This is a genomic window from uncultured Serinicoccus sp. (assembly GCF_947487915.1).
GTDB lineage: Bacteria > Actinomycetota > Actinomycetes > Actinomycetales > Dermatophilaceae > Ornithinicoccus.
The window spans coordinates 1-54942 of the sequence record NZ_CANKYH010000003.1 but is presented as its reverse complement, the minus strand read 5'-3'; the positions used below and the strand labels follow the sequence as shown (position 1 = coordinate 54942).

Annotated in this window: 53 protein-coding genes, 6 tRNA genes and 1 pseudogene (1 of these 60 only partly in view); 32 read left to right on the top strand and 28 right to left on the bottom strand. The window is 72.9% G+C overall.

The genetic code is table 11. The features are described from left to right. A protein-coding gene (locus Q0795_RS03965; RefSeq protein ID WP_298886774.1) for a dihydrolipoamide acetyltransferase family protein crosses the window boundary here: on the top strand, positions 1 to 610 show its final stretch. 896 nt of this gene lie to the left of the window's left edge; 610 of the gene's 1506 nt are visible here — the last part of the coding sequence; its start codon lies off the left edge, out of view; its stop codon occupies positions 608 to 610. A gap of 68 nt (positions 611 to 678) precedes the next feature. Here Q0795_RS03965 and Q0795_RS03960 read toward each other — a convergent pair whose 3' ends face one another. Continuing rightward, the gene (locus Q0795_RS03960) at positions 679 to 1698 is read right to left on the bottom strand and encodes a DUF368 domain-containing protein (protein WP_298886772.1); all 1020 of its coding nucleotides are present in this window, start codon (positions 1696 to 1698) and stop codon (positions 679 to 681) included. A gap of 97 nt (positions 1699 to 1795) precedes the next feature. Here Q0795_RS03960 and Q0795_RS03955 point away from each other — a divergent pair, with 97 nt between their 5' ends. Continuing rightward, positions 1796 to 2197, top strand: a complete 402-nt coding sequence (locus tag Q0795_RS03955) for a hypothetical protein (protein ID WP_298886770.1) — start codon at positions 1796 to 1798, stop codon at positions 2195 to 2197. A 12-nt stretch (positions 2198 to 2209) separates the two neighbouring features. Here Q0795_RS03955 and Q0795_RS03950 read toward each other — a convergent pair whose 3' ends face one another. Next, entirely contained in the window at positions 2210 to 3103 is an 894-nt protein-coding gene (locus tag Q0795_RS03950) for a maleylpyruvate isomerase family mycothiol-dependent enzyme (RefSeq protein WP_298886768.1), read from the bottom strand. Positions 3104 to 3169: 66 nt separating this feature from the next. Here Q0795_RS03950 and Q0795_RS03945 point away from each other — a divergent pair, with 66 nt between their 5' ends. The 4 genes from Q0795_RS03945 to Q0795_RS03930 are packed head-to-tail and all read left to right on the top strand — an operon-like array spanning position 3170 to position 6744. Next, positions 3170 to 5182, top strand: a complete 2013-nt coding sequence (locus Q0795_RS03945) for a cytochrome c oxidase assembly protein (protein ID WP_298886763.1) — start codon at positions 3170 to 3172, stop codon at positions 5180 to 5182. Continuing rightward, entirely contained in the window at positions 5179 to 6009 is an 831-nt protein-coding gene (locus tag Q0795_RS03940) for a carbon-nitrogen family hydrolase (protein ID WP_298886760.1), read from the top strand. Before Q0795_RS03945 ends, Q0795_RS03940 begins: the two co-directional genes overlap by 4 nt. Before the next feature lie 46 nt (positions 6010 to 6055). Continuing rightward, the gene (locus Q0795_RS03935; RefSeq protein WP_298886757.1) at positions 6056 to 6289 is read left to right on the top strand and encodes a DUF6458 family protein; all 234 of its coding nucleotides are present in this window, start codon (positions 6056 to 6058) and stop codon (positions 6287 to 6289) included. A 35-nt stretch (positions 6290 to 6324) separates the two neighbouring features. Further along, on the top strand, positions 6325 to 6744 hold the full coding sequence (locus Q0795_RS03930; protein ID WP_298886755.1) for a GtrA family protein: 420 nt from the start codon (positions 6325 to 6327) through the stop codon (positions 6742 to 6744). A gap of 53 nt (positions 6745 to 6797) precedes the next feature. Here Q0795_RS03930 and Q0795_RS03925 read toward each other — a convergent pair whose 3' ends face one another. The 3 genes from Q0795_RS03925 to Q0795_RS03915 all read right to left on the bottom strand — a co-directional run bounded on the left by Q0795_RS03925 (position 6798) and on the right by Q0795_RS03915 (position 10478). Continuing rightward, complete coding sequence (locus Q0795_RS03925; protein WP_298886753.1) at positions 6798 to 7370, bottom strand: GNAT family N-acetyltransferase; 573 nt, start codon at positions 7368 to 7370, stop codon at positions 6798 to 6800. A gap of 55 nt (positions 7371 to 7425) precedes the next feature. Beyond that, a complete protein-coding gene (locus Q0795_RS03920) occupies positions 7426 to 9327 on the bottom strand; it encodes an acyl-CoA dehydrogenase (RefSeq protein ID WP_298886750.1) in 1902 nt (633 codons plus the stop codon). 104 nt (positions 9328 to 9431) lie between these two features. Continuing rightward, positions 9432 to 10478, bottom strand: coding sequence for a glycerate kinase (locus tag Q0795_RS03915; protein ID WP_298886747.1), 1047 nt, complete (start codon positions 10476 to 10478; stop codon positions 9432 to 9434). Positions 10479 to 10539: 61 nt separating this feature from the next. Here Q0795_RS03915 and Q0795_RS03910 point away from each other — a divergent pair, with 61 nt between their 5' ends. From Q0795_RS03910 to purU, 9 genes are all read left to right on the top strand, one after another. Continuing rightward, positions 10540 to 12138, top strand: coding sequence for an ABC transporter substrate-binding protein (locus tag Q0795_RS03910; RefSeq protein ID WP_298886744.1), 1599 nt, complete (start codon positions 10540 to 10542; stop codon positions 12136 to 12138). Between the two features lie 145 nt (positions 12139 to 12283). Continuing rightward, complete coding sequence (locus tag Q0795_RS03905) at positions 12284 to 13234, top strand: ABC transporter permease (RefSeq protein ID WP_298886741.1); 951 nt, start codon at positions 12284 to 12286, stop codon at positions 13232 to 13234. Beyond that, positions 13231 to 14118 carry an ABC transporter permease gene (locus Q0795_RS03900; RefSeq protein ID WP_298886738.1) on the top strand — a complete coding sequence of 296 codons (888 nt, stop codon included), beginning with the start codon at positions 13231 to 13233 and terminating at the stop codon, positions 14116 to 14118. The genes Q0795_RS03905 and Q0795_RS03900 overlap by 4 nt, the downstream gene beginning before the upstream one ends. Beyond that, entirely contained in the window at positions 14115 to 15158 is a 1044-nt protein-coding gene (locus Q0795_RS03895) for an ABC transporter ATP-binding protein (protein WP_298886735.1), read from the top strand. Before Q0795_RS03900 ends, Q0795_RS03895 begins: the two co-directional genes overlap by 4 nt. Positions 15159 to 15354: 196 nt before the next feature. After that, positions 15355 to 16200 (top strand): ATP-binding cassette domain-containing protein, encoded by an 846-nt coding sequence (locus Q0795_RS03890; protein ID WP_298886729.1) that lies wholly within the window; start codon positions 15355 to 15357, stop codon positions 16198 to 16200. A 184-nt stretch (positions 16201 to 16384) separates the two neighbouring features. After that, positions 16385 to 17932: a Re/Si-specific NAD(P)(+) transhydrogenase subunit alpha gene (locus tag Q0795_RS03885; RefSeq protein ID WP_298886726.1), complete on the top strand. Its 1548-nt coding sequence runs from the start codon at positions 16385 to 16387 to the stop codon at positions 17930 to 17932. Further along, on the top strand, positions 17929 to 19332 hold the full coding sequence (pntB, locus tag Q0795_RS03880; RefSeq protein ID WP_298886725.1) for a Re/Si-specific NAD(P)(+) transhydrogenase subunit beta: 1404 nt from the start codon (positions 17929 to 17931) through the stop codon (positions 19330 to 19332). The genes Q0795_RS03885 and pntB overlap by 4 nt, the downstream gene beginning before the upstream one ends. Positions 19333 to 19344: 12 nt before the next feature. Beyond that, positions 19345 to 20451, top strand: coding sequence for a P1 family peptidase (locus tag Q0795_RS03875; protein ID WP_298886723.1), 1107 nt, complete (start codon positions 19345 to 19347; stop codon positions 20449 to 20451). Between the two features lie 43 nt (positions 20452 to 20494). After that, on the top strand, positions 20495 to 21379 hold the full coding sequence (gene purU / locus Q0795_RS03870; protein ID WP_298886721.1) for a formyltetrahydrofolate deformylase: 885 nt from the start codon (positions 20495 to 20497) through the stop codon (positions 21377 to 21379). A 49-nt stretch (positions 21380 to 21428) separates the two neighbouring features. Here the strand turns inward: purU and Q0795_RS03865 are convergent, their stop codons facing one another. Further along, a complete protein-coding gene (locus Q0795_RS03865) occupies positions 21429 to 22199 on the bottom strand; it encodes an SDR family NAD(P)-dependent oxidoreductase (RefSeq protein WP_298886719.1) in 771 nt (256 codons plus the stop codon). Between the two features lie 97 nt (positions 22200 to 22296). Next, complete coding sequence (locus Q0795_RS03860; RefSeq protein ID WP_298886716.1) at positions 22297 to 23928, bottom strand: AMP-binding protein; 1632 nt, start codon at positions 23926 to 23928, stop codon at positions 22297 to 22299. A 63-nt stretch (positions 23929 to 23991) separates the two neighbouring features. Here Q0795_RS03860 and Q0795_RS03855 point away from each other — a divergent pair, with 63 nt between their 5' ends. Further along, complete coding sequence (locus Q0795_RS03855) at positions 23992 to 25314, top strand: aminotransferase class III-fold pyridoxal phosphate-dependent enzyme (RefSeq protein WP_298886714.1); 1323 nt, start codon at positions 23992 to 23994, stop codon at positions 25312 to 25314. Between the two features lie 24 nt (positions 25315 to 25338). Next, entirely contained in the window at positions 25339 to 25701 is a 363-nt protein-coding gene (gene cutA / locus Q0795_RS03850; protein WP_298886712.1) for a divalent-cation tolerance protein CutA, read from the top strand. A gap of 10 nt (positions 25702 to 25711) precedes the next feature. On the opposite strand, the gene Q0795_RS03845 is transcribed toward cutA, so the two are convergent. Continuing rightward, positions 25712 to 25785 (bottom strand) — tRNA-Gly (locus Q0795_RS03845). A gap of 81 nt (positions 25786 to 25866) precedes the next feature. Between Q0795_RS03845 and dcd the strand changes: the two genes are divergently transcribed. Then, positions 25867 to 26448 (top strand): dCTP deaminase, encoded by a 582-nt coding sequence (gene dcd / locus Q0795_RS03840; RefSeq protein ID WP_298886709.1) that lies wholly within the window; start codon positions 25867 to 25869, stop codon positions 26446 to 26448. 81 nt (positions 26449 to 26529) lie between these two features. On the opposite strand, the gene Q0795_RS03835 is transcribed toward dcd, so the two are convergent. Beyond that, positions 26530 to 28860: a (Fe-S)-binding protein gene (locus tag Q0795_RS03835; protein WP_298886706.1), complete on the bottom strand. Its 2331-nt coding sequence runs from the start codon at positions 28858 to 28860 to the stop codon at positions 26530 to 26532. Between the two features lie 145 nt (positions 28861 to 29005). Between Q0795_RS03835 and cysK the strand changes: the two genes are divergently transcribed. Together cysK and epsC are read left to right on the top strand one after the other, a co-directional pair. Further along, on the top strand, positions 29006 to 29941 hold the full coding sequence (gene cysK, locus Q0795_RS03830) for a cysteine synthase A (protein WP_298886704.1): 936 nt from the start codon (positions 29006 to 29008) through the stop codon (positions 29939 to 29941). Positions 29942 to 29958: 17 nt separating this feature from the next. Continuing rightward, a complete protein-coding gene (gene epsC, locus Q0795_RS03825; RefSeq protein ID WP_298886701.1) occupies positions 29959 to 30567 on the top strand; it encodes a serine O-acetyltransferase EpsC in 609 nt (202 codons plus the stop codon). Between the two features lie 102 nt (positions 30568 to 30669). On the opposite strand, the gene Q0795_RS03820 is transcribed toward epsC, so the two are convergent. Together Q0795_RS03820 and Q0795_RS03815 are read right to left on the bottom strand one after the other, a co-directional pair. Then, entirely contained in the window at positions 30670 to 31017 is a 348-nt protein-coding gene (locus tag Q0795_RS03820; protein WP_298886698.1) for a YtxH domain-containing protein, read from the bottom strand. Between the two features lie 95 nt (positions 31018 to 31112). Continuing rightward, positions 31113 to 31195: transfer RNA gene (locus tag Q0795_RS03815), tRNA-Ser, on the bottom strand. Between the two features lie 211 nt (positions 31196 to 31406). Between Q0795_RS03815 and Q0795_RS03810 the strand changes: the two genes are divergently transcribed. Next, entirely contained in the window at positions 31407 to 31610 is a 204-nt protein-coding gene (locus Q0795_RS03810; protein WP_022926015.1) for a cold-shock protein, read from the top strand. A gap of 80 nt (positions 31611 to 31690) precedes the next feature. Here the strand turns inward: Q0795_RS03810 and Q0795_RS03805 are convergent, their stop codons facing one another. Then, positions 31691 to 33286: an LCP family protein gene (locus tag Q0795_RS03805; protein ID WP_298886696.1), complete on the bottom strand. Its 1596-nt coding sequence runs from the start codon at positions 33284 to 33286 to the stop codon at positions 31691 to 31693. Between the two features lie 117 nt (positions 33287 to 33403). Here Q0795_RS03805 and Q0795_RS03800 point away from each other — a divergent pair. After that, positions 33404 to 33495: transfer RNA gene (locus tag Q0795_RS03800), tRNA-Ser, on the top strand. Positions 33496 to 33567: 72 nt separating this feature from the next. Here the strand turns inward: Q0795_RS03800 and Q0795_RS03795 are convergent. Together Q0795_RS03795 and Q0795_RS03790 are read right to left on the bottom strand one after the other, a co-directional pair. Beyond that, positions 33568 to 33852, bottom strand: a complete 285-nt coding sequence (locus Q0795_RS03795) for a hypothetical protein (RefSeq protein ID WP_298886693.1) — start codon at positions 33850 to 33852, stop codon at positions 33568 to 33570. Further along, complete coding sequence (locus tag Q0795_RS03790; RefSeq protein ID WP_298886691.1) at positions 33849 to 35678, bottom strand: phosphoenolpyruvate carboxykinase (GTP); 1830 nt, start codon at positions 35676 to 35678, stop codon at positions 33849 to 33851. The genes Q0795_RS03795 and Q0795_RS03790 overlap by 4 nt, the downstream gene beginning before the upstream one ends. Positions 35679 to 35855: 177 nt before the next feature. On the opposite strand from Q0795_RS03790, the gene Q0795_RS03785 reads away from it, so the two are divergent. After that, entirely contained in the window at positions 35856 to 36608 is a 753-nt protein-coding gene (locus tag Q0795_RS03785) for a sulfite exporter TauE/SafE family protein (RefSeq protein ID WP_298886688.1), read from the top strand. A gap of 103 nt (positions 36609 to 36711) precedes the next feature. Then, positions 36712 to 36784, top strand: a tRNA-Arg gene (locus Q0795_RS03780). A 79-nt stretch (positions 36785 to 36863) separates the two neighbouring features. On the opposite strand, the gene Q0795_RS03775 is transcribed toward Q0795_RS03780, so the two are convergent. The 3 genes from Q0795_RS03775 to Q0795_RS03765 form a co-directional block, all read right to left on the bottom strand. Continuing rightward, the gene (locus tag Q0795_RS03775; protein ID WP_298886685.1) at positions 36864 to 37538 is read right to left on the bottom strand and encodes an AIM24 family protein; all 675 of its coding nucleotides are present in this window, start codon (positions 37536 to 37538) and stop codon (positions 36864 to 36866) included. Between the two features lie 62 nt (positions 37539 to 37600). Then, a complete protein-coding gene (locus tag Q0795_RS03770; RefSeq protein WP_298886682.1) occupies positions 37601 to 38563 on the bottom strand; it encodes a D-glycerate dehydrogenase in 963 nt (320 codons plus the stop codon). Beyond that, the gene (locus Q0795_RS03765) at positions 38560 to 39759 is read right to left on the bottom strand and encodes an aminotransferase class I/II-fold pyridoxal phosphate-dependent enzyme (RefSeq protein ID WP_298886680.1); all 1200 of its coding nucleotides are present in this window, start codon (positions 39757 to 39759) and stop codon (positions 38560 to 38562) included. The genes Q0795_RS03770 and Q0795_RS03765 overlap by 4 nt, the downstream gene beginning before the upstream one ends. Before the next feature lie 131 nt (positions 39760 to 39890). Between Q0795_RS03765 and Q0795_RS03760 the strand changes: the two genes are divergently transcribed. Next, on the top strand, positions 39891 to 41297 hold the full coding sequence (locus Q0795_RS03760) for a sugar porter family MFS transporter (protein WP_298886677.1): 1407 nt from the start codon (positions 39891 to 39893) through the stop codon (positions 41295 to 41297). A gap of 207 nt (positions 41298 to 41504) precedes the next feature. Next, positions 41505 to 42533, top strand: coding sequence for a type IV toxin-antitoxin system AbiEi family antitoxin domain-containing protein (locus tag Q0795_RS03755; RefSeq protein ID WP_298886674.1), 1029 nt, complete (start codon positions 41505 to 41507; stop codon positions 42531 to 42533). A gap of 63 nt (positions 42534 to 42596) precedes the next feature. Here the strand turns inward: Q0795_RS03755 and Q0795_RS03750 are convergent, their stop codons facing one another. Beyond that, positions 42597 to 43613, bottom strand: a complete 1017-nt coding sequence (locus Q0795_RS03750; RefSeq protein ID WP_298886671.1) for an alpha/beta hydrolase — start codon at positions 43611 to 43613, stop codon at positions 42597 to 42599. A gap of 11 nt (positions 43614 to 43624) precedes the next feature. Next, positions 43625 to 44194: a peptide deformylase gene (def, locus tag Q0795_RS03745; protein WP_298886668.1), complete on the bottom strand. Its 570-nt coding sequence runs from the start codon at positions 44192 to 44194 to the stop codon at positions 43625 to 43627. Between the two features lie 44 nt (positions 44195 to 44238). On the opposite strand from def, the pseudogene Q0795_RS03740 reads away from it, so the two are divergent. Next, positions 44239 to 44865, top strand: a pseudogene (locus tag Q0795_RS03740) (YgjV family protein); the annotation flags it as partial. A 55-nt stretch (positions 44866 to 44920) separates the two neighbouring features. Here the strand turns inward: Q0795_RS03740 and Q0795_RS03735 are convergent. The 4 genes from Q0795_RS03735 to upp form a co-directional block, all read right to left on the bottom strand. Further along, entirely contained in the window at positions 44921 to 45715 is a 795-nt protein-coding gene (locus Q0795_RS03735) for a PH domain-containing protein (protein WP_298886665.1), read from the bottom strand. 14 nt (positions 45716 to 45729) lie between these two features. Further along, entirely contained in the window at positions 45730 to 45900 is a 171-nt protein-coding gene (locus tag Q0795_RS03730; protein ID WP_165368457.1) for a hypothetical protein, read from the bottom strand. A gap of 141 nt (positions 45901 to 46041) precedes the next feature. Further along, complete coding sequence (locus tag Q0795_RS03725) at positions 46042 to 47247, bottom strand: aminotransferase class I/II-fold pyridoxal phosphate-dependent enzyme (RefSeq protein WP_298886662.1); 1206 nt, start codon at positions 47245 to 47247, stop codon at positions 46042 to 46044. A gap of 8 nt (positions 47248 to 47255) precedes the next feature. Continuing rightward, complete coding sequence (upp, locus tag Q0795_RS03720; protein WP_298886659.1) at positions 47256 to 47894, bottom strand: uracil phosphoribosyltransferase; 639 nt, start codon at positions 47892 to 47894, stop codon at positions 47256 to 47258. 50 nt (positions 47895 to 47944) lie between these two features. On the opposite strand from upp, the gene Q0795_RS03715 reads away from it, so the two are divergent. Further along, entirely contained in the window at positions 47945 to 48418 is a 474-nt protein-coding gene (locus Q0795_RS03715) for a nucleoside deaminase (RefSeq protein ID WP_298887518.1), read from the top strand. A 49-nt stretch (positions 48419 to 48467) separates the two neighbouring features. After that, a tRNA-Ser gene (locus Q0795_RS03710) sits at positions 48468 to 48554 on the top strand. A 74-nt stretch (positions 48555 to 48628) separates the two neighbouring features. Here Q0795_RS03710 and Q0795_RS03705 read toward each other — a convergent pair. Continuing rightward, entirely contained in the window at positions 48629 to 49021 is a 393-nt protein-coding gene (locus tag Q0795_RS03705; protein ID WP_298886656.1) for a hypothetical protein, read from the bottom strand. A gap of 216 nt (positions 49022 to 49237) precedes the next feature. On the opposite strand from Q0795_RS03705, the gene Q0795_RS03700 reads away from it, so the two are divergent. Then, positions 49238 to 51202, top strand: a complete 1965-nt coding sequence (locus Q0795_RS03700) for a cell wall-binding repeat-containing protein (protein WP_298886653.1) — start codon at positions 49238 to 49240, stop codon at positions 51200 to 51202. Between the two features lie 13 nt (positions 51203 to 51215). Here Q0795_RS03700 and Q0795_RS03695 read toward each other — a convergent pair whose 3' ends face one another. From Q0795_RS03695 to Q0795_RS03680, 4 genes are read right to left on the bottom strand one after another with little or no spacing between them, the layout of a single operon-like run. After that, entirely contained in the window at positions 51216 to 51632 is a 417-nt protein-coding gene (locus Q0795_RS03695; protein ID WP_298886649.1) for a hypothetical protein, read from the bottom strand. Between the two features lie 55 nt (positions 51633 to 51687). Continuing rightward, positions 51688 to 52167: an SRPBCC family protein gene (locus tag Q0795_RS03690; protein ID WP_298886646.1), complete on the bottom strand. Its 480-nt coding sequence runs from the start codon at positions 52165 to 52167 to the stop codon at positions 51688 to 51690. Further along, positions 52164 to 52682 (bottom strand): LytR C-terminal domain-containing protein, encoded by a 519-nt coding sequence (locus Q0795_RS03685; RefSeq protein ID WP_298886643.1) that lies wholly within the window; start codon positions 52680 to 52682, stop codon positions 52164 to 52166. Before Q0795_RS03685 ends, Q0795_RS03690 begins: the two co-directional genes overlap by 4 nt. A 28-nt stretch (positions 52683 to 52710) precedes the next feature. Beyond that, positions 52711 to 53022 (bottom strand): type II toxin-antitoxin system VapB family antitoxin, encoded by a 312-nt coding sequence (locus Q0795_RS03680; protein ID WP_139722429.1) that lies wholly within the window; start codon positions 53020 to 53022, stop codon positions 52711 to 52713. 24 nt (positions 53023 to 53046) lie between these two features. Between Q0795_RS03680 and Q0795_RS03675 the strand changes: the two genes are divergently transcribed. Together Q0795_RS03675 and Q0795_RS03670 are read left to right on the top strand one after the other, a co-directional pair. After that, positions 53047 to 54657, top strand: a complete 1611-nt coding sequence (locus Q0795_RS03675) for a helicase HerA-like domain-containing protein (protein WP_298886641.1) — start codon at positions 53047 to 53049, stop codon at positions 54655 to 54657. A gap of 67 nt (positions 54658 to 54724) precedes the next feature. Next, positions 54725 to 54812, top strand: a tRNA-Ser gene (locus tag Q0795_RS03670). Positions 54813 to 54942 lie beyond the last annotated feature (130 nt).

The window sequence follows — 54942 nt, the reverse complement described above, 5'->3', positions numbered from 1 at the left end:
CGTCGACGTCACCCGCACCATGGAGCTCATCGACCGACTCAAGGCCGACCGGTCCTTCCGGGACCTGCGGATCAACCCGCTGCTCGTGCTCGCCAAGGCGATGACCGTCGCGGTCCGCCGCAACCCGGGGATGAACGCCGTCTGGGACGAGGACGCGCAGCAGATCGTGCAGCGCAACTACGTCAACCTCGGCATCGCCGCAGCGACGCCCCGCGGTCTCGTCGTGCCCAACATCAAGGACGCCGACCTCATGGACCTGCGGCAGCTGGCCGAGGCCATGACCGACCTGGTGGCGACCGCCAAGGCGGGGCGCACGCAGCCGGCCGACATGTCCGGCGGCACCATCACCATCACCAACGTCGGCGTCTTCGGCATCGACACCGGCACGCCGATCATCAACCCGGGGGAGTCGGCGATCGTCTGCTTCGGCGCCGTGCGGCGGATGCCGTGGGTGGTCGGCGAGGGCGAGCAGGAGCGGATCGAGCCGCGCTGGGTCACCCAGCTCGCGGTGAGCTTCGACCACCGCCTCATCGACGGCGAGCTGGGCTCGATGTTCCTCGCCGACCTGGCCGCGCTGCTCGAGGACCCGGCCCGGGCGCTCGCCTGGTGACCTTCTGGACCGAGGTTTCTGGGCGACGGGTCCCAGAAACCTCTGTCCAGATCGGTATGCCGCGGGGCTCAGGCGCCGGTGTCTGTCGCCCGGCCTCCCGCCGCGGCCCCGGCGCCGGCGTCGTCTCCGTCGTCGTCACCGCTGCTGCGGGCCTCGATGACGACGAGCACGGCGACCACCGCGGCGCCGAGCAGCGCGAGGAGGACGGGGCCGAGCACGGGGGCGTACGGCGCGACGAGCGCGCCGGGCCCGTGGTCCTCACCGCCGGCCGACTCCTGCCACGGCCACAGGGCGCGCAGCGAGCCGACCATGAGGCCGGCCATGATGATGAGCGTCGAGCGGCGGTGGTGGGCCAGCAGCCAGCTGAGCAGCTGCACGAAGGACGCCAGGCCGGTGGCCGCACCGAGCGCGAAGACGCCGATGTAGAGCAGGTCGCGGGAGTCCACCGCGTCGAGGGTCGTGGTGTAGAGGCCGACGGCCAACAGGAAGAAGGACCCGGACACCCCGGGGACCACCAGCGCGCAGATGGCCACCGCCGCGGCGCCGAAGACGAGGATCAGCGGGGGGTCGGCGACCGCCTGGCCGCCGGCGAAGCCGATGAGAGTCCAGGCCAGCACGGCCGCACCGACGGCCAGCACGACCTCCAGCCAGACCGGCCGGCGGCGCTCGGTCAGCATCCGCAGCGGCACCACCACGCTGGTCGCGACCATCCCGAGGAAGAGCCCGCGGGCGTGCTCGGGGGCCTCGGTGACGAAGCGGCTCATCACCCCGGCCATCGTCAGGACGGCCAGCCCCATGCCCACGACCACCGGGACGAGCAGCCACCAGTTGGTGCGGCGCAGCTCGCTGAGCGCCCCCTGGACCCGACCGCGCTCGTCCCCGACGACGAGGGCCTTGGCCGCGGACACGACGTGCGAGGCGCTGCCGATGAGCTGCTCGTAGAGCCCGGTGACCAGGGCGACGGTGCCGCCGGAGACCCCGGGGATGAGCTCGGCCATGCCGATGAGGAAGCCGCGCAGGAGGTCCAGCGGGAGCAGCTTCCGGCTGCGGGCGGCGTGCTGCGACGGGGCGCGGGAGGTGTCGGTCACAGTCGTCCAGCGTACGGGAGCGGTGGGGGCGCCGGACCGGGTCCGGGCGGGCGCGGCGCGCGCGAGGGGGTGGTGAGGCACGGCATACCATCGGCCCATGCCCCGGCCCCGCCTCAAGGACCGCATCTTCACCGCGCTGACCACCCTCGCCGCGGTGGTGGTGCTCATCGTCGGGCTGTCCCGCGGCAACACCCGGGTGGCGGTCCTCGGGGCTGGCTTCTTCCTCGGGTATGCCGTGCTCCAGTCGGTCAGCCGGCGCCTGGAGCCGGCCGCCCGGCTGATGACCGGGAGCGAGGCCGACCGCAGCGAGGCGCTGGCGCAGTTCCGGGCCACTCGGCTCGCGGCGCAGGGCGGGCTGGGCATCGCGCTCGTCGCGGCGGTCCTCGACGTCACCCTCGGGTGGACGCCCGGGCTGTGGGTGGCGGGGACGGTGCTGGCGGTCCTCGCGCTCTTCGTCGGTGGCCTGTGGTGGTTCAGCCGCGGGGCGCGTCGGCGCTGAGCCGCGGGGCGCTCAGCGCGTCAGCGTCAGGGCGTCGAGCACGGCCCGGGCGAGCTCCTCGTCGCCCTGCACGTGGTAGGCCGTGTCCTCGGTGCTCGCGCGCCCGGCGGTGCGGCGGGCGAGGGCGTGGGTGGACAGGGAGATCGTGGTCACCGTCTCCTCACCGCTGTCCGTGACCGGCACGTCGTCGCCCTCCTCGGCGGAGTGGCCGGTGAACAGCTCGTGGGCGACCGGTTCGCCGTCCTCGTCGACGTCGATCCGGACCCCGGCGCGCCCGGTCGCCGGGCCGGTGCTCTCGAGGATGACGACGGTGCCCGGCTCCGGGTGCACCTGGTGGAGGACGACCTGGGGGAGCGCCTCGAGGACCGTGGCGGTCCAGGTCGCCGCGCCGTCGCCGTCTAGCGACCCGGGCCGGCCGACCGCCTCCCGGATGTCCTGCTCGTGGGTCCAGACGTCGCACAGGCGCAGCCGGACGAGCCGCTCGAAGCTCGTCTCCTTGTCGCGGATGGAGCGGACCGTCGAGTCCAGGGCGAGGTCGTGGGCATACAGGTCGGCGCTGCGGATCTCGACCAGGCCGCGCAGCTCGGCCAGCAGCTGGTCGGGGGTGAGGGCTGCCCGCGAGCGGACCCCCTGCTCCATCCAGACGCCCCCCTCGTTGCGCACGTGCTCGGGAGAGCCGACCTCGATCCTCTCCTCGACCACGGGGTGCTCGGAGCCTGAGAGGTAGTCCTCGAGGTGCACGGTGTGGGCCACGTGGTCGCGGACCCTCCAACCGGGACAGTCGGTCGGCAGGTCCCACTCCGCCTCGCGCAGCCCGTCGCAGGTGTTGACCATCGAGAGCAGCACCTGGCGGTAGGCCTCGACGTAGCCGGGCACGTCGGCGGGCGGGGAGGGATGAACGACCATGCCCGCCACCCTAACGACCACCGGTGCGCGGTGCCGGGTGTCGGTGGGGCTCCGTAGCATGGGGGTATGTCGCTGCGCACCCCCTCACCTCCGGTCGCCCCGGAGGTGGACGGCGCGCCCACGGCCCCGGCCCTGCGCTGGGCCGTGCCGGTGACGACCCTGCTGACCGCGCTCGTGGTGGCGGTCCCGGCGGCCGCGCTGAGCGGCGCCGTGGCCCCGCTGCTGCTGGGCGACGCCGGCCCGGTCGTGCGCTGGGGCATGGTCCTGCTCAAGGTCGTCCACCACCTGGCGGCCGCCCTGACCATCGGGCTCCTCGTCGCCGCGGCGTTCCTGGTCCGCGAGGCCCGAGGGACCGACCGGCGCGGCGCGGCCGCGCGGGTTGCCGCCCTGTCCGCGCTGGTGTGGGCGGTCGCGTCGGCGGCGATCCTCGTCGTCGGGTTCGGCGACCTGGCCGGCCTGCCGCTGGGAGCACCCGGCTACCTGTCCGACCTGCTGGCCAACCTCTGGGGGCTGGAGGTCATGCGCCTGCGCCTCATCGAGACCGTGCTGGTCGCCCTGCTCGTGCCGCTCGCGGCCTCGGCGCGGACGCGCGGCGCCCTGGCCTGGGCCTCGGCGCTCGCGCTCGTGGCGCTGCTGCCGCTGGCCTACGGCGGCCACGCCAGCGGCACCGACGGTCACGAGACGGCCGTCACCGCCCTCGCGCTGCACCTCGTCGGGATGTGCGTCTGGGTGGGCGGCCTCATGGCGCTGGGGCTGCTGCTGCCCCTGCTCGGCCCGGCGCTGCCCGACACCCTGCGCCGCTACTCGCTGCTCGCGACCTGGTGCTACGCCGCCATCGCGCTCTCCGGCCTGCTCTTCGCCCTGCTCACCGCCGACGACCTCGCGGACCTGACCAGCGCCTACTGGGTGCTCATCTGGGCCAAGGTGCTGCTGCTCGGGGTGCTCGGCGTCTTCGGTGCGGTGCAGCGCCGGGCCATCATCGCCCGCGGGGCCGACCGGCCGTGGCTGTTCGGTGCGCTCGCCGCCGGTGAGCTGGCCCTCATGGGGGCCGCGGTGGCGCTCGGGTCGGTGCTCTCGCGCACGCCGCCGCCGCTCGTGGAGTCCTCCGCCGACCTCGACACGGCGGTCTTCGCGCTCACCGGCTACCCCATGCCGCCGCCCTACAGCCCGGCGCGGCTGCTCGACGTGTGGGAGGTCAACTGGCTGTTCCTGCTCGTGGCGCTGGTGGCGGTCGGGCTCTACGCCGCCGGCTGCGTGAAGCTCTGGCGGCGCGGCGACCGCTGGCCGTGGTGGCGGCTGCTGGTCTGGGTGCTCGGCTGGGCGCTGTTCGTCTACGTCACCAGCGGGGCGCCGGCGGTCTACGGCCGGGTGATGTTCTCGCAGCACATGATGATGCACATGGCGCTCATGATGGGGGTGCCCCTCCTGCTCGTGCCGGCGCAGGCGATCACCCTCGCCTACCGCACGCTGCCCGCGCGCCGGGACAAGACGCTGGGCCCGCGCGAGGTCCTGCTGGCCGTCGTCCACTCGAGGTGGGCCCGGATCGCGGCGAACCCGCTGGTCGCCGGGGTGGTCTTCTTCGGCAGCCTCATCGCCTTCTACTGGACCGGGCTGCTGGAGTTCGCCATGACCACCCACGTGGGGCACGTGCTCATGGTCGCCCACTTCTCGCTGTCCGGCTTCGCCTTCGTGTGGTCGCTCGTCGGCCAGGACCCGGGGCCGGAGAAGTGGCCGGCGCCGCTGCGCATCCTCGTGCTGCTCGGCACGCTGGCGGCGCACGCGTTCTTCGGGCTCGCGCTCATGCAGGGCACCTGGCTGCTCGCGCCGGCCTTCTACAAGGCCATCGAGGTGCCGTGGGTCCCCGACCTGCTCGCCGACCAGCAGGTGGGCGGGGCCATCGCCTGGGGGGTCGGCGAGCTCCCCACGGTGGTGCTCGTGCTCATGGTCATGGTGGACTGGATGCGCCGCGACGAGCGGGAGAGCGTGCGCGCGGACCGCCGGGCCGAGCGCGACGACGACGCCGAGCTCGCCGCCTACAACGCCCACCTGCAGAGCCTGGCGCAGAGGAGCAGACGATGAAGGTCGCGATCATCCAGCTGGCGTATGCCGACGGCAGCGAGGAGGGCGTCGAGGCGCGCGCGCAGCGGGTGGCCGCGCTGGTGCGTCAGGCCGGGGCCGGCCACGACCTGGTGCTGCTGCCCGAGCTGTGGAGCGCCGGAGGCTTCGCGTCCACGGAGTGGGAGGAGCGCAGCCAGGACCTCTCCGGGCTGGCGGACGGCGACCTGCCCCCCGCGCTCGTGCCCGTCGCGGAGGCGACGAAGGAGATCGGGGCGGTGGTGCATACCGGCTCCCACGTGGAGCGGACCGCCGAGCCGGGGGAGGAGGGCCGGAACCTGTGGAACACCTCCGTCGTGCTCGACCCGCGGGGCTCGGTGTGCGCGACCTACCGCAAGATCCACCGGTTCGGCTTCGGCGGCGGCGAGCCGAAGCTCATGGAGGCCGGCACCGAGCTCGTCGTGACCGAGCTCCCGGCGCCGGCGGACGGGGCGCGGGTCGCCCTGTCCACCTGCTACGACCTGCGCTTCCCCGAGCTCTACCGGCTGCAGCTGGACCAGGGCGCCGAGCTCTTCCTCATCCCCTCGGCCTGGCCCATGGCCCGCGTCGAGCACTGGCGGCTGCTGCTGCGAGCGCGGGCGGTCGAGAACCAGTGCTTCGTCCTGGCCAGCAACACCGCGGGCACCCACGCCGGGGTCGAGATGGGCGGCCGCAGCGCCGTCGTCGACCCGTCGGGGGCGGTGCTGGCCGAGGCGGGGACGGGTGAGGAGACGCTGTCGGTCGAGCTGGACCTGGACGAGGTGGCGCGGGTGCGCCAAGGGTTCCCGGTCCTGTCGGACCGGCGGCTGTGAGGGCCTGCGGCTAGGCTGGCACCCAGCCGAATCGAAAGGATCTCTCATGGGCATCGGCCTCGGAATCTTCCTGCTCGTCGTGGGCGCCGTCCTCACCTTCGCCATCCAGACCGCGGTCGAGGGGGTCAACCTGGTCATGATCGGCTACATCCTCATGGCGGCCGGGGTGCTCTCGCTGCTGCTCGGTCTGGTGATGAACACCCAGCGCACCAACACCACGCACCGTGAGGTCGTCGACCGCCGGACCGACGCCGACGTGCGTCACCGCGACCAGCACTGAACGCCGCCGACGCCTTCGCCCGGGCCCGCGCCCGGGTGCACTCCGGACTCCCCGCGCCCGTCGCGAGGGTCGTCCCGGAGACCGCGATCGGCTTCGCGGCCATCAGCGGCACGACCTACGCGATCGACCTGACCCTCCTCGCCGTCCTCTTCGACGTCCTCCACTGGCCGTACCCGCTGGCCGTGACGACGGGCTACGTCGTCGCCTTCGGTCTGGCGTTCCTCCTCAACCGCTGGCTGAACTTCCAGAGCCACGGACCGCTCGGCCGCCAGACCGGGCGCTACGTCGTCACGGTGCTCGCCAACTACGTACTCTTCATCCTGGCCCTGTCGACCACGCTGGAGTGGCTCGGCGTCCAGTACCTCGCGGCCCGCCTCGTCGCGGGCGCCTGCGAGGCGGTCTTCATGTACGTCATGATGCGCAGCTTCGTCTTCCGCCTCAAGCGCTACCCCTGACCTGCACCGGACGCGTGGTGTGGCCGCACGGGACGCGTGGTGCACGCACGCGGCTACAGGTCTCGTCGCATCACCAGCCGCGGGAGCCGGCTCGCGGTCGCCTCCGTCCGGCCGATCACCGCGAAGCCGACCTTCTCGAACATCGCCCGGGTCCCGACGAACGCCATGGTCGTGTCCATCCGCCCCGACGGGTCGACCGGGTATGCCTCTACGGCCGGGGCGCCGTGAGCTGCGGCATACCCGACAGCACCCTCGAGCAGCCGGGACGTGTGACCTCGCTTGCGATGCCCACCGCGCACGACGACGCAGACGATGCTCCACACGGGGACGTCGTCGACCGGGCGCAGCTTGCGGGAGTGCACGAGGGCCGGGATGTCGGCACGCGGGCCGAGGTTGCACCACGCGACGGGCGTGCCGTCGGCGTAGGCCACCACCCCTGGCGGCAGGTCACGCTCGCACAGCGCGCGCATCGCCTGCTTGCGGTCACCACCGCCGAGCTCGCGGACGTCCGCCGAGCGGAGCCGGTGCGGGACGCACCAGCAGTGCGTCGCGCGCCGGTTCGGGTTGACGACGTCGGCGAAGTCCTCGAACCGGTCCGGGGTCACGGGGTGCACCTCGAACGTCATCCGGCCAGTCTGGCACCGGCGGCGGACGGATACCGTCCGCGTGGCACCCATAGGGTCAGAAGGCGGCGTCGGGCAGGTCCATGACCGCGGCGACGTGGTCGGCGTCGGCGGAGGTGACGGTGCGGCGGTCGGCGCCCAGCCGCGGGAGCACCTCGGTCGCGAAGAACCGCGCGGCGACGACCTTGCCCTGCAGGTAGGCCCGCGCGTCCTCGTCGGCGGCCCGCAGCCCGCTCACGCCGGTCGCGCCCGAGTCCAGCAGCCGCTGGGCGACCTCGGCCTGGCGCAGCAGCAGCCAGCCGATGAGCAGGTCACCGGCCGCCAGGAGCAGCCGGGTGGTCCCCAGGCCGACGGCATAGACCGCGCTGGGCCGCTCCTGCGACTCGGCGGCCCGCGCCGTCATGAACTGCACCATCGCGTCGACCTCGCCGAGCGCCCGCAGCACCGCGCCGCGCACCTCGCCGAGCCCGTCGTCCGCCTGCGTCTCGGCGGTCTCCCGGACCTGGGCCGCGACATACCCCAGCGCCTGCCCGCGGTCGCGGAGGATCTTGCGGAAGAAGAAGTCCATGCCCTGGATCGCCGTGGTGCCCTCGTAGAGGCTGTCGATCTTGCTGTCGCGCAGGTACTGCTCGATCGGGTAGTCCTGCAGGAAGCCGGACCCGCCGAGGGTCTGCAGCGACTCCGTGCCGAGCAGGGTGAACGCGCGCTCGGAGCCGCAGCCCTTGACCAGGGGCAGCAGCAGGTCGTTGACCCGGGCGGCCATCGCGACCTCCTCGGCACCCTCCAGCGCGTCGTCGCCGGCGAGGTCCTGCCGGGCGTGCACCTGGTCCTGGAAGGTCGCCGTCCACAGCATGAGCGCGCGCAGCCCCTCGGCGTAGGACTTCTGCAGCAGCAGCGAGCGCCGCACGTCCGGGTGCGCGGTGATCGGCACCCGCGGAGCGGTCTTGTCGGCCATCTGGGTGAGGTCGGCGCCCTGCACCCGCTCGCGGGCATACCCCAGCGCCGCCTGGTAGCCGGCCGACAGCGTGGCGATCGCCTTGGTCCCGACGAGCATCCGGGCGTACTCGATGACGCGGAACATCTGGGCGATCCCGTCGTGCACCTCGCCGAGGAGCCAGCCGACGGCCGGGCGCGCCTCGTCCTCGCCCAGCGCCACCTCGCAGGTCGTCGACACCTTGAGGCCCATCTTGTGCTCGATCGCGGTGACCTGGACGCCGTTGCGCTCGCCGAGCTCGCCGGTCTCGAGGTCGGTGATGTGCCGGTCGGGCACGACGAAGAGCGACAGGCCCTTGGTGCCGGGGCCGGCGCCCTCGGGGCGGGCGAGCACGAAGTGGAGGACGTTGTCGTAGAACGGCGCGATCCCGCTGGTGATGAAGCGCTTGGTGCCGGTGAGGTGCCAGGTGCCGTCACCCGCCTTGACCGCCTTCGTCCGCCCGGCGCCGACGTCCGAGCCGGCCTCCGGCTCGGTGAGCATCATCGTGGCGCCCCACGCGTGGTCGACCATGAGCTGGGCGAGCTGCTGCTGCTCCGGGGTGCCCAGGCGGTGGAGGACGTTGGCGAAGGTGTAGCCGGCCGCGAACATCTTCACCGCCGGGTTGGCGCCGAGGACCAGCTCGGACAGCGCCCAGGTGAGGCTCGGGGGGGCGGGGGTGCCGCCGAGGCCCTCCTCGATCTCCAGCCGCCACCACTCGTTCTCCACCCAGGTCCGGTATGACGCCACGAAGCTCTCCGGCATGCTCACCTCCCCGGTGGCCGGGTCGAGGACCGGCGGGGTGCGGTCGGACTCGGTGAAGGAGGCGGCCAGGGGACCCTCGGCGAGGTCGGCGACCGCGCGCAGCGCCTCGCGGGCCACCTCGACGTCGACCTCGGCGTAGGGCTCCCGTCCCAGCACCTCCTGGCGGCCCAGCACGTCGAGCAGCATGAACTCGATGTCGCGGATGTTGCTGCGGTAGTGGCCCACGGTGGCCTCCTGAAGTATGCGGTACCGGCGGTACTTGGATCTTGGGTCCAGTGTATACCGGCGGGTAACCCGCGGCCCCTCCCCGACGGGACCAGCCGGCTCGGTCAGCGCAGCGCGCGCAGCTGCTCGGCGACGGCGCGTGCGACGCAGGCGGCCGTGTCGTTCCAGGAGGCGGCGGCGCCGTAGGTCGCGGACAGGTCGACGACCCGCAGCCCGGACAGCCGGGTGGCCGGGGCGTCCTCGCGCACGACGCCGGCGACCACGACGACCGGGATGCCGTAGGGCTCGGCCGCGTCGACGACCCCGCCGACGACCTTGCCGTTGAACGACTCGGCGTCCAGCGCCCCCTCGCCGGTGACGATCGCGTCGGCGCGGCCCACGGCCTCCTCCAGGCCCACCTGGTCGGCCACCAGCCGCAGCCCCGGCACGAGCGCGCCGCCGAGGACGAGCACCCCGCCACCCAGCCCACCGGCGGCCCCCGCCCCGGCGGTCTGCGACACGTCGACGCCGAAGCGCTCGACGTAGTCCCCCTGCTGGGCGAAGAGCCGACCGGTGAGCTCGACGACCTGCCCGGCGTCCGCACCCTTCTGCGGGCCGAAGACCTGCGCGGCGTCGACGAAGGGCGTCTGCACGTCGCACGCCGCGAGCAGCTCCACGCCCCGGTCGGCCGGGCGGTCGCCGTCCAGCGCGGCGAGGACCGCCTCGACGGCCCCGCGACCGCCGTCGCTCATGGCCGAGCCGCCCAGCCCCACGACGACCCGCCGGGCTCCGGCGAGCACGGCCTGCGCGATGAGCTCCCCGGTGCCGGCGCTGGTGGCGCCCATCGGGTCGTTGCCCTCCTTGCCCCCCGCGAGGACCAGCCCGCTCGCCGCCGCCGACTCGATGAGCGCGAGGCCGTCGTCGCCGAGCCGCCAGCGCGCCTCGACCGGGGCGCCGAGCGGACCGGTGACGGTGGAGGTGCGGTTGGCGCCGCCGAAGGCGTCGAGCATGCCCTCGCCGCCGTCGGCCATCGGCATCCCGATGACGTCCCACCCCGCCTCCCGCGCCCCGGCCCGGGCGGCCTGCACGACCTCCGGCGCGGACAGCGACCCCCGGAACTTGTCCGGTGCGACGAGGGCGACCGGGCGGGCGGGGCTGGCGTCGTTGCTCACGGCACGAGACTAGACGAGCCGCGGTGGCGCGTCCGCGCACGCATACCCGATGATGGGGCGCATGAGGACGTCGACGACAACCCGCTCCCTGGTCGCCGCCGTGGCCGCGACCGCCCTGCTGGCCGGCTGCAACGCCGGGGCGGGCACCAGCGGCTCCCCGGACGGCGGGTCCGAGGACGGCTCCGGGAGCGCGGACGAGGGTGGCGACGGCGACGCGGGGCAGACCGGTGGCACCGCCTCCGGCGGCTCCGACGAGACCGTGCGGGTGGGGCTGGTCGCCGAGCCCGCGAGCCTGGACTTCACCACGACCGACGGCGCCGCGATCCCGCAGCTGCTGCTGGACAACGTCTACGAGACGCTGGTCACCGTCGACGTCGAGACCGGCGAGATCGTGCCCGCGCTGGCGACCGACTGGGAGGTCAGCGAGGACCGGCTGACCTACACCTTCACCCTGGAGGAGGGGGTCACCTTCTCCGACGGCAGCGAGTTCACCGCCGAGGACGCTGCCTTCTCCCTCGAGCGGGTCTCCTCCGACGCCTGGACGATCAGCCTCAAGTCCCAGCTGGACGTGGTGGAGTCGGCCGAGGCGGTGGACGACACCACGCTCGAGGTCACCCTGTCGCGGCCGTCCAACTCCTTCCTCTACGCGCTCACCACCCGGGTGGGCGCGATGTTCGACACCGAGGGCGTCGACAACCTCGCCGAGGAGGCGGTCGGCACCGGCCCCTACACCTTCGGCACCTGGGACCGCGGCTCGCAGATCACCCTGGAGCGCAACCCGGACTACCACGGCGAGGCGCCCTACTTCGCGACCGTCGAGATGCGCTACTTCCAGGACGCCAACGCGCTCAACAACGCCATGCTCACCGACGCCATCGACGTCGTCTCGACCGTGCAGGCGCCGGAGTCGCTGGCCGAGTTCGAGGGCGGAGACTTCCAGATCGTCGAGGGCACCACCAACGGCGAGGTCGTCCTGTCGATGAACCAGCAGGAGGGCAACCCGCTCGCCGACCCGGCGCTGCGTGAGGCGGTCCGGCACGCCATCGACCACCAGGCGCTCCTGGACACCTGCTGGGCCGGCCGCGGCGAGCTCATCGGCTCGATGGTCCCGCCGACCGACCCGTGGTACGAGGACCGCACCGGCGACTTCCCCTTCGACGCCGCGCGCGCCGAGGAGCTCATCGCCGAGGCCGGCGCGGAGGGCACCGAGCTGCGTCTGCGCATACCCACGCTGCCGTATGCCGTGTCCTGCGGCACCGTCGTGGAGTCCATGCTCGAGGACGTCGGGCTGGAGGTGACCATCGACGAGCTGGAGTTCCCCGCGGCCTGGCTGGAGACGGTCTTCACCACCAAGGACTTCGACATGTCGATCGTGGCGCACGTCGAGCCGCGCGACATGGCCAACGTCTTCGGCAGCCCGGACTACTACACGACCTACGGCACCGAGCAGGTCCAGACGCTCTTCGAGGAGGCGGACACCGGGACCGAGGAGGAGCAGGTCACGAAGCTCCAGGAGGCGGCCGCGCTCATCAGCGAGGACGCCGCCGCGGACTTCCTCTTCCTGCTGCCCAACCTCATGGTCGCCGACCCGGACATCACCGGACTGCCGACCAACGCCATCAAGGAGTCCTTCGACCTGGGCGACCTCGCCCGGGAGTGACTCCCAGCCGGTTCGTCAACCGACAGCCGGTTCGTCAACCGACAGCCGGTTCGAGGGAGCTGTCAGATGACGAGAGGGCTGTCAGATGACGAGCCGGACGACGGATGAGCGCTCGGTCGCGGCTGGGGCGACCTAGAGTGCTCGCATGGTCCTGCGACTGCTGCACCGCGCGATGGTCTTCGTGCTCAGCGTGCTCGCGGCCTCGGTGCTGGTCTTCGCCTTCATGCGGGTCCTACCGGGCGACCCGGCCCGGGTGGCGCTGGGCATCAACGCCTCGGACGCCTCGGTGGCGGCGCTGCGCGAGCAGTTCGGGCTGGACCGGCCGGTGGTGGTGCAGTACCTCGACTGGATGCGCGGCATGCTCACCCTCGACCCGGGCATCGAGTTCATCTCCAAGGCGGCCATCGGCCCCCAGATCGCCGACCGGCTGCAGGTCACGCTCATCCTCGTGACCACGTCGATGATCCTCGCGGTGCTCGTCGCGGTCCCCGTCGGCATCTGGATGGCCGTGCGGCACCGGCACGTCGACGGCGTCGTGATGTCGGCGGCCTCGCAGGTCGGCGTCGCGATCCCGGCCTTCCTCGCGGGCATCGTCCTCATCTCGGTCTTCGCGGTGCGGCTGCGCTGGGTGCCCAGCGGGGGCTGGGCGGTGCCGGCGCAGGACCCGGTCGGCTTCCTGCAGCGGCTCGTGCTGCCCTCGATCGCGCTCGCCGGGGTGCAGGCCGCGGTGCTCGCGAGGTATGTCCGTTCGGCCGTCCTCGACGTGCTCCGCGAGGACTACCTGCGCACGGCCCGCGCCAAGGGGCTGCGCCCCGTGCAGGCGCTGTGGCGGCACGGGCTGCGCAACGCGGCCGTGCCGGTCGTCACGGTCCTCGGGCTGCAGCTCGCGACCCTGCTCGTCGGTGCCGTGGTGATCGAGCGGGTGTTCGTCATCCCCGGCCTGGGGTCGTTGCTGCTCGACTCGGTCGCCCAGCGCGAGATCCTCACGGTGCAGACGGTGGTCATGGTGCTCGTCGTCGCGACGCTGCTCATCACCTTCCTCGTCGACGCGCTCTACCTCCTCATCGACCCGCGGCTGCGGACGGGGTCACGGTGAGCGAGGTCCAGGGGGCGGCGGCGGACGCGGTGACGGACTCGGGACAGGTGCCGGCGGGCGGCTCCCGCGGGCGCCACCTCAACCCCTCGCTGGTCGTCGGCGGCGCGATCGTCGCCGTCGTGGTCGGGCTCGCGCTCCTGTCCTACGTCTGGACGCCCTACCAGCCCATGCGGGTCCTGCCGGTCGAGCCCTACCAGACGCCGAACGCCGAGCACTGGCTCGGGACCGACCGGCTGCGGCGCGACGTCCTCACCCAGATCCTCGTCGGCGCGCGCACGACCCTCTTCGTCGGTGTCGTCGCCGTCGGTGTCGCGGCGCTGGTCGGCGTGCCGCTGGGGATCCTCGCGGCGATGTCGCCGGGCTGGCCGGGGCAGCTGGTCATGCGCGCCAACGACGTGCTGCTGGCCTTCCCGGCGCTGCTGCTCGCGATCATGTTCGCCGCGCTCTACGGCGGCTCGACGCGGGTCGCGATGATCGCCATCGGCATCGCCACCATCCCGGCGTTCGCGCGGATCACCCGCTCGGGGGCGCTCGGGGTGATGCGGACGGAGTATGTCGTGGCCGCCCGGTCCGCGGGCCGCTCGCCGCTGGGGATCGCGGTGCGCCACGTCGTGCCCAACGTCGCGGGGCTGGTCATCGTGCAGGCGTCGGTGTCCTTCGCCATCGCGATCCTCGCCGAGGCGGCGCTCGCCTACCTGGGGCTGGGGACGCCCACCGGGCAGGCCAGCTGGGGCCGCATGCTCTACGAGGCGCAGACCACCCTGCGCTCCGCGCCCCACCTGGCCCTCATCCCCGGGGCCGCCATCGCGCTGTCGGTGCTCGGCTTCAACCTCTTCGGCGACGGGCTGCGCGACTGGCTGGACCCCAGGCTGGAGGACCGGTGAGCGGGGCCGGCGACCGCACCGTGCTGGCGGTGGAGGGCCTCGACGTGGGGACGGGGCATACCCCGCTGCTGCGCGACGTGACGTTCTCGATCGCCCGCGGCGAGCGCGTCGGGCTCATCGGGGAGTCCGGGTCGGGCAAGTCCCTGACCGCGCTGGCGGTCATGGGGCTGCTGGGCGAGGGGCTGCACGCGCGCGGCGACGTCCGGCTCTCCGGGCGGACCCCGGCGACCCGCAACCTGCTCGAGGTGGGCGAGCGGGAGATGGCGCGGCTGCGCGGCGACGCGGTGACCATGGTCTTCCAGGAGCCGATGACGGCGCTCAACCCGACCATGCGGGTGGGCGCGCAGGTCACCGAGGTCATGCGGATCCACGGCACCCGCGACACGGCCGGGGCGCGGGCGCGGGCGGTCGAGCTCCTCGACCAGGTCGGGCTGCCGGACCCGGCCCACCTGGCCCGGTCCTACCCGCACGAGCTCTCCGGCGGGCAGCGGCAACGCGTGGTGCTCGCGATCGCGCTGGCCAACGACCCGGCGCTGCTCATCTGCGACGAGCCCACGACCGCCCTCGACGTCACCGTGCAGGCGACCGTGCTCGACCTCGTGGTGCGCGGCGTGCAGGAGCGCGACGCGGCGATGCTCTTCATCACCCACGACCTGGCCGTCGTCGCGACCGTCTGCGAGCGGGTGCTGGTGATGTACGGCGGGCGCATCGTCGAGGCCGGGCCGGTCGGCGAGGTCTTCGCCGACCCGCGCCACCGGTATACCCAGGGCCTCATCGGCGCCTCCGACCTCGCCGGGGAGCGGGGCCGCCGGCAGCGGGCGGCGCTGCCGACCATCCAGGGCACCGTGCCGCCGGCCGGCCGCTTCCCGGACGGCTGCGTCTTCCGGAGCCGGTGCGCGCACGCCACGGACGAGTGCGCGACGCTCCCGGGGTGGACGCCGCGGCGCGAGGGGGACGGGCCGGGGCAGGGGTCTGCGCCGGGTGAGGTCGGGCGTGCTGCCGGGTACGCCTGCTTCCACCCCGCGGGGGGTGCCGCATGACCGGGCCGACCCCCCGGCACCGCCCCCCGCACCGCCCTCCCACCGGGCGTCGCACATGGTTGCCTCCCTCCCCACCGGGCGTCGCACATGGTTGCCTCCCTCCGCACCGGGCGTCGCACATGGTTGCCTCCCACCCCACCGGGCGTCGCACATGGTTGCCTCCCACCCCACCGAGCCTCGCGAGGGGTGAGTTGTCGTGACTGAGACTCCAGCCATCGAGCTGCGGGAGGTATGCCGTGACTTCCGGCGCCCCCGCACGTCCCTGCGGGAGGCGCCGCCAGTGGTGCGGGCCGTGCGGGACGTGTCGCTGTCGGTCGGGCGGGGCGAGCGCTTCGGGGTCGTCGGGGAGTCCGGGTCGGGGAAGTCGACGCTCCTCCGGCTCATCTGCGGGCTGGACCGACCCACCTCGGGCGAGGTGCTCGTGGAGGGTCGCTCGATCGGCGACCAGCCGGCCCGGCGCCTGGTCTGGCTGCGCCAGAGGCTGCAGCTGGTCTTCCAGGACCCGATGAGCAGCCTGGACCCCCGCATGCGGGTGCACGACATCATCGCCGAGCCGCTGGTCTCCCAGGGCATCGGCGGCGACCACGCGGCCCGGGTCGGCGAGCTGCTGGGACGGGTCGGGCTGGACCCGGAGGCGGCCCGGCGCTACCCGCACCAGTTCTCCGGGGGGCAGCGGCAGCGGATCTCGGTCGCCCGGGCGCTGGCACCCGACCCGGACATCCTCGTCATGGACGAGCCGGTCTCCGCGCTGGACGTGTCGGTGCGGGCGCAGGTCCTCAACCTCGTCGACGAGATCGTCGACGGGCTCGACCTCACGCTGGTCTTCGTCAGCCACGACCTGTCCGTGGTGCGGCACGTCTGCGACCGGGTCGCAGTCATGAGCAGCGGGGAGGTCGTCGAGACCGGGGAGACCGAGCGGCTCTTCGCCGAGCCGGGGCACGACTACACCCGCTCGCTCGTCGCGGCCATCCCCGACCTGCGCGCCGCGCTCGCCGGCCGCAGCGCCGAGGACCTCGCGCGCGGGGTGGGCCCGGCCTCCTGAGGGGTCGGAGGCCCGACCGCGGTCGGCTGCCTGCACCCTCCATCGGCCGGTAGGGCAAGGACGGACGCCCCGTGCCGACCGCACCCCCGGGTGGGCCCGTCCGGCGGGTCCGTGCCCCTCTGTCGGACGCCCCGGCTAGTGTCAGCAGCGCTGGACCACACTCGACGCAGAGAGGGGGAGCGGCGTGCTGATCGGCATACCACGCGAGCCCCGGGAGGCTCAGGCGATCGTCGCCGCCACGCCCGCCACGGTGACGGCGCTGCGCAAGCGCGGTCACGAGGTGCTCGTCGAGCGCGGCGCGGGGGAGCGGGCGAGCTGCCCCGACGTGGCCTACGCCGAGGCCGGGGCCGGGCCCGCCGACCGCGCGGAGGTGCTCGCGGCCGACCTCGTCCTGCAGGTGGACGCCCCCACGACCGAGCAGCTGGACGCGATGCGCCCCGGTGGCGCCGTCGCCTCGCTCATGGCCCCGGCCCGCGCGCCGGAGCTGCTCGAGGCGCTGGCCGCCCACGGGGTCACCGGGCTCGCGATGGACGCCGTGCCCCGGATCTCCCGAGCGCAGAGCCTCGACGTCCTGAGCTCCATGGCCAACCTCGCGGGCTACCGCGCGGTCATCGAGGCCGCGCACGACTACGGCGGGATGCTCGCCGGTCAGGTCACCGCCGCCGGCACCACGCCGCCGGCGACGGTCTTCGTCGTCGGGGCCGGGGTCGCCGGGTTGGCAGCGATCGGCGCCGCGCAGTCGCTCGGCGCGCTGGTGCGCGCCTTCGACGTGCGCCCCGAGGTCGCCGAGCAGGTCGAGTCGATGGGCGCCACCTTCGTCAGCCTCGAGGTCGAGGTGGGCGGGGGGCGCTCCGACGGGTATGCCGGTGAGCTCACCGAGGACGCCGAGCGGGCCACCCAGGAGCTCTACGCCCAGGAGGCGATGACGGCCGACATCGTCATCACGACGGCGCTCATCCCCGGCCGGCCGGCCCCGCGGCTCATCGACGCCGGTACGGTCGCGGCCATGCGGCCCGGCTCGGTCGTCGTCGACCTGGCCGCCGCCAACGGCGGCAACGTCGAGGGCACGGTCGCCGACGAGCGGGTCGTCACCGACGGGGGCGTGACGCTCCTCGGCTGGACCGACCTGGCCGGACGGATGCCCGCGCAGGCGAGCCAGCTCTACGGCACCAACATGGTCAACCTCGTGACGCTGCTGGACGACGAGGGCCACCTCGGGCTCGACCTCGACGACCAGGTGGTCCGGGCCGTCACCGTCGCCCACGCGGGAGAGGTGCTCTGGCCACCACCGCCGATCGCGGTGAGCGCCGCCCCGACCCCAGACCGGGGCGAGGCAGCCGCAGCGCCGGCCGCGCGGCATACCGCGGACGACCTCGTGCGGGACCCGCGGCGTCGGCGGGCGGTCGTGCTCACCCTGGCGGTGCTCGCGGCGGTGGGTGCCGCCTTCGCGCCCGACGAGCTGCGGATGCACCTCACCGTGTTCGCGCTCGCCGTCATCGCGGGCTACTACGTCATCTCGCACGTCACGCATGCCCTGCACACCCCGCTCATGTCCGTGACCAACGCCATCAGCGGCATCATCTGCGTCGGGGCGATCCTGCAGGTCGGCAGCAGCAACACCTGGGTCACCGCCCTCGCGCTGGTCGGCATCACCGTCGCCTCGATCAACATCTTCGGCGGCTTCACGGTGACCCACCGCATGCTCGGGATGTTCCGGAGGGCGGAGTCGTGACGCTGACCTCGGCGGTCGACGCCGCCTACCTCGTCGCCGCGCTGCTCTTCCTCGGAGCGCTCGCCGGGCTGTCGCGGCACGAGTCCGCCCGCCGGGGCAACCTGCTCGGTATCACCGGGATGGCCCTCGCGCTGGTCGCGACCGTCGTCCTGGCGGTCAGCACGGCCGAGCGGGACGCACTAACGACGCTGCTGCTCATCGCGGTGGCCATGTCGGTGGGGGCGGCCGTCGGCATCTGGCGGGCCCGGGGCGTGGCCATGACCGGGATGCCCGAGCTGGTCGCGATCCTGCACAGCTTCGTCGGCGTCGCGGCCGTGATCGTCGGCATCAACACCTTTCTCGGCGAGGGCCAGACCGGGGCGGCCGGCGTCAGCCAGCGGATCGAGATCGCTGCCGGCGTCCTCATCGGCGCGGTGACCTTCACCGGCTCGTTGATCGCCTGGGCCAAGCTGTCCGCGCGGATGAGGAGCGCGCCGCTCGTGCTGCCGCGCCGCCACCTGCTCAACCTCGTCGTGGTGCTGACCAGCCTGGCGGTGTCGGTGTGGTTCGTCGTCGCGCCCAGCCTGCCGCCGCTGCTCGTGCTCACGCTGCTCGCGCTGGCCCTGGGGGCGCATCTCGTCGCCTCGATCGGCGGGGGCGACATGCCGGTCGTCGTCTCGATGCTCAACTCCTACAGCGGGTGGGCCGCCGCGGCGGCCGGGTTCATGCTCGGCAACGACCTGCTCATCATCACCGGTGCGCTCGTCGGCAGCTCCGGCGCGATCCTGTCCTGGATCATGTGCCAGGCCATGAACCGCTCCTTCGTCTCGGTCATCGCCGGCGGTTTCGGGGCCGACCCGGTCCCCGGCACCGGCGACGACGACGAGGTCGGCACCCACCGTGAGGTCGGGGCCGAGGGGGTGGCGGAGATGCTGCGGCAGGCACGGTCGGTCGTCATCACCCCGGGCTACGGCATGGCGGTCGCGCACGCCCAGCACCCAGTCGCCCGCCTGGTGGAGCGGCTGGGCGAGCTGGGTGCGGACGTGCGCTTCGGCATCCACCCCGTGGCGGGGCGGCTGCCGGGCCACATGAACGTCCTGCTGGCCGAGGCTCGGGTGCCCTACGACGTCGTCCTCGGGATGGACGAGATCAACGGCGACCTCGCCTCCACCGACGTCGTGCTCGTCATCGGCGCCAACGACACCGTCAACCCGGCCGCCATCGAGCAGCCGGGCAGCCCGATCGCCGGCATGCCCGTGCTGCAGGTGTGGGAGGCGCGGGATGTCGTGGTGTTCAAGCGCTCGATGGCGACCGGCTACGCCGGGGTCCAGAACCCGTTGTTCTTCCGGGACAACACCCAGATGATCTTCGGCGACGCCAAGGCCAAGGTCGAGGAGATCCTGGCCGCGCTGAGCCCGTGACAGGGTAGGCGCATGCAGCCCACCGCCGGCCCGACGAACTCCCTGCTCGACGTGGCCGGTCTCGGGGTCGGTCACCACCAGCGGGTCGGCGACGGGTGGCTCAGCGGCACCACGGTGGTTCGCTGCCCCGCCGAGGGTGCCGTCGCCGGGGCCGACGTCCGCGGTGGCGCGCCCGGCACCCGGGAGACCGACCTGCTCGACCCGCGCAACCTCGTGGAGCGGGTGCACGCCCTCGTGCTCTCGGGAGGGTCGGCGTTCGGCCTGGCCGCCGCCGACGGGGTCATGCGCGAGCTCTACGTCCAGGGCCGGGGCTTCCCCATGGGCGGACCGGGCGACGTGGTGCCGATCGTGCCGGCCGCCGTGTGCTTCGACCTGGGGCGGGGCGGCGACTTCGGGGCCTTCCCGGACGCCGGGTTCGGGGTCGCCGCGCTCGCCGCGGCGGACGGCGGCGGGGCCGAGCCGGCGCTGCAGGGGAGCGTCGGCGCGGGCACGGGCGCCCAGGTCGGTGGGCTGCGGGGCGGGGTGGGCACCGCGAGCGGTGTGCTGCCGGACGGCACCACGGTCGCCGCCCTCGTGGTCGTCAACGCCGTGGGCTCCGCGGTCGACCTGGCCACCGGTGAGCTGTGGGGTGCCCGGCACCTGGTGGCCGAGGACCTCACCGGCCTGGGTCACTGGCCCGAAGGCCGGTGGCCGCAGCGACCCCGACCCGAGGAGCTGCGGGCGGCGCGCTCGGCCGCGGAGGAGGCCAACGCCACCAGCTCGGTGCCGCGGTCGCTGGCCACCACCATCGGCGTGGTGGCGACCGACGCCGCGCTCGACCCGGCGCAGTGCGCCCGGCTCGCGACCAGCGGGCACGACGGCATGGCCCGCGCGGTCAACCCGATCCACACGATGTTCGACGGCGACAGCCTCTTCGGCCTCGCGACCTGCGCCCGGGACGCCCCGGACCAGGCGGGCGTCCACGCGATGCTGCACACCTCGGGGGAGGTCGTGACCCGGGCCATGGTCCGGGCCGTGCTCGCGGCGCAGACCGTCACCACCCCGGCCGGCACGTGGCGCAGCTACCTCGACGCCTTCCCCTCCGCCGCCCGCCCCCCGACCGCACCGGACGCGCGGTAGGACCGGACCGGACACACGCTGACACGACGTAGACTCGCCCGGCGTGGCACTGCATACCTCTGCGCCGGCCGAGACCGGCCGCGACATCGTCCTCACCCTGTCCTGCCCCGACCGTCGGGGCGTGGTGCACGCGGTGTCGGGGGCGATGCTCGAGCACGACCTGACCATCACCGAGAGCCAGCAGTTCGCCGACCCGAGCACGGGGGAGTTCCACCTGCGGATGGAGGCGACCCGCGAGGGCTCGCCGGTCGACATCGACACCCTCCGTGCGGGCCTGTCCGAGGTGGCCGACGGGCTCGGCGGGCAGTGGCAGGCGCACGACCGCGCCCAGCCCCACCGCCTGCTGGTCATGGTCAGCAAGATGGGGCACTGCCTCAACGACCTGCTCTTCCGCACGCGCACCGGGCAGCTGCCGGTCACCATCCCGGCCATCGTGTCCAACCACGAAGACTTCCGTGCCCTCGCGGAGTGGCACGACATCCCGTTCCACCACCTGCCCGTCACGCCCGAGACCAAGGCTGACGCCGAGGCCAGCCTCCGCGAGCTCGTGGAGAGCCACGACGTCGACACGATCGCCCTCGCGCGCTACATGCAGGTGCTCTCACCCGCGATGTGCGCGGACTACTCGGGTCGCATCATCAACATCCACCACTCGCTGCTGCCCAGCTTCAAGGGTGCCAAGCCCTACACCCAGGCGCACGACCGCGGGGTCAAGGTCATCGGCGCGACCGCGCACTACGTCACGGCCGACCTGGACGAGGGCCCGATCATCGAGCAGGACTTCCGGCGGGTGGACCACCGGCTGACCCCGGCCCAGCTCGCCCAGCAGGGGCAGGAGGTCGAGGCGACCGCCTTCTCGCGGGCCATCCGCTGGCACGCCGAGCACCGTGTCGTCCTGCGCTCGGGCCGCACCATCGTCTTCTCCTGACCCGAAGGGGCTGCCGGCACCCCCATGCCACCCGCGGGTATGTCGTTGCTCACCCGGGCGGGGTGAACCGCCCGTCGATCGCGGTCCAGCCGCCGTCGACCATCACCTGGCTGCCGGTGACGAAGCTCGCCGCGTCCGAGGCCAGCCACGCCACGGCCCCGACCATCTCCTCGGGCCGCGCCCAGCGACCCAGGGCCGACTTCTCGGCATACGCCCGGTCCCAGTCCGCGTCGTCGCGGATCTGCTGCGTCAGTGGCGTCGCCACCACCCCCGGCGCGACCGCGTTGATGCGCACCCCGGCCGGCCCCAGCTCAGCCGCCCACGTGCGCACCAGCTGCGTCACACCGGCCTTGGTCGCGGCATACACCCCCTGCCCCGGTTCGACGGTGACCGCGCGGATCGAGGTCAGCGCGACGATGGACCCGCGCCCGCGCTCGACCATGCCCGGCGCGAAGGCGCGCACCGCGTCAAAGGTCCCCCGCAGGTTGAGGTCCACGACGCGGGCGAACTCCTCGGCCGTGTAGTCCAGCAGCCGCTTGCGGACGTTCATCGCGGCGGTGAGCACCAGCACGTCGACGTCGCCTAACTGCGCGGCGCAGCTCACGAGGGCGCTGGTGTCCAGCACGTCGACGGGGTATGCCGTTCCTCCCGGCGCGCGCTCCAGCGCCGCCTGCGCGACACCTCTGTCCCGGTCGAGGCAGCTCACCCGCGCCCCCTGGGCGGCCAGGCCGGCGACGATCTCGGCGCCGATCCCGCCGCACCCGACGACCGCGGCGTGCCGGCCGTCCAGGCGGAACATCTGTGCGTAGTCCAGGCTCATGACCCGATCCTGCCAGCAACCATGTGCGGCGCTCGGTGGGGCTGAGGGCAACCATGTGCGGCGCTCGGTGGGGTTGGGGGGCTGGGGGGGGGAGAGGTCAGGGCTCCCGCAGCAGCTCCGCCCCGCGCTCGCGCAGCTCGACCTTGCGCACCTTGCCGGTGACCGTCATGGGGAACTCCTCGACGACCTGCACGTGGCGCGGGATCTTGTAGCGGGCGAGCGAGCCGGAGCAGAACTCCCGGACGGCCTCGACGGTGAGCGGTGCGGCTCCCTCCCGCAGCCGCAGGAAGGCCATGAGCTCCTCGCCGTAGCGCTCGTCGGGCACCCCCACGACCTGGGCGTCGAGCACGTCCGGGTGGGCGTAGAGGACCTCCTCGACCTCCCGGGGAGAGATGTTCTCCCCGCCCCGGATGACCAGGTCCTTGATGCGGCCGGTGATCTCGACATACCCCTCGTCGTCCATCACCCCGAGGTCACCGGTCGCCATCCACCCGTCCCGGAGCACCTCGGCGGTCCGCTCCGGGTCCTCCCAGTAGCCGAGCATCACCGAGTAGCCCTTCGTGCAGAACTCCCCGGCCACACCCCGGGGCAGCACCTCGCGCGTCGTGGGGTCGACGATCTGGATCTCGAGGTGCGGCCCCACCCGGCCGACGGTGCCGACCTTCTTGTCGAAGGGGTCGTCCGGAGCCGTCTGCGTGGACACCGGCGAGGTCTCGGTCATCCCGTAGCAGATGGTCATCTCTTCGACGCCCGCCTCGATGAGCGCGCTCATGACCGACGCCGGGCACGGCGACCCGGCCATGATCCCGGTGCGGACCGAGGACAGGTCCGCGGTCGTGAGCTCGTCGTCGGCGTCCAGGAGCTCCAGCATGGCGATGAACATCGTCGGCACGCCGTAGAGCGAGGTGCACTGCTCGTCCCGCACCGCCCGCAGGGTCGCGCCGGGGTCGAACCCCGGCCCCGGGATGACCGCGCAGGCACCGTGCGTGGTCGCCGCGAGCGTGCCCATGACCATGCCGAAGCAGTGGTAGAAGGGCACGGGTATGCAGATGACGTCACCCTCGGTGTAGCGGCATCCCTCCCCGACGAGGTAGCCGTTGTTGAGGATGTTGCGGTGGGAGAGCGTCGCGCCCTTGGGGAAGCCGGTGGTGCCGGAGGTGTACTGGATGTTGATCGGCTGGTCCGGGGTGAGCGTCGCCTGCAGCTCGGCGAGGCGTCCGGGGCTGACCTGGTGCGCCCCGGCGAGCACCTCGTCCCACCCCTCGTCACCGATGACCAGCACCTGGGCCAGGTCGGGGCACTCGTCCTGGACGTGCTCGACCATCTCGGGGTAGGCGCGGCCCCGGAACTCCTGCGCGACGACGACCGTACGGGTCCCCGACTGGCGCAGCACGTAGGCCAGCTCGCGCTCGCTGTAGGCCGGGTTGATGGTGACCAGGATGGCCCCGACCTTGGCGGTCGCCAGCTGCACCAGGGTCCACTCGGCGCAGTTCGGTGCCCAGATGCCCACCCGGTCGCCGGTGCGCACCCCGGAGGCGACCAGGGCACGGGCGATGAGGTTGACGTCGAGGACGAGCTCGGCATACGTCCAGCGGCGCCCCGTGGAGACCTCGACCAGCGCCTCCCGGTCGGGGTGCCGGTGGGCGGTCTCGTCGAGGTTGTCCCCGATGGTCTGTTCGAGCAGCGGCGGTTCGCCGACCCCGGTGGTGTGCGCCAGCGCCTGTGCCATCCCCCCATCCTGCCGTGCGTGCGGGACGGGCACCAGGGGTAGGGCTGGCCTAGAGTCGCTCCCATGACGACCCCTCCCGACCTCGCCCGCGACGCCCGGATCCGGGAGCTCTCCCGGGCTCACGTCATGACCTCCTGGTCGGCCCAGCGGGCCATCGACCCGGTGCCGCTGGCCGGGGGCGAGGGCGCCTACTTCTGGGACCACCAGGGCCGGCGCTTCCTGGACTTCTCCTCCCAGCTGGTCAACGTCAACATCGGCTACCAGCACCCGCGCCTGTCGGCCGCCATCGCGGAGGCGGCCGGGCGGCTGACCACGGTCGCTCCGGCGTTCGCGGAGGAGAGCCGTGCCGAGGCCGCGGCCCTCATCTCGGGGCTGGCGCCGGAGGGCATGAGCAAGGTCTTCTTCACGAACGGCGGGGCCGAGGCCAACGAGAACGCGCTGCGCATGGCCCGGGCGCACACCGGCAGGCACAAGATCCTGGCGTCCTACCGCAGCTACCACGGGGGCACGGCCGGGGCGATCACCCTGACCGGCGAGGCCCGGCGATGGGGTGGCGAGCCCGGCATCCCGGGCGTCGTGCACTTCTGGGGCCCGCACCTCTTCCGCAGCGAGTTCCACGCCACGACGCAGGAGGAGGAGAGCGAGCGCGCCCTGCTGCACCTGCGGCATACCCTCGAGGCCGAGGGGCCGGGCCAGGTCGCCGCGATCATCCTCGAGACGGTGGTCGGGTCGAACGGCATCCTCGTGCCGCCGCCGGGCTACCTGCCCGGGGTGCGGGCGCTGTGCGACGAGTTCGGCATCCTGCTCATCCTCGACGAGGTGATGGCCGGCTTCGGACGGACCGGGGCCTGGTTCGCCCTCGACCACTTCGGGGTGCGGCCCGACCTCATCACCTTCGCCAAGGGGGTCAACTCCGGGTATGTCCCGCTCGGCGGGGTGGTCATCGACGACCGGGTCGCGGCGACCTTCGACGAGCGCCCCTTCCCGGGCGGGCTGACCTACTCCGGTCATGCCCTCGCCACCGCCTCGGCCGTCGCCGCGATCACGATCATGCGCGAGGAGGGGATCGTCGAGCACGCTGCGCAGGTGGGGGAGCGCAGCCTTGGGCCGGCGGCGACGGCGCTCCTGGGCACGACCCCGCTGGTGGGCGATGTGCGCGGGCTCGGCGTGTTCTGGGTCGTCGAGCTCGTCGCCGACCACGCCTCGCGCGAACCGGCCTCTGCTGACATGATGAAAGCGGTGCAAGCCGGTTGTCTGGAGCGGGGGATGTGGCCCCTCATCGTGGCCAACCGCGTGCACCTGGTGCCGCCGTGCGTGATCACCGACGAGGACGCCTCCCGTGGCGTGGCGATCCTCGCCGACGTACTGGCGGGCGTGACGCCGTGACCGCTCAAGCAGGAAGCAGGCGATATGAGCGACCCTTCCCGTCTCGTGGAGGTCCGCGTCAGCGTGCCCTCGATGGAGTCCGCCCGGCACATCGGTGAGGAGCTCGTCGCCCGGCGGGCCGCTGCCTGCGTGCAGGTGCTGGGGCCGATGACCTCGATCTACAGCTGGAGCGGGGAGGTGCACGAGAGCACCGAGTGGTTGCTGCTGGCCAAGACGTCACGGGAGGCCTTCGGCCGGCTCTGCGAGATCGTGCGTTCGCTGCACCCCTACGAGGTGCCCGAGATCATGGCGGTACCCGTCGTGGAGGTCCTGGAGAGCTATGCCGGATGGGTGACCCACCACCTGCGGGGCTCTGGGACCGAGCAGCCCCGGGGGCCGGGCTTCTGAGTCCGGTGCGTGGAGCGGGCGACGAGAATCGAACTCGCGTATTCAGCTTGGGAAGCTGATGTTCTACCATTGAACTACGCCCGCGCGGCCTCGGATCGAGGCAACAGTCATGATAACCACCCCGGGTGTCCACGGCCAAAGTCACCCCCCGGCTAGGGTGTCGTCGTGCTGCTCTCCGACCGCGACATCCTCGCCTCGATCGACTCCGGGCGGGTCCGGCTGGACCCGTGGGACCCGACGATGGTCCAGCCCTCCAGCGTCGACATCCGGCTGGACCGCTACTTCCGGCTCTTCGACAACCACAAGTACCCCGTCATCGACCCGGCGCAGGAGCAGCCGGACCTGACCCGTCTCGTCGAGGTCGAGCCGGGGGAGAGCTTCGTGCTGCACCCGGGTGAGTTCGTGCTCGGGTCCACCTACGAGCAGGTCAGCCTGCCGGACGACATCGCAGCGCGCGTCGAGGGCAAGTCCTCGCTGGGGCGGCTGGGCCTGCTCACGCACGCGACGGCGGGCTTCGTCGACCCGGGCTTCACCGGACACGTGACCCTGGAGCTGTCCAACGTGGCGACCCTGCCCATCGTGCTGCACCCGGGGATGAAGATCGGGCAGCTCTGCTTCTTCCGGCTCAGCTCGGCCTCGCAGCACCCCTACGGCAGCTCGCAGAAGGGCAGCCACTACCAGGGTCAGCGCGGGCCCACCGCCAGCCGGTCCTGGTCGAACTTCTCCCGCAGCGACGTCACCCGCTGAGGCGCGCGGCGGCATACCGCGCGATGCCGTGACGCGGGCCCCCCGCGCGAGCGGCGCGGGCCTGCCGCGGGCGGCGCGGACCTACCGGGCGTCCGGTGCAGGGTCCTCGGTGCGGGCGTCGTCGGCGGGGGCGGGCTCCGCGCGGCGGACGGCGGCCAGCAGCATCTGCGCGACGTCGACGACCTCGACCTCCTCGCGGGCGCCCTCGGCCTGCTTCTGGGTGAGGCCGTCGGAGAGCATGACCCGGCAGAAGGGGCAGCCGATCGCGATGCGGTCGGCGCCGGTGGCCAGCGCCTCCTCGGTGCGGTTGAGGTTGATGCGGGTCCCGAGCTTCTCCTCCATCCACATCCGGGCGCCGCCGGCGCCGCAGCAGAAGGACTTCTCCCCGTGCCGGGGCATCTCGGTGAGCTGGACCCCCGGCAGCGCGCCGATGAGCTCGCGCGGCGGGGCGTAGACCTGGTTGTGCCGGCCGAGGTAGCACGGGTCGTGGTAGGTCACCGACCCCGCGGTCGAGGCCGCCCCCGCCGTGTCCGCGGCGTCCGGCCGGGAGACCGGGGCGAGGCGCTTCTCGCGCACCAGCCGGTTGAGCAGCTGGGTGTGGTGCACGACCTCGAACTGCCCGCCGACCTGGGGGTACTCGTTCTTCAGCGTGTTGAAGCAGTGGGCGCAGGTCACGACGATCTTGGTCGCGCCCACCTCGCCCAGGACCTCGACGTTCTGCATCGCGAGCATCTGGAAGAGGAACTCGTTGCCGCTGCGCCGGGCCGGGTCGCCGGTGCAGCTCTCGCCGTCGCCGAGCACCGCGAAGCTCACCCCGGCGGTGTGCAGCAGCTCGGCCACCGCGCGGGTCGTCTTCTTGGCCCGGTCCTCGAACGCACCGGCGCACCCGACCCAGAAGAGGTAGTCCATCTCCGCCAGGTTCTCGAGGTCCTGGCCCACGACGGGGATGTCGAAGTCGAGGTCCTTGGCCCAGTCCATCCGCAGCCGGGCGTTCATCCCCCAGGGGTTGCCCTTGTTCTCGAGGTTCTTGAACAGCCCGCCCAGCTCGGAGGGGAAGGCCGACTCGATGAGGTTCTGGTAGCGCCGCATGTCCACGATCGCGTCGACGTGCTCGATGTCGACGGGACACTGCTCGACGCAGGCGCCGCACGTCGTGCAGGACCACAGGACGTCCGGGTCGATGACGCCACCGCCGTCGGGCACCGTGGGGTCGCCCTCGGTCTCGCCGACCAGCGGGCGCTGCGCCGCGATGACCGCCGTCGTGGGGATGCCGTGCAGCTGCTCGGGCAGGCCCTCGGCCCCCGGCCCACCGGCCGACTCCAGCGCCTGGGCGGCGGCCTGCCGGTGCTCCTCGCCCGCCTGGAGCCACGGGGCCACGGCGTGGTGCTGGTCGCGCAGGTTCTTGACCAGCATCTTGGGCGAGAGCGGCTTGTCGGTGTGCCAGGCCGGGCACTGCTCCTGGCAACGTCCGCACTCGGTGCAGGTGGAGAAGTCGAGCAGGCCCTTCCAGGTGAAGTCCTCGACCGTGCCGACGCCGAGCGCGGCGTCCTCGTCCAGGTCCTCGATGTTCTCGAAGTCGACCGGCTCGCCCCCGACCTTGATCGGCTGCACCGCGCCGAGGGACGTCGCGCCCCCGGGGTGGCGCCGGAACCAGATGTTGAAGAAGGCGAGGAAGCGGTGCCAGGCCACCCCCATCGTGGGGGTGCGCGCGATGATGATCATCCACGTCATCGAGACGAGGATCTTCAGCAGCGCCACCCCGATGATCCAGCCCTCGAGGGTGGCGGCCGACGCCCCGACCAGGGGCGCACCGAGCCAGGCCGTGAACGGGAAGTGCAGGGCGGTCGCCCACTCCTCCCCGGTGGCCCGACCCAGGGCGTACTCCAGCGCGCGCAGCGCGACGATGCAGACGCCGACCCCGAGGATGACGAGCTCCACGACGTAGGCCTGCCAGAACGTCGACCCCCAGAAGCGGGACCGGCGACCCAGGGTGCGGGGATGCTCGCGCTGGCGCACGACGACGAGGCCGATGATGCCCACGACGGCACCCCAGCCGAACAGCTCGGTCAGCCACTCGTAGGGCCAGAAGTGGCCGATGAGCGGCAGGACGAAGTGCGGGTCGAGGAGCTGGCCGTAGGCGGTGACCAGGGTGAGGAAGAGCAGGCCGAAGGAGACCATGACCACCCAGTGCGCCACGGCGACCCAGCGCTTGCGCGCCATCCTGGTATGCCCCAGCACCTCGCGCAGCAGCGTCGAGGTGCGCAGGCCGGGGGCGTCGGTGCGGGCCTCGGGCTGACCGAGACGGAACTGGGCGACGAAGCCGGCGACCGTGCGGACGAAGAGGGCGACCGCGGCCAGGGTGACCAGGCCCGCGACGACGATGGCGAGGACCTGCAGCGCTGCGAAGGACATGGGGGCAGCGTAGTCGTCGCCGCCGACAGGACGCAGCGCGCCGGAGCCCCCGACGCGACGTCATACCTGGAATAACGGGGTGTTGCATGATGTATAACCTGCTGAGAGCAGCATGCTGCTGACCCTGCGACGAAAGGCTCCCACCGTGCGCGTCCACGACGACATCACCCAGGCCATCGGCGGCACCCCGCTGGTGCGCCTCAACCGCCTGACCGAGGGCATCGCCGACGGTGCCCAGGTCCTGCTCAAGATGGAGTCGCAGAACCCCGCCGCCTCGGTCAAGGACCGCATCGGCGCGTCGATCATCGACGCGGCGGTCGAGGCCGGCGAGCTGAAGCCGGGCGGCACCATCGTCGAGGGCACCTCCGGCAACACCGGCATCGCCCTGGCCATGGTGGGGGCCGCGCGTGGCTACAAGGTCGTCCTCGCCATGCCCGAGACGATGAGCATGGAGCGCCGCGCGCTGCTGCGCGCCTACGGCGCCGAGCTCGTGCTCACGCCCGGGCCGGAGGGGATGAAGGGCGCCGTGGGCAAGGCCGAGGAGATCGCCGAGGAGCGCGGCGCGGTCCGGGCCCGGCAGTTCGCCAACCCGGCCAACATCAAGGTGCACTACGAGACGACCGGTCCGGAGATCTGGGCGGACACCGACGGCCAGGTCGACGTCTTCGTCGCCGGCGTCGGCACCGGTGGCACCATCACCGGCGCCGGGCGATACCTGCGCGAGCAGAAGCCCGACGTCGGCCTGGTGGTCGTCGAGCCCGCCGACAGCCCCATCCTCACCGGGGGCCAGCCCGGTCCGCACAAGATCCAGGGCCTGGGCGCCAACTTCGTCCCCGAGATCCTCGACACCGAGCTCTACGACGAGGTCATCGACGTCGCCCTCGACGACTCCCTGCGCACCGCCCGCTCCCTGGCCACCGAGGAGGGTGTCCTCGCGGGCATCTCCTCCGGCGCCAACGTGTGGGGTGCGCTGCAGGTGGCCCGGCGTCCGGAGAGCTCGGGCAAGACGATCGTGGTCGTCATCCCCTCCTTCGGCGAGCGCTACCTCTCGACCGTCCTCTTCGAGGACCTGCGGGACTGACCGTGCCAGCCTGGCTGATGCGGGGGACGCGGCGCGGCACGGACGTCGTGCGTCGCGCGAGGAGCGCGATCCGGGAGGACCTGGACGCGGCGCTCGAGCGGGACCCGGCGACCAGCAGCCGGCTCGAGATGGCGCTGGCCTCGCCGGGGCTGCACGCGCTGTGGGCGCACCGGGCGAGCCACGCCCTGTGGGTCTCCGGGGTGCGGTTGCCGGCCCGGCTGCTGTCGCAGGCCGCACGAGCCGCGACCGGGGTGGAGATCCACCCCGGCGCCACCATCGGTCGGCGCTTCTTCGTCGACCACGGCATGGGGGTCGTCATCGGAGAGACGGCGCAGATCGGTGACGACGTCATGCTCTACCACGCGGTGACCCTCGGCGGGCGGTCCCTGGACCCCACCGTCAAGCGCCACCCCACCCTCGGTGACGGCGTCACGGTGGGCGCCGGGGCCAAGATCCTCGGCGACATCACCGTCGGGCACGGCGCCCAGGTGGGTGCCAACGCCGTGGTCACCAAGGACGTCCCCGCGATGGCGGTCGCCACCGGCATCCCCGCCACCGTGCGCCGTCCGGATCCCGGCCGGGACCCGCAGGAGGCGCTCTACGACGAGCCCGCGCTGTGGATCTAGCGCTGCTGGCGGCATACCGGGTGACCGCGGCACCGCCGTCCCCGGTATGACGAAGGCCCACCCCCGGTGCGGGGGTGGGCCTTCGTCATGCACGGGGGTGGGTCAGGGGAGCTTCTCCCCGCCCGGGCCGAACCCGGTGGCGTCGATCGTCGCGTCACCGTCGGCGTCGAGGCTGCCGGTGGCGTTCTCGTAGGTGCCGTCCTGGTCGGTGCTCTCGTGCCCCGTGACCTTGGACTTGACGCCGTCGGCGGTGACCTTGGCCTGCTCGCTGACCTTCTGGCCGAGCTCGGGGGCCTTGGCCTTGACCTGCTCCACGGTCTCCTGGACCTTGGGGTTGCCCCAGGCCTTGCTGGCCTGGTCGGCGATCTGGTCGTAGCGCTCGCGGCCGGCGCGGGCGCCGAGGACGTAGCCGGCGGCGGCGCCGACCAGCAGCAACAGCTTGTTGCGCATGTTGACTCCTTCTCGTAGGTCTGCGTTCGCCCCGACCTTATCGCGCAGTCGGCGGGACGTCCGCCGGGATCGCCTGCTGCCGGGGAGGACATGCGCGGAGGGTGTGGGATTCGAACCCACGGAGGTTTCCCTCGGGCGCTTTCAAGGCGCCTGCACTCGGCCACTATGCGAACCCTCCAGGCCTCGGACGGCCCGCGTGCGGACCGCGCCTGGCGTGCTGCCCATCATCGCACGGCCCTCGGATGTCACTATCCGGCGCTGTGGCTGATAGCGTGGTGTCTTGGTTGGCGTTGTATCTTCTCGCGAGTGAGCTGGGGGGTTCACCACCACCACCGTCCGCGCCCTGCGGTCGGTTGCACATGCACAGCACATCAGAAAGAAGATCGCCAATGGCACAGGGAACCGTGAAGTGGTTCAACGCGGAGAAGGGCTTCGGCTTCATCGCTCAGGATGGCGGTGGCCCCGACGTGTTCGTCCACTACTCGGCCATCGAGACCAACGGCTACCGGACGCTCGAGGAGGCCCAGCGGGTCGAGTTCGACGTCACGCAGAGCCCCAAGGGGCCGCAGGCGGACGCCGTTCGCCCCGTCTGAGGTAGGCCGTACCACAACCTTCCGCGAAGGCCCCCGTCACCCTCGAGGTGGCGGGGGCCTTCGCCGTACCCGGGGGGGGCTCAGTCGCAGACGGCGCCGACGTCCTCGAGCTCGTCGCTGGGCTCCTCGGTCGTCGTCGGGGTGTCCGGCGCGGGCGGCGCGGTGGTCTGCGCGGCGTCGTCACTCGCCGTGGGGGCCTCGCTCGGCTCGTCGGCCGGGAGCTCCGGCGCCGGGTTGAGCGCCTCGTAGACGCGGGCGCGGATCTGGGAGTAGTTCGGGTCGACGGTGTCGATGTTGGCGCCGGTGAACGGCAGGCTGCGCATCGTGCCGTCCTGGACCTGCAGCACCAGGCCGGCCCACTCGTCGAGGTCCTCCTGCGGCAGGTCGGTGAGGACGTTGTCGCCCACCGCGCCGATGATCTGGGGGTAGCGCTGCAGCATGGTCATGGGGTTGACCTGGTCGACGACGGCCGCCACCATGCACCGCTGGCGCCGCATGCGGGAGAAGTCGTCGGTCGTCACCCGGGAGCGGGAGTAGGCCAGGGCCTGGGGCCCGTCCAGCCGCTGCGGCCCCGGCTCCAGCCACTCGTAGTCGGAGGTGGGGTCCAGCTGCAGGGTGCCGTTGGCGTCCGTGTAGGTGGAGCCTCCGATCGGGATGCGCTCCTGCACGTTGACGAGCACGCCCCCCATCGCGTCGACGAGGTCGGCGAAGCCGCGCATGTTGACGATGACGGTGTGGTGGATGGGTATGCCGAGGATCCCGGAGAGCACCTCGCGCGTCGCGGTCTGACCCGGGTTGGGGTCGTCGGCGTACCACTCCGGGTGCTCCTGCGCGGTGAGCTCCGCCTCGGTCCAGATGCTGTTCATCAGGCACTGGTCACCGCAGTCGTAGACCGGGCCGTAGACCTCGTGCAGCGGGTTGTCGCGGGGGAGGGGGACGTTCTGGAGGTTGCGCGGGACCGAGAAGAGCACGCTGTCGCCGGTCCGGGTGTCGATGCTGGCGACGATCATGGTGTCCGTGCGGGTGCCCTCCCGGGCCTCGGCGGCGTCCGAGCCCAGCAGCAGGACGTTGACCCGGGGCAGGTCCTTCCACGGGTCGTCCGGGTCGTCGCCGACGACCGAGGTGGGGGTCGCGCCGCTGCTCCCGCCCCCGCCGACCGTGCCCCCACCGGCCTCGAAGACCTTGTCCACCGCGTCGACGTGGGCGGAGATGTAGCGGACCCCGAACACGGCGGGAGCGGTCACCGCCAGGCAGAGCACCGCCGTCACGGCGGACAGGGCCGCCCGCTGGCCCCGCGAGGGGCGCCGAGGTGCCGCGGCGAGCGCGGTGAGGGCGATGGCCGCGACCCACACCAGCGTGCCCAGCACGAGGACCACCGCGATGGTCCGCAGCCGCCCGGTGTCGGCGGCCGTCTGCAGAGCCGTGGTCGTCAGCCCGTTGGTGAGGGCGTAGGCGGCGATGGCGACCAGGGCGAGCGCGGCCAGCCCCAGGATGACGAGCCCCAGGCGTCGCCGCGACGTGCCCAGGAGCCCGGCCCCCGGGACGACCGCGCTGAGCGTGGTCAGCCCTGCCGCCCGACCGACCCCCCCGCCCTGCTCCGACTGCTCGGCGCTCGACCGCGACCGTGGCACGGGTGCGTCGGACCCGGGGTCGGACGAGCCACGGGAGTCAGTCATGCCGGAGGTGCCTTTCGGGTCGAGGACGAACCATACTCTCCCCCCGGACCCTGGTGCCCGGCTGGGAAGGAGGGGTTTGGTCGCGCCCAGCATGCCAGGTAACCTGATCCACGCCGTGGAGGTGTCGCCTAGTCTGGTCTATGGCGCCCGCCTGCTAAGCGGGTTTCGGGTTTATAGCTCGATCGAGGGTTCAAATCCCTCCACCTCCGCCCAGGTCGCCGCGAGCGACGAAGAACCCCCGAGCCCGGGTGCTCGGGGGTTCTTGCGTGTGTGCGGCCTGCTCAGGACACGTCCGGCGCGTCCTGCTCGGGGTCGTTGGGGTCGTGGCCCTCCTGGGTCGAGCCGTCCGCGTCGTCGGTCTCCTCGGCGTCCTCCGGATCCGGATCCCCCTCGGTCTCCTTGGACTCCTGCGCCTGGGCGGCCTCGTCCGATCCCGCGTCGCGCTCCTGCCGGGCGAGGGCGTCGACCGTCTCCTCGATGTCGTGCTCTCCCGGCGGGAGCGGCTCGTCGGCCAGCATGGGCTGGCTGCCCTCGGGGCGGGGCTCGGAGCCCGGGATGATGCTCATGGGTGCGTGACCTCCTGCAGTCGTTGCTCGAGGATGGCCAGCTCGTCCTCCATGGCCGCCGGGAGCGACCCGGGGCTGAAGGCGGCGAACCACTCCCTGATCAAGGGAAGCTCAGCCTCCCACTCGGCGGCGTCGAACTCCAGCGCTGCCGCCACGTCCTGCGGCGTGAGGTCCAGGCCGGAGACGTCCAGGTCCTCGGGCAGGGGCTGGTAGCCGATCGGGGACTCCTGCGCCTCGACCTCCCCCTCGAGCCGTTGGATCATCCACGTCAGGACCCGGGAGTTCTCGCCGAAGCCGGGCCACAGGAACGAGCCCTCGGCGTCCCGGCGGAACCAGTTGACGAGGAAGATCTGCGGCAGCCTCGAGGCGTCCGCCTGCTTGCCGACCGCCAGCCAGTGGTCGAGGTAGTCACCGGCGTTGTAGCCGATGAAGGGCAGCATCGCCATGGGGTCGCGGCGGACGACCCCGACCGCACCCTTGGCGGCGGCGGTGGTCTCCGAGGACAGGGTGGCTCCGAGGAAGGTGCCGTGCTGCCAGTCGCGTGCCTGGGTGACCAGCGGCACCGTCGTCCGGCGGCGTCCGCCGAAGAGGATGGCCGAGATCGGCACCCCCTCGGGGCGGTGGTACTCCGGAGCCAGCGTGGGGACCTGGGTGATCGGGGTGCAGAAGCGGCTGTTCGGGTGGGCGGCCGGGCGCTCGCTCCCGGGGGACCAGGCCTGGCCGTGCCAGTCGGTCAGCTCGGGCGGCTCCTCCTCCGTCAGGTCCTCCCACCACACGCCGCCCTGCGGGGTGCGCGCGACGTTGGTGAAGATCGAGTTGCCGGCCCGGATCGTCTCCATCGCCACCGGGTTGGTGCGGGCGTTGGTGCCGGGGGCCACACCGAACAACCCGAACTCGGGGTTCACGGCATACAGCCGGCCGTCCTCGCCGAAGCGCATCCAGGCGATGTCGTCCCCCACGAGCTCGGCGGTCCACCCGGGCACGGTCGGGCGGATCATGGCCAGGTTCGTCTTGCCGCAGGCCGAGGGGAAGGCGCCGGCGACGTAGTGCACGGCCCCCTCCGGCCCGGTGAGCTTGAGGATGAGCATGTGCTCGGCCATCCAGCCCTCGTCGCGGGCGATGGCGGAGGCGATGCGCAGGGCGTAGCACTTCTTGCCCAGCAGCGCGTTCCCGCCGTACCCCGAGCCGTAGGACCAGATCGCCCGCTCCTCGGGGAAGTGCACGATGTACTTGTCCTCGTTGCAGGGCCAGGGCACGTCCTGCTCGCCGGGCTGCAGCGGGGCCCCGAGCGAGTGCAGGCCCCGGACGAAGGGGGCCTGGAGCTCCTCCATGCGCTGCAGCACCGGGGCGCCGACCCGCGCCATGATGCGCATGGACGCGACGACGTAGGGGCTGTCGGTCAGCTCGACCCCGAACTTCGGGTCCGGGGCGTCGAGGTGTCCCATGACGAAGGGGATGACGTAGAGGGTCCGGCCGGTCATGGCGCCGGCGAACCGGGGCCACAGCTCGTCCTTCATCCGCTGCGGCGCCACCCAGTTGTTGGTGTGTCCGGCGTCCTGCTCCTCCACCGAGCAGATGAAGGTGCGGTCCTCCACCCGGGCGACGTCGTCGGGGTCCGACAGCGCGAGGTAGGAGTGCGGGATCTCGTCCTCGGCGAGCGGGCTCGCGGTGCCCGAGGCCACGAGGATCTGCTCGACCGTGCGCCCCTCCTCGGCGGACCCGTCCACCCAGACGACCCGGTCGGGCAGGGTGTGGGCGGCCACCTCCCTCACCCAGGCGTCCAGCTCGGCGTGGCGGGTGCCACCGGTCGTGGTCATCTCGGGCATGGCCGTCCTTCCTGGCGTCGCTGCCAGTCGCGAGTCCCCGGGGCAGCGTCGCCCCGGTGCGACCACGGTAGCGCCGACAGCCGCCCTCCGGGCGTGGTCCGCGGATGCTGACGGTGCGGCGTCGGTCACAGTGGCGACGTGGCACGACATACCCCTGGGGGTATGTATCCTGGTCCCGTGATCTTCCTCGTCGCCGCACTCGCCGTCCTCGTGGGGCTCTCGCTCGGCCTGCTCGGGGGCGGCGGGTCGATCCTCACGGTGCCCCTCCTGGTCTACGTCGCGGGCATGGAGGCCAAGGAGGCGATCGCGACGTCGCTGCTCGTGGTCGGGGTCACCAGTGCTGTGGCCACCGCCGCCCACGCCCGGGCCGGGCGGGTGCAGTGGCGCACCGGGCTGATCTTCGGCGGGTTCGCCATGGTCGGTGCCTACCTCGGCGGGCGGGTCGCCGCGTTCCTGCCGGGCACGCTGCTGCTCCTCGCCTTCGCCCTCATGATGCTCGCCACCGCCTGGGCCATGCTCCGCCGGTCCGGCCCCGAGCCGGCCCGGGCGCACGACACGCTGCCGTGGGCGCTGGTCGTCGGCGAGGGTCTGGTCGTGGGGTTCGTCACCGGCATCGTGGGCGCCGGCGGCGGCTTCCTCGTCGTCCCGGCGCTGGTCCTCCTCGGGGGGCTGCCGATGCCGGTGGCCGTGGGCACCTCGCTCGTGGTCATCGCCATGAAGTCCGGGGCGGGGCTCGCGGGCTACCTGTCCTCGGTGAGCATCGACTGGGCGACGGCGGGCGTCGTCACGGTGGCCGCCGTGGCCGGGGCGCTCCTCGGCGGGCGGCTGGTGTCCCGGGTCCACCCGGACCGGTTGCGGGTGGCCTTCGGGTGGTTCGTGCTCGTCATGGGGGTGTTCGTGCTGGGGCAGGAGCTGCTGGCGCTGGTATGACGTGAGCGGGGAGCGGCGGGCGCGATGAGGAGGGGGGAGCGGGGGGAGCGGGGGGAGCGATTAGGAGGCGTGAGCGCCGATCCGTTAGAGTTGTTGATCGCCAGCGCCCGTAGCTCAACGGATAGAGCATCTGACTACGGATCAGAAGGTTAGGGGTTCGAATCCCTTCGGGCGCGCTCTGGTTGAGACAGATGACGACGGCCCCCACCGGATGCGGTGGGGGCCGTCGTCATGGGGGCGGGAGGCCGCGGAGCGTCAGCTGCTGCTGGACGGTGGCGGGTGCCCCTCGGAGGCCTGCACGACGACGACGCCCGACCCGGTGAGCGCGAGCTGGTAGGCCTCGCCGGAGCCGCGGCCCACGACGGCGCCCAGCCGGGCCGTCTTGCGGACCGAGGAGCGCAGGCCGCCGGACCACAGGACGGCCGACTGCATGTCGACGAAGGTCGGGGCGTCGACCTGCAGGACGACCGGGTCGCCGTGAGCCAGCACGGCGATCATCCCCGAGCCGCTGAAGGTCGTGTTGAACAGACCACCACTGAGCATGGAGGCGCCCTCCACGCGGTTGATGTCCCACCGCAGACTGCTCTCGAACGCGAGGACGTTCTTGCCGTTCACGGTGACCTGCTCGTCCTCGAGCTCGAGCACGAAGATCTCGTCGGCGTCCTTGGCGAGGAACACGTCCCCGCTGCCGGAGACCTTCATGAGCGACATGCCCTCGCCGGTGAAGGCCTTCTTGAAGAGCTTGGCGGCCCCGCCCGCGCCCTCGTAGGCGAAGTCGACGTCGCCCTGGTAGGCGACCATGGATCCCTGCATGGCGTAGAAGAACCCGCCCGTGCCGGCGAGGTCGACCTTGAGCATCCGGGGGTTCTGCAGGGTGAACCGCCCCGGCTCGCCGTGACGTTCGGCCTGCTCCAGCAGCTGTCCTCGCATGGCGAGATGCTACCGGCCCCGGACCGCGGGTTGCACCCCTGTCGCCCGGCCTCCGGGCCTGGTCAGCGGATCGGCGTGGGGGGCTCCTCGCCGGCGAGCACGGCGACGGCGTTGTCCGCGGCGAGCGTGGCCATGGCGGTGCGGGTCTCGATCGTCGCCGAGCCCAGGTGCGGCACGAGGACGGCGTTCTCGCACTCCAGCAGGCCGGGGTGGACCTTCGGCTCGTCCTCGAAGACGTCCAGCCCGGCCCCGGCGATCTGCCCCTCCTGCAGCGCGTCCGCCAGCGCCGCCTCGTCGATGACCGGGCCGCGGGCGGTGTTGACCACGTAGGCGGTGCGCTTCATGGCGGCGAACTGCTCGGGCCCCAGCAGGTGGTGCGTGGCGGGAGAGTAGGGGCAGTGCAGCGAGAGCACGTCGCTCTCCGCGAGCAGGGTGTCCAGGTCCACCCGGTGCGCCCCCAGCTCCAGCTCCAGCTCGCGCGGGGCCTGGGAGCGGGAGGAGTAGATGACGTTCATCCCGAAGGCCCGAGCGCGCCGCGCCGTCGCCGCGCCGATCCCCCCGAGCCCGACGACGCCGAGCGTCTTGCGCTGCAGCCCCGACCCGAGCAGGTAGAACATGCCCCACTGCCACGGGGTGCCCGAGCGGATGACCCGCTCGCCCTCGCCGAGCCGACGGGTCGCCATGAGGATGAGGCCCATCGCGATGTCCGCCGTCGCCTCGGTGAGCACCCCGGGGGTGTTCGTCGCGACGACGCCGCGCTCGCGGCATACCTGCACGTCGACGTTGTTGTAGCCCACCGCGACGTTGGCGACGACCTGCAGCTGGTCGCCGGCGGCGTCCAGCAGCTCGGCGTCGACCTGCTCGGTGAGCAGCGTGAGCAGCGCGTCCGCGCCGCGGACCTGCTCGAGCAGCTGCTCGCGCGGCTGCTGGTCCTCGCTGTCCCAGACGTCGATCTCGTGGCCGGCGCGGCGCAGGATGTCCAGCCCCGGCTTGGGGACCCGGCCGGTCACGACCACCCGGCTCATGCGTGGCTGCCGATCCACTCGCGCAGCCCGCCCAGGCCGCGGCGGATCTGCTCCTCCGGGAGCCCCGAGTAGGCGAACCGGATGTAGCTGCGGTCCTCCCCGGGCTGCGGGCGGCCGAAGTGGTTGCGGGTGCAGAAGCTCACCCCGGTCGCGTGCAGGGCCTGCTGGGCGAAGTCGCCGACGTCGCGCGCCCCCACGATCTGGATCGCCTCGGTGACGTCGGGGAAGAGGTAGAAGGTCGAGCGCGGGGTCTCGACGAACATGCCCGGGGTCTCGCCCACGATGTCGCACGCGGCGTCCCGGCGCCCCTTCAGCGTGGTGAGCATGTCGGCCACCGGCTCCTGCGTGCCCGTGAGGGCGGCGATCCCCGCCCACTGGACGTAGTGCGTCGTGCAGGACTCGTCGTTGGTGTTCATCGTCGAGAAGACCTTGCCCATGGGGGGCGGTGCGACGGCGCAGCCGAGCCGCGAGCCGGTCATCGCGAACTTCTTGGAGAAGGTGTAGAGGATGCAGGTGCGCTCGCGCATGCCCGACAGGCTCGCGATCGAGGTCGACGTGCCCTCGTAGCGCATCTCGAAGTAGGCCTCGTCCGAGAGCACCCACAGGTCGTGCTCGATGGCGAGCTGGGCGATCGCCTCGCGCTCGGCGTCGGTCGACTCGGCGGAGATGGGGTTCTGCAGGTCGTTGTAGATGATCGCGACGGTGCGGTCGGTGATCGCGTCCCGGACCTGGTCCAGGTCGATCCGGAAGCCGTCGTCGGTCGGCAGGTAGCGGTAGGACCGTCCGCGGCCGCCGAGGTACTCGATCTGGCTCTCGTAGATGGGGAAGCCGGGGTTGGGGTAGAGCACCTCGTCACCGGGGTTCATCACGGCCTGGAGGAACTTGGTGATCACCGGCTTGCCGCCGGTCATGACGGTCACCTCGTCCGGGCCGAACGACATACCGCGACGGGACCCGATGTCGTCGGCGAGCGCAGCCCGCAGCTCCGGTATGCCGGGGCCCGGGCAGTAGCCCGTCTTGCCGTTCGCGATGGCGGCGTTCATGGCCTCGACGATGTGGTCGGCCAGCGGGAAGTCGAGGTCGCCCAGGTGGAAGGGGTAGACCTCGTGGCCCTGCGCCTTCCAGTCGGCGGCGGCCGCGGCGACCGCGAAAGCGGTCTCGGTGCCGAGGTTGTCGAGCCTGGAGGCCAGCTTCATACCCCACGTCCTTGTGTGTCGAGATCCGAGACGTGCTCACCGTATCGCGCGCCTGGTGGTGCGACGGCGGTCGGAGGTGCACACTGTCCGGTGTCGTTGCGTCAAGGATGACGACCGAAAGGGCGGTGGACATGAGCGAGCGGTCACAGGTGCAGGTCGGCGAGCGGGACTACTATCTCGGGAAGGCGATCCTGCTGGCGTCGGTGGCCGCGCTGGGTGGCTTCCTCTTCGGCTTCGACACCGCCGTCATCAACGGCGCGGTCACGGCCATGCAGGGCGACTTCGAGATGGGGTCGGTCCTCACCGGCTTCGTGGTGAGCTCGGCCCTGCTGGGCTGCATGGGCGGCGCGTATGCCGCCGGCCGCCTGGCCGAGCGCATCGGCCGGATCCGGGTGATGATGCTGGCCTCGGCGCTGTTCACGATCTCGGCCATCGGGTCGGGGTTCGCCTTCGGGCCGGCCGACATGATCCTGTGGCGCGTCGTCGGCGGCATCGGTGTGGGCGCCGCGTCCGTCATCGCACCGGCCTACATCGCCGAGATCGCGCCTGCCGCCATCCGCGGGCGGCTGGGCTCGCTGCAGCAGCTGGCCATCGTCACGGGCATCTTCATCGCCCTGCTCTCCGACTACTTCCTCGCCGGCGTGGCGGGCGGCTCCGCCGAGGCGCTCTGGGGCAGCACCGCGTGGCGCTGGATGTTCTGGGCCGAGATCATCCCGGCGCTCGCCTACGGCGTGCTGGCCACGACGATCCCCGAGTCACCGCGCTACCTCGTCACGCTGGGCCGCGTCGACGAGGCCCGCGAGGTCCTGGGGCGGGTCATGATGCGCGGCATCGCCGACCGCATCACCGAGATACAGCGCACCGTGCGGCGCGAGGCCAAGGCGTCGCTGACCGACCTGACGAAGTCCGGCGGTGGGTTGCTCCCCATCGTCTGGATCGGCATCGGGCTGTCGGTCTTCCAGCAGTTCGTCGGGATCAACGTCATCTTCTACTACTCCTCGACGCTGTGGCAGGCGGTCGGCTTCACCGAGGAGGACGCGCTCACCCAGACCGTCATCACGTCGGTGACCAACATCGTCGTCACGGTCCTCGCCATCGCACTCATCGACAAGATCGGCCGCCGGGTGCTCCTCATGGTGGGCTCGGCGGGGATGTTCGTGACGCTCGGGACGATGGCGTGGATCTTCGCCAACGCGCCGGTCGTCGACGGCTCGCCCGAGCTCGGGGACACCACCGGGCTGGTCGCTCTCATCGCGGCGAACGGCTTCGTGGTCTTCTTCGGGATGTCGTGGGGCCCGGCCGTCTGGGTGCTGCTCGGCGAGATGTTCAACAACCGGATCCGCGCGACGGCGCTCGGCGTGGCGGCGGCGGCGCAGTGGCTGGCCAACTTCGCCATCTCCACGAGCTTCCCGGCCATGGCCGACCTCGGCCTCGGCTTCGCCTACGGCTTCTACACGCTGTGCGCCCTCCTCAGCTTCCTGTTCGTCCTGAAGTTCGTGCCCGAGACCAACGGCCGCGAGCTGGAGGACATGGACTGACGCTGCCGCCGGTGGGCGCCCCGCCGCGCTGGACCGACTCATACCCAGAAGGTGCTCCTCTGCCGTGATGCATCACCGCAGAGGTGCACCTTCTGCGTATGAGTGGGGTCGGGCCCGTCGTCCACACCCCCAGCGGCGCTTCCTCGGCGTCCACAGATGCACGGCGGGGGCTGGCCGCCGCCCCGCTCGCGCCCCAGGATCACCGACATGGACGACCTCCCACGGCTCGGCGCCTTCCTCGCGGCCCACCACGGTGTCATCACCACGGCCGAGGCGCGCCGCCTCGGTCTGGGTCCGAACGACCTGCGGCGCCTCGTGTCCGACCAGCTGCTGCGGCGGGTCGGGCGCGGCGCCTATGCAGAACCGTCGCAGGACCGGACGATCGAGGCGACCAGGGCGGTCGTCGCGTTGAGCCGTGCCAGACCGGACGTCGCCGCGAGCCACCAGAGCGGGGCCCTGCGATGGGGCTTCCCGGTCCTGGCCAGCGCGCTGCCGAGAATCCACCTCACCCGGACCTCGGGCACGGCAGCGACGCGCAGCCACGCCACGTTCACGGTCCACGCCTGCCCGGGTCGCCCGGACGCCTTCGGGCTCGTGGGGCGGCTCCCGGTCGTGACCCCGGCGCTCGCGGCGGTCGGCACCGCTCTCGAGGCCGGTGTGGACGCCGGGGTCTGCGTCGCCGACGCCGCGCTGCGCGCCGACCTGGCCAGCCGGCAGGAGATGCTGGGCTGGATCGAGGCGATGCGTCGCACCCCTCACCTCTCGGCGGCTCGACACGTCGTCGCCCAGGCCAGCCCGACGGCGGAGTCGGCCGCCGAGTCCAAGGCCAGGATCCGGTTGCTCGCGCTCGGCTACCGGGTCGTCCCGCAGGTGGTCCTCCGCGAGCAGCACGGTGCCTTCGTCGCCCGCGTCGACTTCCTGCTCCCCGATCTGGGTGTCGTCGTCGAGGTCGACGGCGCGCTGAAGTATGCCGGTGCCGAGGGCCGGGCCGCCCTGGTGCAGGAGAAGCGTCGCGAGGACGGCATACGGCGCCTCGGCTACGGCGTGGCCCGCCTCGTCTGGGCCGACCTCGACGACCTCGCACGCATCCGGGCGGTCGTGGAGCGGGCAGCGTGGACGGTGACGCGCGCTGCGGAGCACGTGGCGGTCACCGTGGACGCTCACCAGCGGCGCACCGGGGCGGCGTGGGACGGCCTGCTCCTGCACTCCTCTGCAGATGTCGTTCCTCGAGCGTGATGCATCACCGCAGAGGTACACCTTCTTCGGAGGAGAGGTCGGGGATCGGTCAGCGGGGATCGATCAGCGGGGCGGGCTGATGCCGTCCAGGATGGCCACGACCTGCGCCCAGGCGTCGGTGGTGACGTCGATGTGGTCGAAGTGGCCCCCGGCGACCTCGACGAGCTCGGCCGTTGCGCCCGCGGCCCGGGCGGCTGCGACATACCCCTGCGACTGGCTGATCGGCACCTGCCCGTCGTCGGGCGCGTGCAAGGCCCACAACGGGGCGACGAGGGGGACCTGCTGCAGCGGGTCGAGCGCAGCGAAGCGCGGGTCGTCCGGGCCGAAGCCGACGAGGTCACGGGCCGCGCCGGAGCCCAGCCGCTCCCGGTGGGCCGTGCCCAGGTCGAGCACCCCGGCCTGGGAGATGACGTGGGTCACGCCGGTGCGCCCCTGCCAGCCGACGTCGAGGCGGGCGGCGGCCCAGGCCGCGAGGTGGCCGCCGGCCGAGTGGCCCAGGGTGACGACCGGGCCGTCGGCGGAGCCGTCCCCGCTGCGCTCGTCGCCCGCGGTGGCGTCACCGCCCCCACCGCCGTCGTCACCGGCGCCGACCCCGTCCTCGCCGCTCTCGCCGACCTCGTCGTCCCCACCGAGCAGCTCGATCGCGGCGTGCACGTCGTCGAAGGTGCGCGGGTAGCCGCCGCCACCGCCGACGCGGCGATACTCCACGTTGAGCGTGCTCCACCCACGGGCCACGAGGTCGGCCGCGAGCGGCTCACCGAGGTCTGCTCCGTAGGCGTCCCGCCAGAACCCGCCGTGCAGGACCACCACCGTGCCCCGGCTCGGGCCGTCGGGCACCTGGCGCTCGGCCCACTGCGACGGGTGGTCGCCGTAGCTGATCCGGCCGGTGCGCTGCTGCGCCGACGTCGCCGGTCCGGGCCCCGGTGCGGAGGGAGGTGAGGAGGCCGCCCCCGGGGTGCCGACGCCCGTCGGTCTACCGCCTGCGCCCGGGCTCCCCTGGCCGCCCGTGCACGCCGCCAGCGACAGCCCGCCGGTCAGCGCGAGCAGGGTGCGGCGGTCCAGCAGCGGGGCGAGCGGCATACGAGCGCTGCTCAGACCTTGTCGGCGGTGGTGGCCGAGGGGTCCCACCGGACGACGCCGTCGGCGGCCCAGCCGCGGTCCTTGACCGCCTCGCGGGCCTCGGCCTTGACCGGGCCGGTGAGCCTGTCGACGTAGAGGTAGCCGTCCAGGTGGTCGGTCTCGTGCTGCAGGCAGCGGGCGAGCAGCCCCTCACCCTCGACGACGACCTCGTTGCCGTCGAGGTCGGTGCCGGTCACCCGCGCACGCGGGTGCCGGGCCAGCGGGAACCACTCCCCGGGCACCGAGAGGCAGCCCTCGCCGTCCTCCTCCTCGTCCAGCGGCGCCGGGCTGCCGAGCCGCTCGAGCACGGGGTTGACCACGACGCCCCGGGCGTTGTCCTCGCCCGGGACCGGGCAGTCGTACACGAAGAGGCGCAGCCGCACGCCGACCTGGTTCGCGGCCAGGCCGACCCCCTCGGCCGCTGCCATGGTGTCGAACATGTCGTCGACGAGCGTGCGGATCTCGTCGGTGATCTCGCGCACCCGCTTGGTGCGGGCGTGCAGGGCCTTGTGGCCGATGACGGTGATGGGTCGGACTGCCATGGGGGTGATTCTAGGTTTGCCGCACGCCGACCCCCTACCCTGCCTGGATGAACTGGATCGAGGTCCTCGGCTGGGTCGGCTCGGCCATCCTGGTGGTGTCGTTGCTGCAGACGCGGGTGCTGCGGCTGCGGTGGATCAACCTGGTCGGTTGTGTCGTCCTCATCGGCTACAACGCGATCGTCGGGGTGTGGCCCATGGTCGGGCTCAACGTCGTGCTCGCCGTCATCAACGTCGTCTACCTGTGGCGGATGCTGCGCAGCCGGCACGACGCCGACGCCTACACCGTGCTCGAGGTCGAGCCCGACGACCGCTACCTGGGGCACGTGCTGAAGGTCCACGGCGAGGACATCGCGCGCTACAACCCCGGCTTCGAGCACGAGCCGGCGGCCGAGCACTCGGCCTTCCTCGTGCTGCAGGGTGACGAGACCGTCGGGGTGGTCCTCGCCCGCGACGCCGGCGAGGGCACCGCCGAGGTCGTGCTCGACTGGGTCACCCCCAGCCACCGCGACTTCTCCCCCGGTGAGTTCGTCTACCGCGAGTCCGGGTTGTTCTCCCGCCGCGGCTTCACCCGGGTCCTCTCACCAGCAGGTATGCAGCATCCCTACTACGAGCGGATCGGCTTCCGGCCGCACGGCGACAGGTTCGAGCTCGAGGTGCCCGCGGGCGGCTGACGAGGTCCGCGCGTCGGGTGGTCGGACCCCGCGCCCGGTGCGGACAGGGGGTGGCTCAGCGCAGCGGAGTGGGGTCCGGGTCGACCGCGACGCGCCGCCGCGCAGGGGCGCGGCGTGCCCCCGGGGTCTCGCCCTCCCAGTCCCAGTCCGAGGGCAGCTGGCCCGGGTCCACCGGCTCCCACTGCTGCCGCCGTCCGACCACGGCACCCCCCGACCCCGTGCGGCCGTGCCCCCCGGCGTGCCGGCCCGGGGCACCGGAGTGGGCCTGGCCGTCGGCATACCCGTCGTCGGCCTGCCCGTCGTCGTCCCAGGCGTCGCCGTCCTCGCCCGGGTCGCGCACGTCGCGGCCGAAGATGGTCTCGCACATGGCCTGGTACTTCGCATCCGGCTGCGGGATGTAGTCGATGTGGCTCAGCGCCTGGTCCTGCCCGGCGGACTCCATGACGAAGCGCCCGTAGCCGAGGAGCCGACCGGCGATGGTGCGGTCGTAGCTCATGTCGGTGACCTTGACCAGCGGCATCATGGCCACCCGCTGGGTGATGAGCCCGTAGGTCTTGAGCAGCCGGCGGTCGGTCGCGATGAACCACTCGCAGCGCCACTCCAGCACCTGCCAGCCCGCCCAGGCGCAGACGACCGCGAGGACGGACAACGCCATACCGGTCGCCGCCGGCTCGGTCACCGACGCCGCCACCCACAGGGTCAGGAAGAGGGCGGCGGCCACGGCGAACCCCGGCTTGAGGAGCTTGGCCCAGTGCCAGCGGGTCGAGACGACGACCCGCTCGTCGGTGAGCAGGTAGCGCTTGGCGACCCGACGGCTGATCCGGGGTGCGCTCGAGGGGTGGGCGCTCACGCGGCCTCGACCGGTCAGACCCCCATCAGCTGGTTGAAGAACCGGCCGATGTTGAGGAAGCCCTGGCTGATGATGTCCCAGACCGCCCGCACGATGTCCGCGGCGCGGTCGGGGTTGGTGATGACGGCGTAGATGAGGAAGCCCCACAGCAGCCAGTGCAGGACCTTCTTGACCGTGGACGGCATGTCAGGTGCCTTTCGCTGGACAGGTGGACACGGGCTGGTGTCAGTGTGGCAGATGTGACGAGGTATGCCGAGTCTCGCCACCACGTGCGTGTCGACCCCGGACAGGATCCCGGAGCAGCACCGATGCCGTCCGCCGGACCGTCAGGCCCGCAGCAGCGGCGAGGCGGCCATCCGGTCCAGGGCCTCGTCGACCTCCTGCGTGGAGCCGGCGAAGCTGAGCCGCACCTTGCGGTGTCCCTGGACGGTGTCGAAGTCCACGCCCGGCGTGAGGGCCACGCCGCAGTCGTCGAGCAGCGCCCGGCACCAGGCGACCGAGTCGTCGGTGAGGTGCCCGATGTCGCACCAGGCGTAGAACGCGCCGTCCGGCGGGGCGTAGTCGTGCAGCCCGACCTCCGGCAGCCGCCGCAGGAGGAGCTCGCGGGTGGCGGCGTACCGCTCCCGGTGGGCGTCCAGCTCCTCACGCGCGCCGGGGCCGAGTGCGGCGATCGCCGCGTGCTGGCCGATGGCCGGTGGGCAGATGTTGAGGTTGCCGGTGAGGACCTCGAGCGGTCGCCGCAGCCCGGACGGGGCGAGCAGCCACCCCACCCGCCAGCCGGTCATGGAGAAGTACTTGCTCACCGAGCCGACGACGACGCTCTCGCGCGAGGTCGCCCAGGCGCTCGTGGTCGGCCTGCCGTAGCTGAGCCCGTGGTAGATCTCATCGCTGACCAGCAGCGTCCCGTGCTCCTCGCACCACCGCGCCAGCGCCGCCAGCTCGTCGGCGTCGATGACGGTCCCCGTCGGGTTGGCGGGGGAGGCCACGATGAGTCCGGCCGGGGGCGCGGGCAGCGCCTCCAGCATCGCCACGGTCGGCTGGAAGCGGGTGTCGGGGCCGCAGTCCAGCTCCAGCACCTCGCAGCCCAGGGCCGCCAGGCTGTTGCGGTATGCCGGGTAGCCGGGCCGCGTCATCGCCACCTGGTCGCCGGCGTCGAAGGCGGCGAGGAACAGGGTGGTGAAGGCGCCTGAGCTGCCGGGGAAGACGACGACGTCGTCCGGGTCGACGTCGATGCCGGCGGTCTCCCGGTGGTGCTCGGCGACGGCGCGGCGCAGCGGCAGGATGCCGGTCGACTCGGTGTAGCCGAGGACGTCGGTGTCCAGCGCCTCGATCGCGGCGGCCCGGGCCACGGCGGGGGCCGGGGTGGAGGGCTGCCCGGCGCACAGGGTGAGCACGTCGCCGTGGGTGCGCTGCCGCAGGGCCGCGGCCTTGAGCACCTCCATGACGTGGAAGGGCTCGACCGCCGACCGGGTCGAGGCCCGCGCCCCGGCCGACGGGGCAGGCGCCGCGTCCGCGGGCTGGGGCGGCGGCATACCTGCCCTCAGACCACGCCGTAGAGCCGGTCGCCGGCGTCGCCGAGCCCCGGCACGATGTAGCCCTGCTCGTTGAGGCGCTCGTCGATGGCTCCGGTCACCAGGGTGATGGGGGGCTCGACGTCGGCCAGCCCGGCCTGGACCTTTTCGATCCCCTCCGGCGCCGAGAGCAGCGTGATGGCGGTGATGTCGTCGGCGCCGCGCTCCACGAGATAGCGGATGGCCGCGATGAGGGTCCCCCCGGTCGCGAGCATCGGGTCGAGGACGTAGCACTGCCGCCGGTCGAGGTCGTCCGGGAGCCGGTTGGCGTAGGTGTGCGCCTCGAGGGTCTCCTCGTTGCGGACCATCCCCAGGAACCCGACCTCGGCGGTCGGCAGCATCCGCATCATGCCGTCCAGCATCCCCAGCCCGGCCCGCAGGATCGGGACGACGAGCGGCTTGGGCGTGGCCAGGTGGATGCCCGTCGTCGCCGCCACCGGCGTCTCGATCTCGAACGGCGAGACCCGCACCTCGCGGGTCGCCTCGTAGGCGAGCAGCGTCACCAGCTCGTCCGCCAGGCGGCGGAAGGTCGGGGTGTCGGTCCTCCGGTCGCGCAGGTAGGTCAGCTTGTGGGCGATGAGCGGGTGGTCGGCAACGAGGACGCGCATACGCCAGACTCTAGGACGTGACCGACGTGCCCGACACCCCGCCCGCACCCCTGGCGGACGCGGCGTGGGGCCCGGGGAGGTATGCCGACTGGGTCGCCGAGGCGCTCGCGCAGGCCCGGGCGGTGGGGGAGTCCGGTGACGTGCCCGTCGGGGCGGTCGTCGTCGACGCCGACGGGCGGGTGGTCGGACGGGGACGCAACGTGCGCGAGCTGGAGCACGACCCGACCGGGCACGCGGAGGTCGCGGCCCTGCGTGAGGCCGGCGCCGGCCTCGGGTCCTGGCGGCTGGACGGGTGCTCGCTCGTCGTGACCCTGGAGCCGTGCGCGATGTGTGCCGGGGCGGCCGTGCTCGCCCGGGTCGACCGGGTGGTCTTCGGGGCCTGGGACGACAAGGCCGGGGCGTGCGGGTCGGTGTGGGACCTGCCCCGGGACCGCCGCTCGCTGCACCGGGTCGAGGTGGTCGGCGGGGTGCTGGAGGAGGAGTGCGCGGCGCTGCTCACCACCTTCTTCGCCGACCGCCGGTGACGGGGAGACTGTTTGGGGTGGGCCCGGCTCGTCGGGTAGCCTCATCGGCGGTGGCGTGTCCGAGCGGCCTAAGGAGCACGCCTCGAAAGCGTGTGTGGGCGCAAGTCCACCGTGGGTTCAAATCCCACCGCCACCGCGGTGTCGTCATCGACGCGCAGGAGAACCCCCGGACCACCGGTCCGGGGGTTCTCTGGTGCTCGGGGCCGCCGGTCAGGAGACGGCGTCGGCCAGGCCGATGAGGCCGAGGACCACGAGGGCGGCCAGCACCCACAGCACGAGGAAGACGGACCCGACGACCCCGAGCGCGCGGGCCACCACCAGCTGCCGGCGGCCACGGGTCGGGGAGGGGGAGCGGTCGACCTCGCGCAGCGCGAGATGGGCCACCGCCCAGGCGACGGGCCCGAGGACCGCGACGCCGCAGACCGACAGGATCCCGAGGATGAGGGCTGTCCCGGCCCGGGGGTGCGGCTCCGCGGGGGTGCTGCGGGGGCGCGCGCTGGCAGGTCTCCGGTCCGACCGCGCCGGCCCGGGACCGGCATACGGGTCGACGGGCTCGGAGCCACCGCCGAACTGCGGCGTGGGTGGGGGCTCGAAGCGGTACATGCCCCGAGGCTACCCGGCGGCCCTCGGAGCCGCCTGGGCGAGACCACGCCCGTCACAGAAACCTCTCAGAGAGCTCTAGCCCCGCGCGTGGTCATCGCGTTATGCTCACGCCGCCTCCTCTCGTCCCCAGAAGGTCGGAGGCCGCCCTCCTCGTCCCCGAGGGCCGCATGTCTCGTCCCCGAGGGCCGCATGTCTCGTCCCCGGAAGTGAGCCACCATGCTCCGTCGTCCCCTGCGTCGCACCCTCGTCACGGCGCTCGCCACGGGCCTGCTGGCCTCCCCCCTCGTGGCCGTCGCCGAGCCCCCGACGGACGAGGTGAGCCGACCCGGCGCGCTGACGCTCCCGGCTGCGCCCGCCGTCCAGGTGCGCGCCCCGACGGATGCGTCGACGCCCGCGGCCGTCGAGGTGCCCGCCCCGACCGCCGTGCGCGCGGCCGACCTGGCGGCCGCCGCCGACCGCGGGGCCGCGTGGCTCACCGTCCAGGCCGGCACCGGCCGGATGACGACCGACGGACTCGCCCTGGCCGTCGTCGCGCTGGGTGCGGCCGGCCCGGAGCACTCCAGCGACCTGCAACGCCTCACCGGCCAGCTGGAGCGTCGCGCCCCCACGGCGGCGGCCGACCCCGTGGTCCTCGGACTCACCGCGATCGCGGTCGACGTCGCCGGCCGCAACCCGCGGTCCTTCGGTGGCGTCGACCTCGTGGCCGCCCTGCGGAACGAGCTGGCCGACGGACGGTGCGGCGACGACTGGGTCTTCGTCACCGGCATCTGCGTCATGGGCCTGAAGCGCAGCGGCGGCACCGTCCCGCAGGCCGCCGTCGACGCCGTCGCCGCGGCGGCCGACCCGACGACCGCAGGCATCCGCTCCGGTGGCGGCGTCGAGGCGTGGTCCACCGCCGTCACGCCCCAGGCCATGGCGGCCGTCGACACCATGCGCACGGCCCGCGCGACCGGGCTCGGCGCCCGCGACTACCTCTCGCTCTCCCGCGGCAGCTCGCCGGTGCTCGCCGAGGACCTGCCCGTCGGGGTCAACGCGCTGGCCCAGCAGAGCTTCGCCATGGCCCGGACCCACGCCGACGAGCCGGCGCGGCGCGACGCCACCATGACCTGGCTGCTGCAGCAGCAGCACGCCGACGGGGCGCTGCCCGAGTTCTACGAGCACGCCGACGGGGACGTCTGGGCGACCGCCCTGACGGTCCTCGCGTGGTCGGGGCGCTCCCTGTCCACCGACGCCGCCGCGACGACCGGCTACCAGCGGCACTCCGTCGTCGAGCGCATCAGCGGCACCGACCGCTACGCCGTCGCCGCCAACATCGCCGCGTCCTGGGCCGAGGGCGCGGACACGGTCGTCGTCGTGTCGGGCCAGAACTTCCCCGACGCGCTGTCCGGCTCCGCGCTCGCGGGCCTCCTGGGCGGCCCCGTCCTGCTCACCCGCAAGGACAGCCTGCCGGCCTCGACGGTGCGTGCCCTGCAGGCTCTGGACCCGCGGCGGGTCGTCGTGCTGGGCGGCACCGGGGCGGTGACCAAGGGGGTGGCCGACGAGCTCCTGCGCTACGCCGACGGGGTGGAACGCGTGACCGGGGCCAACCGCTACGCCGTCTCCGGTGCGGTGGCCTCCTCCTTCTGGGAGCAGGGAGGGTCCACGGCCTACCTGGCGACCGGTGACAACTGGCCGGACGGCCTGACCGGCGGGGCGGCCGCGGCCTACGAGGGCGCACCGCTGCTCCTCACCAAGCGCGGCGAGGTGCCGGCCCCGGTGATGGACGCCCTGCGGTACCTACGACCGGACGAGGTCGTCGTGCTCGGTGGCACCGGCGCCGTGTCCGGCGACGTCATCACCCAGCTGCGCCGGGGCCTCGGCGGCGCCTCGGCGCCCACCATCCGCAGGCTCGACGGCAAGGACCGGTATGCCGTCGCCTCCCGCGTCGCGCAGCGCATCCCGGCTGCGCAGGAGATGGCCTTCGTCGCCACCGGCCGCAACTGGCCGGACGCCCTCGCCGGCGGCGCGCTCGCCGGCCAGGTCGGCAGCCCCATGCTGCTCGTGCGCCCCGACGGACTGCCCACCCAGAGCCGGCAGAGCCTGGAGCTGCGCCGGCCGGGCTACGTCGGCGCGTTCGGTGGTCCGGCGGCGATCCAGCCGGTGGCGCTGCAGCAGGTGCGGCTCGTCGACACCGGCCGGTAGTCGACACGGGACGTCAGACCGCGAGCAGCAGGACCCCCAGCACCGCGGCCACGACGGTGACCACCAGCACGGCGAGGAGGGCGGTCGCCACCACCCCCATGGCCTGGGCGGCGACCAGCTGGCCCCGGTTGGTGACCACGACCGGGGCGGCGTCCACCTCCCGCAGCGCCCGGCGGGACATCGCCCAGGCGAACGGCCCGAGCGGGGTGAAGACGGTCACGCTCAGCAGCCCGAGGACCAGGGACGAGGTGCCCCGCGGGTGCTGGTAGCCCGGCGGCCCCCACGGGCCGCACCCCAGGGGTGGTGCTCCCCAGGGGGAGCCAGGGTCAGGAGGAACTCCCGCACGGAGGTCCTCCGGGGGGTGGAGGGTCGGCCCGCGGGGCGGGGGCGGGTGGTGCGTGGTCGACGGCGGTGCTCCGAGGTGGTCCATGGACCGAACCTAGGGCTGATCGTGGGCCCGCCGCCGAGGTTGTCCACAGGCACGCTCAGCGGGCGTGGAGCTCCTGGGCGGCGGCCGCGATGTCGTCGAGCTCGGTGCGCAGCGCCTTCTCGGTCAGCTTGAGCCCCAGCGGGCCGACGACCCGCAGCGCCAGGCGCTGGAGGGCGCGGGGGTCCGGCGTGCTGGCGCTGAAGTGCACCGTCAGCAGGGTGGCGTCGGCCTCCGCGAGCGGCTCGAGGGTCAGCACCGTGCGATAGGTGGTGTTGCCGGAGCGCGCCTCGGTCTCGGTCCGGCGCTCGGGGTCGTTGTCGACCACCCAGATCTCCTGGGTGTCCGAGGCGCCCATCATTCGGCGCGTCTCGCGCCAGCCGGTGCCGATGGCATACGGGCCGGGGGTGATGACGTGCAGGTCGGTGACCTGGGAGAGGCGCTCCTGGGCGTGGTCGAGGTCGGTGACGACCTTCCAGACCGCCCCGGCCGGGGCCTCGACCCGGCGCTCGACGCGCACCTCGTGCTTCGCGCTCATCGACCCTCCCCCGTCGGCTCGGGCTCCTCGGGGGCGGGCAGGTCCTCCCAGGCGTCGCCCAGCACGAGGTCCAGCGTCGCGTCCTCGCGCTCGTCCTGCACCAGCTCCACCTCCTGGGGGAGGGCCTCGGCCAGCAGCTGGGCACCCTCCAGGCCGGAGGGGCCGTGGATGATCTGCCCGGGGCCCTCGAGGTCGGCGCCGGAGTTGTCCACCCCGTCGACGGTGAACCCGCGCGCCTGCAGACCCTCGCTCGCCCGGCCGGCCAGCCCCGCGACGCCCGTGGAGTTGAAGACGTTGACGACGACGTCCTCCGCCGCGAGCGTGGGGGTCGGCGCCGCCACCGTCGCCGGGGCCTCGTCGGCGTCCCCGCCCATCCCGAACCAGCCCTGCATGGAGGCCATCGCCAGGACCAGGGCCAGCACGAGCACGCCGAGCAGCGCCGCCATGACCATGGCGGCGCGACGACGCGCCCGGCGGGCGGCCGTCGACATGCCGGCGGTGCGCACGTATCCCACGCAGAAGTCCTTCCCGAAGGGCAGCAGGCTAGCGAGTCGCCGTGCCGTCGAGGTCGAGGACACGCCCGTGGACGGCGGGTCGGCCCTGGAGGGCGGCCCGCAGGGCACGGTGCAGGCCGTCCTCGAGGTAGAGGGTGCCCCGCCACCGGACGACGTGGCAGAAGATGTCGCCGTAGAAGGTGGAGTCGGAGGACAGCAGCGCCCTCAGGTCCAGCTGCGAGCGCGTCGTCACGAGGTCGTCCAGCCGCAGCATCCGGGGTGGCAGGTGGGCCCAGTCGCCGGGCTCGTCCAGGCCGTGCGGGGGGTAGGGCTGCTCGTCCCCGACGCCCTTGAAGATCATGCCGCGCAGTCTAGAGTCTGGGGGGTGAGCCAGCAGAGCAGCAGCCAGGTCGACCGGATCCGGGACGCGTACGCCTTCGCCGGACCGAGCATCACGCTGGGCGGCGCGGTCGGCCCCGACGGGGACGCCGTGGCGAGCGAGGCGGTCGTCCGGCTGCCGCTGGGGTCGATGAACCGGCACGGCCTGGTCGCGGGGGCGACCGGCACCGGCAAGACGGTCACGCTCCAGGTGCTCGCCGAGCAGCTCTCCGACGCCGGGGTGCCGGTCTTCCTCGCGGACGTCAAGGGCGACCTCACCGGGTTGGCGACCCCGGCCGAGGGCGGGGGCAAGATCGAGGAGCGGATGACCGGCCTCGCCCAGGAGTGGGAGGCGAAGGCATACCCGGTCGAGCTGCTCAACCTCGGCGGGCACGGCACGGGCAACCCGGTGCGGGCCACGGTCACCGCCTTCGGGCCGACGCTGCTGTCGAAGGTCCTGGGTCTCAACCAGACCCAGGAGTCCAGCCTGGGCCTGATCTTCTACTGGGCCGACCAGCAGGGGCTGGCGCTCCTGGACCTCGAGGACCTCATCGCGGTCACCCAGCACCTCATCTCCGACGAGGGGAGGGCGGACCTCAAGGGGCTGGGCGGCATCGCGACGTCGACGGCCGGGGTGATCCTGCGCGAGCTCATCGGCCTGTCCGCGGCCGGGGGAGACGTCTTCTTCGGCGAGCCGGAGTTCGAGACCGCCGACCTGATGCGCACCACCGCCGATGGGGCCGGCGTCATCACGCTGCTCGAGCTGCCCGGGGTGCGGGACCGGCCGGTGCTGTTCTCCACCTTCCTCATGTGGCTGCTGGCCGAGCTCTTCCAGGACCTCCCCGAGGTGGGCGACCCGGAGAAGCCGACCCTCGTCTTCGTCCTCGACGAGGCGCACCTGCTCTTCGACGACGCCTCCGACGCCTTCCTCGACGCCGTCGAGCAGGCGGTGCGCCTCATCCGGTCCAAGGGCGTCGGGGTCTTCTTCGTCACGCAGACCCCCACGGACGTGCCGGACGCCATCCTCGCCCAGCTGGGCAACCGGGTGCAGCACGCGCTGCGCGCCCACACCCCCAACGACGCCAAGGCGCTCAGGGCGACCGTGTCGACCTTCCCCACCAGCGACTACGACCTCGGCGAGGTCCTGACCTCGCTGCGCACCGGCGAGGCGGTCGTCACCGTCCTGTCCGAGGAGGGCGCGCCGACCCCGGTCGCGCGCACCATGCTCCGGGCCCCCCAGGCCCGCATCGGGCCCTCGGAGGAGGAGGTCGTGCGGACGCTGGTGGCCGGGTCCTCGCTGTCCGGCCGGTATGCCGAGGCGCTCGACCGCGAGTCCGCGCACGAGATGCTGGCCGCCAGGATGGAGGAGGCGACCCGGGCGGCGCAGGAGCAGGAGGCCGCCGAGGCCGCGGCGCAGGGGCGGGAGCGGGAGGCGGCCCCGGCCCCGGGCGGCGCGGGGCGTCGCCGCTCGGGTGGCGGCGGGGGACGTCCGGACCCGGACGGGGGCGTGCTCGAGCAGGTCGTCTCCTCCGGCGCGTTCCGCTCGATGCTGCGCTCGGCCGGCACCGTCATCGGGCGGGAGATCACCCGCTCGGTCTTCGGCACCCGCCGCCGCTAGGCACGCACCGGACGCGCCCCGGCTGCGCGTTTGGGCCGCTCGCACCGCCTCGGGTATTCTGCTGCGCGGAGGATTCGCATAGCGGCCTAGTGCGCACGATTGGAAATCGTGTTGGGATAAAACCCTCGGGGGTTCAAATCCCCCATCCTCCGCCAGCCGGGCAGGCCCCGGGCCACCGTTTCCACCGGTGACCCGGGGCCTTCCGCATGCCGGGCAGGCCCGGGCGACCGGGCCGTCTTGGTCAGGTCCGGCCCAGCACCTAGACTGGTCGGCGGACCCCTCGTG

What these genes read in the sequence shown, in the direction of transcription:
- Q0795_RS03955 (WP_298886770.1), top strand. Translation starts at nt 1,796, where the DNA reads ATGCCCCGGCCCCGCCTCAAGGACCGCATCTTCACCGCGCTGACCACC.
- Q0795_RS03950 (WP_298886768.1), bottom strand. Translation starts at nt 3,103, where the DNA reads ATGGTCGTTCATCCCTCCCCGCCCGCCGACGTGCCCGGCTACGTCGAG.
- Q0795_RS03945 (WP_298886763.1), top strand. Translation starts at nt 3,170, where the DNA reads ATGTCGCTGCGCACCCCCTCACCTCCGGTCGCCCCGGAGGTGGACGGC.
- Q0795_RS03940 (WP_298886760.1), top strand. Translation starts at nt 5,179, where the DNA reads ATGAAGGTCGCGATCATCCAGCTGGCGTATGCCGACGGCAGCGAGGAG.
- Q0795_RS03935 (WP_298886757.1), top strand. Translation starts at nt 6,056, where the DNA reads ATGGGCATCGGCCTCGGAATCTTCCTGCTCGTCGTGGGCGCCGTCCTC.
- Q0795_RS03925 (WP_298886753.1), bottom strand. Translation starts at nt 7,370, where the DNA reads ATGACGTTCGAGGTGCACCCCGTGACCCCGGACCGGTTCGAGGACTTC.
- Q0795_RS03910 (WP_298886744.1), top strand. Translation starts at nt 10,540, where the DNA reads ATGAGGACGTCGACGACAACCCGCTCCCTGGTCGCCGCCGTGGCCGCG.
- Q0795_RS03905 (WP_298886741.1), top strand. Translation starts at nt 12,284, where the DNA reads ATGGTCCTGCGACTGCTGCACCGCGCGATGGTCTTCGTGCTCAGCGTG.
- Q0795_RS03875 (WP_298886723.1), top strand. Translation starts at nt 19,345, where the DNA reads ATGCAGCCCACCGCCGGCCCGACGAACTCCCTGCTCGACGTGGCCGGT.
- Q0795_RS03865 (WP_298886719.1), bottom strand. Translation starts at nt 22,199, where the DNA reads ATGAGCCTGGACTACGCACAGATGTTCCGCCTGGACGGCCGGCACGCC.
- Q0795_RS03860 (WP_298886716.1), bottom strand. Translation starts at nt 23,928, where the DNA reads ATGGCACAGGCGCTGGCGCACACCACCGGGGTCGGCGAACCGCCGCTG.
- Q0795_RS03855 (WP_298886714.1), top strand. Translation starts at nt 23,992, where the DNA reads ATGACGACCCCTCCCGACCTCGCCCGCGACGCCCGGATCCGGGAGCTC.
- cutA (WP_298886712.1), top strand. Translation starts at nt 25,339, where the DNA reads ATGAGCGACCCTTCCCGTCTCGTGGAGGTCCGCGTCAGCGTGCCCTCG.
- Q0795_RS03835 (WP_298886706.1), bottom strand. Translation starts at nt 28,860, where the DNA reads ATGTCCTTCGCAGCGCTGCAGGTCCTCGCCATCGTCGTCGCGGGCCTG.
- epsC (WP_298886701.1), top strand. Translation starts at nt 29,959, where the DNA reads ATGCGGGGGACGCGGCGCGGCACGGACGTCGTGCGTCGCGCGAGGAGC.
- Q0795_RS03820 (WP_298886698.1), bottom strand. Translation starts at nt 31,017, where the DNA reads ATGCGCAACAAGCTGTTGCTGCTGGTCGGCGCCGCCGCCGGCTACGTC.
- Q0795_RS03810 (WP_022926015.1), top strand. Translation starts at nt 31,407, where the DNA reads ATGGCACAGGGAACCGTGAAGTGGTTCAACGCGGAGAAGGGCTTCGGC.
- Q0795_RS03805 (WP_298886696.1), bottom strand. Translation starts at nt 33,286, where the DNA reads ATGACTGACTCCCGTGGCTCGTCCGACCCCGGGTCCGACGCACCCGTG.
- Q0795_RS03795 (WP_298886693.1), bottom strand. Translation starts at nt 33,852, where the DNA reads ATGAGCATCATCCCGGGCTCCGAGCCCCGCCCCGAGGGCAGCCAGCCC.
- Q0795_RS03790 (WP_298886691.1), bottom strand. Translation starts at nt 35,678, where the DNA reads ATGCCCGAGATGACCACGACCGGTGGCACCCGCCACGCCGAGCTGGAC.
- Q0795_RS03775 (WP_298886685.1), bottom strand. Translation starts at nt 37,538, where the DNA reads ATGCGAGGACAGCTGCTGGAGCAGGCCGAACGTCACGGCGAGCCGGGG.
- Q0795_RS03770 (WP_298886682.1), bottom strand. Translation starts at nt 38,563, where the DNA reads ATGAGCCGGGTGGTCGTGACCGGCCGGGTCCCCAAGCCGGGGCTGGAC.
- Q0795_RS03765 (WP_298886680.1), bottom strand. Translation starts at nt 39,759, where the DNA reads ATGAAGCTGGCCTCCAGGCTCGACAACCTCGGCACCGAGACCGCTTTC.
- Q0795_RS03760 (WP_298886677.1), top strand. Translation starts at nt 39,891, where the DNA reads ATGAGCGAGCGGTCACAGGTGCAGGTCGGCGAGCGGGACTACTATCTC.
- Q0795_RS03755 (WP_298886674.1), top strand. Translation starts at nt 41,505, where the DNA reads ATGGACGACCTCCCACGGCTCGGCGCCTTCCTCGCGGCCCACCACGGT.
- Q0795_RS03750 (WP_298886671.1), bottom strand. Translation starts at nt 43,613, where the DNA reads ATGCCGCTCGCCCCGCTGCTGGACCGCCGCACCCTGCTCGCGCTGACC.
- def (WP_298886668.1), bottom strand. Translation starts at nt 44,194, where the DNA reads ATGGCAGTCCGACCCATCACCGTCATCGGCCACAAGGCCCTGCACGCC.
- Q0795_RS03730 (WP_165368457.1), bottom strand. Translation starts at nt 45,900, where the DNA reads ATGCCGTCCACGGTCAAGAAGGTCCTGCACTGGCTGCTGTGGGGCTTC.
- Q0795_RS03725 (WP_298886662.1), bottom strand. Translation starts at nt 47,247, where the DNA reads ATGCCGCCGCCCCAGCCCGCGGACGCGGCGCCTGCCCCGTCGGCCGGG.
- upp (WP_298886659.1), bottom strand. Translation starts at nt 47,894, where the DNA reads ATGCGCGTCCTCGTTGCCGACCACCCGCTCATCGCCCACAAGCTGACC.
- Q0795_RS03705 (WP_298886656.1), bottom strand. Translation starts at nt 49,021, where the DNA reads ATGTACCGCTTCGAGCCCCCACCCACGCCGCAGTTCGGCGGTGGCTCC.
- Q0795_RS03700 (WP_298886653.1), top strand. Translation starts at nt 49,238, where the DNA reads ATGCTCCGTCGTCCCCTGCGTCGCACCCTCGTCACGGCGCTCGCCACG.
- Q0795_RS03695 (WP_298886649.1), bottom strand. Translation starts at nt 51,632, where the DNA reads ATGGACCACCTCGGAGCACCGCCGTCGACCACGCACCACCCGCCCCCG.
- Q0795_RS03690 (WP_298886646.1), bottom strand. Translation starts at nt 52,167, where the DNA reads ATGAGCGCGAAGCACGAGGTGCGCGTCGAGCGCCGGGTCGAGGCCCCG.
- Q0795_RS03680 (WP_139722429.1), bottom strand. Translation starts at nt 53,022, where the DNA reads ATGATCTTCAAGGGCGTCGGGGACGAGCAGCCCTACCCCCCGCACGGC.